Source organism: Vibrio syngnathi (assembly GCF_002119525.1).
Lineage (GTDB): Bacteria > Pseudomonadota > Gammaproteobacteria > Enterobacterales > Vibrionaceae > Vibrio > Vibrio syngnathi.
Map to the genome: position 1 here is coordinate 749,731 of NZ_CP017917.1, position 57,671 is coordinate 807,401.

Genomic DNA, 57,671 nt, shown 5'->3' on the forward strand with positions numbered 1-57,671 from the left:
TTACCGGTTCTCTCACATGACGCACGGTGAGTATCAAGACGATAAGGTAGAAGTTGAGATGAAGAAGAACTTAGAAACGTTAATCGAAGCCATGAAATTTGCTGCGGCTAACCTGACTAAAAGCGGGAAGGCGTAATGCAAGGTCCATCGATTTCAATCAACCAACTCGGTCTGCAATACGACAACAACGTGATTCTTGACGATATCACGCTAGATCTTAAAGCGGGTGAGTGCCATGTGATCATGGGGCCAAACGGCGGTGGCAAAACCTCTTTGCTGCGTTCAGTTCTTGGTTTGACGCCTTTTTCTGGTCAAATCAATATTCATTGGCCAGAAAAGCCAAGCATTGGTTACGTTCCTCAAAAAGCGACCTTCGAATCGAGCTTACCTCTGACGGTAATGGATTTCGTCCTGCTTAACCAAACTCGAATTCCGCTGTTTTGGCGTCGTAAGTCCAAGCAATTGGATCTTGCATTAGCACAACTCGATCGTGTTGGTATGGCGACTCGTAGCGACCGCCGTATGGGACAGCTATCGGGTGGTGAGCAGCAACGTGTGTTGTTTGCACAAGCGTTATTGGATAACCCAAGCTTACTAGTGTTGGACGAACCGACTACTGGTATGGATGAGCAGGGCGTTCGTTATCTTGAATCTCTAATTCGTGAATGTGTTGATGAAGGCCGCACGATTCTTGCTGTTCACCACGATGTCACCGCAGTGCGTCGCCTTGAAGCCAATGTACATGTTGTGAATCGATTCTTGGTTGATAGTGGTCCACATGAACAAGTACTGCATCCAAGTAAAATTGAAAGCTTATTCCAGCATTACAGTAGTGGTGCAGCCATCGCTAAATCGAAGGAGGTTGCGTAATGGAATGGTTACGACAACTTGCCATTAGTGGCGTTGAAGCGGGTTGGTTATCTGACAGTTTCATGTATGCGTTCATGGTGAATGCGCTGGTTGCTGCATTGTTACTGGGGCCGTTACTAGGTGGCCTGGGTACTTTGGTGATTGCCAAGCGTCTGGCTTTCTTTTCTGAAGCCGTCGGCCACGCGGCTTTAACTGGTATCGCTATCGGTGTTCTGCTTGGTGAGCCACCAGAAAACCCAATTATTGGCTTGTTTAGCTTCTGTATGATCTTTGCTTTGCTTCTTCACTTCGTAAGAAACAGAACCAACGTACCATACGATACCTTAGTCGGCGTTTTCCTTGCGCTTGCGTTAGCGGTTGGCGCGGCATTGTTGATGTACGTGGCACGTAAGATCAATATCCACATGCTTGAGAACGTGTTGTTTGGTTCGATTCTTACGGTAACAGACCAAGATTTAGCAATTCTCGCAGGCAGTTGCGCGATCATCATTTTACTCTTGATACCGACGTTCAACCGCATTCTTCTGACTTGTATCAGCCCTGATATTGCCAAGGTGCGTGGCTATAACACCAGCTTCTACGACTACCTGTTTGTCATGATGATCACTCTAGTGACGATTGCAGCGGTGAAAATAGTGGGTGCGGTTCTGGTTGGCGCGTTATTGCTGATCCCTGGTGCTACGGCGCGATTGCTAACTAAGCGCATGGGCAGCTTTGTTTTACTGTCCGCGTTACTGGCAACCATCGCGTGTTTGGTTGGGACTGTGTTGCCTATGGAATTAAAACTTCCAGTGCCATCAGGCGCTTCAATCATCATCGTTTCTGCAACGTTTTTCTTAGCGGCAACGCTATACCGAATTGTAAGAAAGGCATAATCATGACTTCTTTAATGAATCGTATTTCAAGTTCACTAAAAGCAACGGCTCAAGTGAGTGCAGTCAGTATGTTGTTAGGTGCTTCAATGGTGTCTTTCAACGTAAATGCAGAGGATATCCTAACCAGTACACCTGTGACTTATGCTTTGGCGACAGAGCTAACCAAAGGCACCGACATTACGACCGAATACCTACCACCAAAACGCTACGGTATAGATCGCCTACCTAACTGGTTTGGCACTAAGGGTGAAAGCAAGGTACTTAAGTCAGGAGAGAAGGCGACCGTTGCGTTAACGCTGTCATCCATTTGGCAAGCGGATCCTACATTTGTATACGCAAGGCAAGGCAACATCCGTTTGGTTGAGGTGGATGCCGCTCAAGCGATTACACCGCGCGCGCAAGGTGTTGCCGCGTTGACGCTATCGAGTGGTGATGTGTCTAAGTTCGCGTGGTTAAACCCAACTAACTTAACGCGCATGGCGGCAATCGTGGCTGACGACTTTAAGTTATTGTGGCCAGCGCAAGCAGAGACGATTGATAGCAACCTACAACGTGTGATGTTGGATGTGCGTGAACTGATTAACAAGCAACAAGCGGTATTATTGGATAACGACGTAGATTCAGTATTGTTGCTTTCAGAAAGCTTGGAAGATTTTGCTTCTGGTAGCCAACTGTTTGTTGAAGCACGTATGTTCAAAGCTGAACTGGAATGGACAGAACAAGACAAGGCCAAACTCAAAGCGATGTTTTCTGAAGATGACGCGCTATGGTTAGTTACAGCGAAAAAGCCAAGTAACTTGATTAAATCATTGGTACCGAATGAGCGTATCTTAGTGGTGGATTCTGTTGACCGTTGGGGTAGAGCAGGGATTAATGCAAAAGCGCCGTTCGCACGTTGGGAAGTTAAACCATTCAAAGGTTAATTGAATAGCTAAGTCGCTAGGTTAATACGGTAGGATCAAAAAAGCAGCCCAAATAGAGGCTGCTTTTTTGTTCTTGTTCGTTGCCTCTGGTCAGAGTGCCTGGCAAGAATACTGCGAGTTTAAAACTTACTCTGCAGCTTTTTTTTCTTTAGTTTCGACACCAGCTTCTTCGGCTTCAACCGTTGCTTCTACTGAACCTTCAGCTTGCTCTAGAGCGGCTTTCGCTTGTTCTTCAGCTTCCATTTTTGCGCGATCAGCTTTAGAAATATAGCGAGGCTTGTTGCTACCATGCAGTTTAGAATTCGCCTGTTTCTGTCTTTTCTTTAGAATTTGATTGATTTTTTTCTTACGGTTCATTGCTGCATAGCCTTGTATTTAGTTTATGCGGTGGAGGATAATCATTTTAGATCTAGAACTCAACCTGTACGGTCTCTCATTAGGTAATTAATCATGTTCCAACATAACAACATTCTACAAGGCGAACTCGCAATGGAGTACAAAACCGTTATTGCGATGGTGCACATCTATTGCAAAGATCACCACGGTGCGGTTCGTCAGAATAACGCGTTATGTGAAGAGTGTGAGCAACTGTTGCGTTATGCAGAGACACGACTTGATAGATGCCCCTATGGCGAAGCAAAACCGACCTGCAATAAGTGTCCGATTCATTGTTATAAGCCTGACCCAAAAGAGCAAATGCGTTTGGTGATGCGTTATGCTGGGCCAAGAATGCTACTCAAGCATCCTATTTTAGCGATTCGACATTTGATTCATGAGAAGCGGAAAGTGCCAGAGAAGCCACTGCCGAACGTGTCTAATCGCCATATCCGAATGAATAAGAAGTAACTGACGCTTTAAAGTGGTCGCTGAATAAACGAAAAAGGTCTGATTGCTCAGACCTTTTGTGTTTCTGCTAACTGCATTATCAGAAGGCAGTCTTGTAGAAAGCATACTTTATGTATAAAGCTACACGGCTTGAGGCTCGTCGTAGGTCACTGTGAGGTTGTTGATCCAGCGTCGGCTCAAGTAGCGGTGCGAGCATATAGCTAACTTCACCACTTCTTCTACCAACATCAAACCATAGATGTATTTGAAATCCCATCCAGCGACAAACGCCCCATAAACACATACTGGAATACCCACCATCCACATCGCGATGAAATCCATTCGTAGGCAAAAAGCGTTATCACCACCAGCACGAATAATACCGTTAATGATCACCATGTTGAGCATACGAATCACCACTGCAAAACACATGATCATCATTGCTGGCGAAGCAAGCGGGTACAATGCATCTGTAGAAAGGTTTAACCATGATAGAACATGCTCTTTACCCATAAACAGTAGCAAGCCAACGACAGCGCCAAAGCCAACGACGGCTTTAATGAATGTTAGGCCCATGCTCATAGCATCATCAAATTCATCACGACCCAGCGAATGGCCAAGTAATACTGAACACGCTACGGAGATACCAAAGAAGATCGAGTAACACAGCGATTCGAACGGAGCGAGCATCGAGAACACCGCAAGCTCTGTCGTGCCCATGTGACCAAAGATCATTTGATATGCCATTGTGCCCATTGCCCACAACACGGCATTCATCGTCAACGGTAAAGCAATACGACGGTACGACAACCACAATGACGGGCGATGCGGTGAGCTTGGGGTGGTTAGCAGCCAGTGTTTACGCACACGCATGTAGCTATACATCAAGCCCACTTGAATCAATCGCGCTAAGGTTGTCGCCAATGCCGCACCTGCAACACCCATTGCTGGAATGCCGAAAGCCCCTTTAATTAGAACGAAGTTAAGCGCAATGTTGAGTGCAATAGTAATACCACCTAACAATAGTGGAGTTACGGTGTCACCTGATGAGCGCATGCTAGCTTCTACCACGACAACAATGTGAGTCAGCAGCAGAACAGGGAAGCCATACCATAGGTAAGTCGCGCCAAGTTCAATCACGGTTTGATCGCTAGTTTGCAACATCATTAAAAACTGAGAACCAAGAGTGATGATTGCTGTAACAGGCAGCAAAACTTTTAAACCAAACACCATCGCGATAGATGACACTGTGCGCGCGCTTTTATGGTCGTTCTTTCCCCAATATTGAGCGACTAATGTTCCGTTTGCTGAGGCCAACCCTGCCATAATCATAATAGCAACGAAGTGCCATTTTGATGCAATTCCCACAGCGGCAGCTGCTTCCATGCCAAAGTCACTAACCATCAAGACGTCAGCAAGAGCAAGAATAGCAACCAGCGCACTTTGCAAAGCAACAGGCAAACCAAGTTTAATGATACGAGGTAATATGCTCTCTGGCTTGTTATTCATAGATGAGTTAGGGTTGATGTTAGTTGTCATAAGCTCTCCGATTTATGGCAGAACTATAGTGATTTGAGTGAAGTAACAACATGTTTAAAAAACAACAAAACCTGTGCGAATCCGTCATTGATGCCATGGAGGCTAAATCAACGTGGCAAGATGATGTTTTTCTCGCGGAACATTGCAAAGAACGTTTTTTGACCGTTGAAGATATCCCAGAGATGAAAAGCTTTGGTGTCTATATGGGCGGTATGGCAAAACTATACGATGGTTATTGGGTTGAGCGAGAATCCGTTAATGTTCATACGTTGATTTTCACTATGGAAGGTGGCGGCATTCTAACAACCACGACATCAGTACAAGCGATTACACCGTATACGCTGGTGGTTCTTCCTGCCGGAACCCCATTTCGTTTTGAACTCGATCCGCAATATAACTATTGGAAAATGGCGTGGATGTTGACCCCCGACACTCAGCAATGGTTGCACATCGCAAGTCTAGGTCAGGGGATTGTACCGTTCGGAGAGTGTGAACAGGTTTGGTCGCTAATGAACTTGGTTTACTTTGAGATAGGGGGCCGAGCCAGTTACCGTAAGTTACTCTTGAGTGAAATAGTCCGAACGTTGACGGGGTTTGAACCTAAATCAACAAGCACCACCGCTCGTGTTCAAGCGCTCTATAATGAAATTGAAAGTAGTCTGCATCAACCATGGACAGTAGCTGGTATGGCTCAAAGGGTGTTTATCAGCGAAGAGCAGCTTAATCGAGTTACCAAAACGCTCTTCGACCTATCCCCACGCAGCAAGTTGATTCAACTACGAATGGATAAAGCGACCAGTTTGTTAAAATACCAAGATTGGTCGGTGTCGATGATTGCCAACCGTTTGGGTTACAAAGATCCTTATAACTTCTCACATCGCTTTAAAAAGCATTTTGGTTTATCTCCAAGCCAATACCGTAAAAGCCATCGACTTCCCGGGTAGAGTTGGTTGTCCACTAAAAATTCGTTTTTTAGAACAATTCCACAAGATCAATTTTGCAGTAAATGTACGGTATTAAGTGATCTATCAATTTAGTATTTTTGTACCATTCGATAATATTGGAAATATCTTAAAAGACGACTGCTTATGAAACGTGAGGAATCCATACCAAAAATAGCGAATCACGTAGACGATTTTAAACTTCCGTCTAAGTGGGTTCTAAATAAAAAAGAGTTTCAATCTGGTACGAGGATCGTCCGGAAGCAGGAGTGTGGCTCGATAATAGGGACGCTTTCAGAGCCTCATCGTAAGGTTCTTTTTTACTTGTATCAAAATAAAGGACATGTGATCAGTAAGCGAGTTTTGAAGCGTGTAGGTTGGGCGGCTAAAGCCGTGACATCAGCTTCAGTATTGGTTGCTATCTACGAGATAAGAAGGATCTTAGACTGTCGTTGTATAAAAACGGTTTCCAACGAAGGTTATGTACTGGAGGATTAATTACCCTTTATTGATATCCTGTTCATATATTAATAATAAAAATTTAATCTCTTTACCGTATACACTGCTTTCATTATCTTCGATTTTAAACGTCCACTTATAAGCGACGTTATACAAAAATGACTGAATTTAACTTTGTTGCTGGCTATATCGTAAGGGAATTGTATAAAAATGGACGCCTATCCTGTAATAGATACTCACCACTCTGAACACAACGTAATACTTGAACTCAACGGAAAAATAGTTGAACTCGACACCAAACTTATTCGCAATGTTGAAAATGGCTATGTTCTGGCTACCATGCCTTTAGCGTATCGTAAGATTATTCTGTTTATGAATCAAAACCGAGGGAAATTGTTCAGTGTCGGGTAATTGAAGAAGATTGGCTGGGAGAATGGGTCAGTCACTAACTCGTCAGTGATTGTTGCGATATCTGAGATCAGATCACTATTCGGGGATGGCCTAATCATTACCATTACTGGTGAAGGCTACATATTTCAGCCTTAACCTGAAGAGCACCTCGATTGTTATTATTGATACTTTTTGTCGATTTTTGCTCAGAAGTCATCAAACAAAAAGAGCTCTTCGTTAGACGGAAAGTCATAACTAAGAGCTCTAGAGGCAACTATCCTACCTGAGGAGGATAGTTGCCATTCGAACTTACTCGCCTGCAATCTGTAGAGGAGAGCGTTTTAAGCTAGCAATCAACATGTAGATCGTTGTAGCGAGTAAAGACGCGAACAGGTAAGTGAATAATCCCGCTTGTGAATCCATAAAGCTATCTGCAACCAATGGTCCTGCGACTGAACCGATGCTGTAACACAACAGCATAACCTGAGTCACTGACACTAGATAGCTTGGGTCTAAGTTACGACAACCTAAGTTAATCGCAATTGGGTAAAGTGCGAATGTTGCCATGCCCAGTACGAATAGGCTCATGCCTAGTACGTAGAAATCATGGTTTATCGTTAGTACACCAATGCTTGCAACCCCTAGTAGGCTGAACAGAGTCATTAATAACACTTGTCCTATGTGGTGAGATAACCATGTCACCATCGGCTGAACAGCCATACCACCCATAATTACTAACGCCATCAAACCACCAATATCTTGGTGTGCGATGTTGCGCTGAGCCAGTTCTACCGGCATCAAGCCATAAATAGAACCAAGTGTTAGCCCCGATACAATACAACCAATTAGTGCGCTGTGGCTCAGTTTGCTGATTTGCTTCAGTGATAGAGACTTAGCATCGTGAATTTGTGGTGCTGTCGCTTGTCCGTACATCAACACAATAATTGCACCAAACAACAAGGTGAACATTGCGATGAAAGGCACGCCGCCTGTAATACCAAGGTATCCAATGCCAAGTTGACCAACGGCAGAGCCGCCGTATAGCGAACACATGTAAACGCCTAAGCGTTTCGCGCGCTGAGATTCGTCACCGCTCATTAACCAAGACTCTACAATCACGAAGATACCTGCAACCGCTACACCAGCGACAAAGCGGGCTAATAACCATACCGCTTGATGTGGGATGAGTGGTAACACAAGGATCGTTGCGATAAAAATAGCCAGAGCGATAACAAACGCATCTCTGTGACCAACACGTGCAATCGCACGTTCAATCAATAACGTACCGGCTAAAAGCCCTGCATAGAATGCACTCGCCAACCAACTCGATAGATTTTTGTCTAAGCCATACTCAGACAACATTAATGGTAATGAACTCATTAAATAGCCTGAAGCGATCGCGTAAAAAGACAATGCAATAACCGGAACAGTTATGCGAGTTGTTGGTTGGATGCTGTCCAATGCAGGAGCCTCTAAATAGTGAAAGAAACGATGAATTTTCCGCGACTATGGGGGAGAAACTGAATTGGGTAAAACGAATAAAAATGGTCGTGAAGATAAAAGATATTTATCGAAAATCTAAACTAAAATACCATTGTGATATTTTACGATTTGGCAAAGTTTTATGCGGTCAAAAAGCAGTTAAACCTTTGTTCATCGGCTATTTAATTTAGAAAGCGATTAGATATTAACTGGCACCACTGGAATTTAATTTGATGTGCTATTTGGTGTTAGACCACTTCTTTTCGGTATTGCCTGGGCGAGCTTCCACTCCACTTACGAAAGGCATGTCGAAAGTTAGCGCTGTCTGAAAACCCAACGCGCTCGGATATCTCTTCAATGCTCATTTGAGTTGAAGAGAGGTAATGCCGGGAAAGGTGAAAGCGAACATGATCAAGTATCTTCTGATAACTTGTATCAGCTGCTTTCAGGTGTCGACGCAGCGTTCGAGAAGACATGCCCAATTCTGATGAAATAGATTCTATCGAAGGGTAACATCCAGGCCTCTCTAGTAGCATTTGAGAGACTTTTTCTTTTAGGCTGGTGGACGCACTGACTTTTGCCAACATGTCATCACACGATTTCAGACACATCTGCAGCGTGATGGTATTGGCGGTAGGAAGAGGCGAGTACAAACTTGTTGCATCAAACTGCCATTCAAGGCGATCACTATTGAATTCAACGGGGCAACGGAAAATCTCCGTGTAGAGGTCGCCGTATTCTGGCTTCGGGTAAGGGAAGCGGATCACTTGGGATGGGAATGGTTGTTGCATTACTTCTTCACACAGGCTTTGAATTGCGGTGAACCAATATTCGCAACAAAATGGCAGCAGCGAGTCCAAGTCGATCAGCTGTTCGGCTCTAAAGTATCCAACGTTATCTTCTACTGACATCGTTTTTCTAAGTACTGGCCCTGCAAGTTGCAGATATTTAAATCCAATCAGCAATGCATCTAATAGTGTTTCACTACTGAATACCGCATAACCTAGAACACCAAAGTCGCTAAACCGTGCTTGTTGGCCGACTCTTAACCCTAAACCACCTTCATCAGTGTTCGCCAATGCGTTACTGAACACCGCCAACTTTTGCGCCAAGGTAATGTGGGTGTCTGGCGTGTTGAGTTGCAGATCATCAATGTTACTGCCTTCCAATAATGCTTCGATATGGAGGGCGGGTGACATATAGCGATGCAGTAATTGAAGATCAAGAATACCGAATGCTTGCATATCGGGTTCGTACACTGCGGTGTATTCCATAGGATGCCTCTTGTTGAATATTCCCATCTTAACCGAACTCTTAACATTTTCGCTTGTCGCTTGTTCTCACTTTCCCAAGCTTGTTCAAACTTTTGCTTTATGTGTGGGAGGTTTTACAAGGTTTGATAGAGCTGTGTCCGAATATCACCGGTTTTTGTCTTTTTGAAACCTGTTATAAATGTTATCGAAATGTTGTAATTTGATGGGTTGCATATTGGAACGTCTCAAACATTTTGCTCAATAACTACTATTTTGCTCAATAAATACTCTTACCTACATGACACGCCAATGTGCAGGCTTTGATAGCAACAAAGACAACACTTATTACAACGATTAAAACGTCTAAGGCGAATAAGACCGCGAGGTCAAGCCGAATAAGGAGATCATGGATGCACAATCTTGCTGTTAACTTGGAGCGCAGCGCTTCGCTTTTTCCAACTAAAGCCGCTCTGCGCATGGGCACGGATGAACTCAGTTTTTCGCAGTTAGAACAATTTTCCGGAAATGTTGCCGCCAACCTGAAAAGGCTTGGGTTGCAGAAAGGGGACAAGGTCGCGTTGTCGTGTCCGAATGTTACGTATTTCCCAATCGCTTATTACGGGATTTTAAAAGCGGGGTGTGTAGTTGTGCCTTTGAACGTACTATTTAAGGCCAGAGAGATTGCTTATCACCTCAACGATTCCGATGCAAAAGCCTATTTATGCTTTGAGGGCAGTGAAGAGCTACCCATTGGACGTTATGGATTTCAAGGCTTTGAGCAAGCAGATCACTGTGAGCATTTTATCGAGATGCCAATACCAGCTATTTCCATCTCAACTCTAGCCAGCATCGCATCTTCCTCTACTGAAGCACATGAGCAGCATGAATCAATGGCTGACTGGTTAGCACAACCTTTAACAACCTTTGAGTCAGTGGCTTGCCATGGTGATGATACCGCGGTGATCCTCTACACTTCAGGCACCACGGGTCAGCCAAAAGGGGCTGAGCTTTCTCACACCAACATGCAAACTAACGCGATGTCGTCTCAGTACTTAATGAGATTGGAATACAGTGACACGACAATGGCCACACTCCCTTTATTCCACAGTTTCGGCCAGACAGTCATGATGAACGCGAGCGTGTTAACGGGTTCAACCATGGTGTTGATTCCGCGCTTTGAACCGTTACTGGTGATTGAACAGATCATTACTCACAAAGTGAGTGTGTTTGCTGGTGTTCCAACCATGTATATCGCGCTATTACGTGCTGGTGAAGAATCTCCTGATAGCTCAGATAACGCAAACAAACGTTCTGAACAGGTCAAACACAGCTTAAGGCTCGGCGTTTCTGGCGGTGCTTCTATGCCTCTTGAGGTTATCCGACGATTTGAATCGCGCTTTGAGCTTCCTGTATTGGAAGGCTATGGTTTATCTGAAACAGCGCCCGTTGCTACGTTTAACCATATTGATGGTGACCGATTGTCAGGCAGTGTTGGCCAACCTTTGTGCGGTCATCTAATTAAAATCGCAGATATACAAGGTAACTCTGTCTCGATGGGAGAGCTGGGTGAAGTGTGTATCAAAAGCCCAAGTGTCATGAAGGGTTACTATAAAAGACCGGAAGCTACGACAGAAGCAATCAGAGACGGTTGGTTCTTAACGGGAGATATCGGACGTATCGATGAGCACGGCAATTTGTTCATTGTCGATCGAGTTAAAGACATGATCATCCGTGGTGGTTACAACGTGTATCCGCGTGAAGTAGAAGAAGTTTTGATGTGTCACCCTGATGTAGAAATGGTCGCGGTGGTTGGTGAACATCATGACCATTTAGGCGAAGAGATTCATGCACATGTCGTGCTTCATGAACATACAGAATGTGATAGTAAGGCTTTGATAGCATGGTGCCGTGAGCAGCTAGCTGATTACAAATACCCACGTAAGGTATTCATACGGAAAGCGTTACCGATGACGGCGACAGGTAAAATATTGAAGCGAGAATTACACCCATTACAAATAGCGGAGACGATCAATGGATAGTTATGATTTTATTGTTGTTGGTGGCGGCTCTGCAGGGTGTGTATTGGCTTCAAGGTTATCGGAAGACCCGAATGTTACGGTGTGCTTATTGGAGGCGGGTGGTAAAGATACAAGCCCATTTATCCATACTCCGGTTGGCGTGGTTGCTATGATGCCAACCAAACTCAACAATTGGGCATTCGAAACCGTTGAACAGCCGGGTTTGAACGGTCGTAGAGGCTATCAGCCGAGAGGTAAAACACTTGGCGGGTCTAGTTCTATCAATGCCATGATGTACGCTCGTGGGCACCGTTACGACTACGATACATGGGAAAGCTTGGGTAATGCAGGTTGGAGCTATGAATCGTGTTTACCTTATTTTAAGAAAGCGGAAAACAACGAAGTTCACCAAGATGAATTTCATGGCCAAGGTGGTCCTCTGAATGTGGCAAACCTTCGATCGCCAAGCCCAATGTTGGAACGTTACTTAACGGCCTGTGAATCGATAGGGGTACCTCGTAATGAAGACATCAACGGCGCGGCTCAGTTTGGGGCGATGCCGACGCAGGTAACCCAGCTGAATGGCGAACGGTGCAGTGCTGCCAAGGCTTACTTAACGCCAAATCTTTCTAGACAGAATCTCACGGTCGTAACCAAAGCAACTACACATAAAGTTTTGTTCGAAGGTAAGAAAGCGGTCGGAGTCGAATATGGCTCTAACGGACAGCGTTATCAGATCCAATGCAACAAAGAAGTGATTCTATCCGCTGGCGCCTTTGGTTCCCCCCAATTGCTGTTACTGTCGGGTGTCGGCGCTAAAGCTGAGCTAGAGACGCATGGCATCGAACAGGTTCATGAATTGCCTGGAGTGGGTAAGAACCTTCAAGACCATATCGACTTAGTCCATTCGTACAAATGCAGTGAAAAGCGTGAAACATTTGGTATTTCGCTGCAAATGGCCTCTGAAATGACCAAAGCTTTACCGTTATGGCACAAAGAACGCCGTGGCAAGATGAGCAGCAACTTTGCAGAAGGGATTGGCTTTCTTTGTTCAGAAGATCATATCGCTGTGCCGGATCTAGAGTTTGTATTTGTGGTCGCTGTTGTCGATGACCATGCAAGAAAAATCCATACCAGTCATGGGTTTACGTCTCATGTCACCTTGCTACGACCGAAAAGTATAGGCACGGTAACGCTCAATAGTAGTGATCCTTATGATCCGCCTAAGATCGATCCTGCGTTTTTCAGTCACCCTGAAGACATGGACATCATGATTAAAGGCTGGAAGAAGCAGTATCAAATGCTAGAAAGTGCGGCGTTTGATGATATCCGTGGCAAGGCTTTTTATCCGGTCGATGCCAATGATGACAAGGCTATTGAGCAAGATATTCGAAATCGTGCGGATACCCAGTATCACCCGGTCGGAACCTGTAAAATGGGCCCTAGTAGTGATTTATTAGCCGTGGTAGATAATGATCTTAAAGTTTATGGGTTGAATAATTTAAGAGTCATTGATGCTTCAGTGATGCCGACACTGATTGGGGCAAACACAAACGCGCCAACCATTATGATTGCCGAAAAAGTCGCAGATCAAATCAAAAAGGAATACGGGCTAGGTAAGCAAGAATCTAGTATTCGAGCGAAAGGCGAAGCTGTGGTTTAATTCAAGAAGTTAAGTGATAACCATAAATAAAACAGTAGGTTAGATAGTCTTGATTTGATAAGACTCTCTAACCTATTTTTGTGTGCCTACTTAGAACAAAGCAAAAGCTAATTCAATAGCTTAATCAATAGCTTAACCAATAGCTTAAATAATAGTGTTACTTGGTTAGAGCTTGATTAAGCCATTGATTAAATTGACCTTTTGGTAATGCACCGTTAATCGTATCGACACGTTTACCATCTTTAAACACCATCACGGTTGGAATGCTTCTGATTTGGTACATCGCGGCAAGCTGTTGCTGAGCTTCAGTATCAATCTTAACGAATCGAACATCTCCCGAACGCTCTTTTGCGACGTCGCTGAACACTGGCGCAAAGCCCACACATGGGTTGCACCATGTCGCCCAGAAATCGACAACCACAGGCTGTGAACTGTTCAAGATAGATTGGAAATTAAGTGACGTTCCCTCGATAGGAGCGCCATCGAGCAATGCTGTTTTGCATTTACCGCAGGTTGGGCTTTCTGAAATTCTCTCTGAAGGAACTCGGTTTACGCCATTACAAGAAGGGCAACGTGTGTTGAATGTAGACATAACTTTCTCTTTTTATTGCAACTCCGTGTCTAACGCGATTTACGAATCGCGCACGGAACGCTTATACTGTTTAAAACTAGAATACGATACTTAAATAAAAACGAACAATAAATAGGTAAATGATGACAAAATTTTACGCCGAGATTACGGGCTGGGGAAAGTGTCTGCCACCAGCCGTGCTGTCCAATGATGATCTAAGTACTTTCATTGATACGTCTGACGAGTGGATTCGAACTCGAACTGGTATAGAAAGCCGTCGTATCAGTCATGTAAATACCTCTGAACTTGCAACTGTTGCCGCGAAACATGCCATGGCGTGTGCCGGCCTAACGGCTGCAGATATCGATCTTGTTATCATCGCAACGTGCAGCCCAGACTCACTTATCCCAAACACGGCATCTAAGGTTCAACAGAACCTAGGCATTAAGAGTGCTGCGGCTTTCGACCTTAACGCAGCGTGTACCGGCTTCATTTACGGTGTTGAAACGGCGACTCGACTGATTCAAGCGGGTAACTATCGTAATGCTATTGTCGTGGGTGCGGAACGTTTGTCATTCTTCATCGACTGGACCAAGCGTGATACCGCGGTTCTGTTCGGTGATGGCGCTGGCGCTGTGGTTCTATCTCGCACCGAAGAACAAGTTGGCTTACAAGAAGCTCAGATCGGTTGTGACGCAGAAGGCCGTGACATTCTAGCGGTACCAAAATTCGGTACTTCTATGGACCGCTTTGCGGCTGATAACGGTTACTGGGACTTTGATTTCGTAGGTAAAGAGATCTTCAAGCGTGCAGTGAAAGGCATGGGCGCTGCGGCACACACAGTATTAAGCCGTACTGGCATCTCAACCGACAATATCGATGTTGTGATTCCGCACCAAGCTAACATCCGAATCATCCAAACTCTGTGTGATATGGCGGGCATTGAACGTGAGAAAGCGTTTGTTAACATCCAAAACTACGGCAACACGTCGGCTGCGACAGTGCCAATCGCACTGTGTGAATCGTTAGAGCAAGGTTTTGTTAAACCTAACTCAAACATTCTTGTGGCGGCATTCGGAGCCGGTTTAACTTGGGGCGCTGGTCATATTAAATGGGGCAGCCGTGTTGAACCGTTAGGTCAATCGGATGCTAAGCTTCCAGAAGTCGAAAAATCAGCTTTAGAGCTTTTAGAAAGAGCCATTTTACACTGTAAAACGCGGCCTAACTCAGAAAGTGAGTAGCGGAGTATGGTACGAGTTCGCCTTTTAAGTCGGATTCGCCCCATGATACAAACCGACCATCATCGATAAACGTTTAATTAGGGACTAATCTGGTCCCTTTTGTTATTTCTTAGGAAGTGTTTTGAAGAAAGTTTTAGCAATTGGCTACGTTTGGCCAGAACCGAATTCATCGGCGGCGGGCAGCCATATGATGTCTCTTTTACGCCTGTTCAAGAGACAAGGTTGGTCAGTTGAATTTGCAACGCCAGCTCAAGAAACCGAGCACATGATCGATCTCTCTGAAGAGGTCATCACGAGCCAATCTATACAGTTAAACTGCGACAGCTTTGATCAGTACATCGAAGAGCTGCAACCCGATATCGTGATGTTTGACCGTTTCATGATGGAAGAGCAGTTTGGTTGGCGCGTGGAAAAAGTATGCCCGAATGCATTTAAGTTACTGGATACCGAAGACTTACAGTTCCTACGTAACGCGCGCCATGAAGCAGTTAAGAAAGATACTGAACTGACCAAAGCGCATTTGTACATTGACTTGGCTAAACGTGAAATTGCCGCAATCTTACGCTGTGATCTTTCGTTGATCATTTCAAGTTACGAGATGGATCTGCTTAAATCTGAGTTCAATATCGATCCAAAACTGCTTCATCACTTGCCGTTCATGGTTGATCTTAATACACTTCCTGAAAGCACGAAAAGCTTTGAAGAACGTAAGCATTTCATGACGATAGGTAACTTTAGACACGCACCGAACTGGGATGCTGTGCTTCAGTTACAGAAGATTTGGCCGAAGATTCGCAAGCAGTTACCTGAATCCGAACTTCATATTTACGGATCTTATCCGCCGCCGAAAGCAACGGCTTTGCACAACCCTAAAACCGGTTTCCATATAAAAGGTTGGGCGAAAGACGCTCAAGAAGTGATGGAGCAGGCTCGTGTGTGTGTTGCACCTCTACGATTTGGCGCGGGCATTAAAGGCAAGTTGCTTGATGCGATGAAGCTGAAAACTCCGAACGTGACGAGTGAAATCGGCAGTGAAGGCATGTTACCGCAAGGTGAATTGCAATGGCCGGGCGCGGTTGCTGATGATATCGACGAGTTTGTTGAAGCTGCAGTTGCTCTGTACAAAGATGAAGAGAAGTGGCTTAAGGCACAAAGCCAATGTCATTCAATCCTTGAAGCGCACTATGAGCAAAATCAACTGGGCGACACATTGATTGAGCGATTAACTGCGTTAGAGTCTGATCTTGAATCTCATCGACTGGATAACTTTTTTGGTTCGATGCTTAAGCACCATAGCATGGCGAGCACCAAGTACATGTCACAGTGGATAGCTGAAAAGAACAAGACTAAGTAACTAACAAAACAAAAACCGAATCAAATAATAAGCCCTTAGGTTAACGCCTTGGGGCTTTTTTCATGAAGGGCGCTTGTTAATTTCAGACTTACAAACCGAACATATTAGTAATACATTAGCATTGACTAATTTATATTTATTAGTAAACTCTAATTTAATTTGAGGGTGATGAGTTAATCGACGTTATGAGAGAGGTCAGTGATGAGTTTAATACCTTGGGATGCATTTTTTGGTGGCATGCTACTAGGCGCGTCGGCAATTATTCTGATGTTGGGGATCGGGCGAGTTGCGGGGATCAGCGGAATCGTTAGCCGCTTATTGCCGTCTAGAAACAACAAAAGATTAGAATCAGGATCTGAATCCAGCTCGGATACCAACACAGAGAAAACCGAAAAACATTGGCGACTTGCTTTTGTTGTCGGAATGGTCGTGAGCGGCTGGTTATTGATTCCAACAGGCTACCAACTTCCGCAATTAGAAGAGATCAACTTCGCGGTGGTTATCATCGCCGGATTATTGGTGGGCTTCGGTACCAAGATGGCGAATGGCTGTACTAGCGGACATGGCATTGTCGGAATGGCTCGTTTATCTAAACGTTCAATTGTCGCGACCTGTGTATTTATGGGTGTCGCGATGGCAACAGTGCTGGTTAAAAACCTGATTGGCTTGGGGGCATAATGAAAAACTCTTCATTTACTATCGTTATCGGCTTGTTCGCAGGTCTTCTTTTCGGCGCTGGCATGATCATTTCAGGTATGGTTGACCCGAACAAAGTACTTGGCTTTTTAGATATTACTGGTGACTGGGACATTAGCTTGGCATTCGTCATGGGTGGCGCGTTATTGGTCTTCGCTCCGTTTTATCACTTGGTCATTAAAAAGCGCGCTCAAGCCGTCAATGGCGAACCTTTAGATAGCAGTAATAATCCACTAATAGATAGAAAGTTGATCTTAGGTTCAACTGCCTTTGGTTTAGGCTGGGGGATTGCAGGCTTTTGCCCTGGCCCTGCAGTAACCAGCCTTAGTGGGGGTAGCCCAACGGTATGGCTGTTCGTCTTAAGCATGCTGGTGGGAATGTGGTTGGCGGGTCGTGCAAACAAGATCGGGTAGCAGTATACCTATCATTTATTGCATGGGCTGAGATGACTCGCTCTGAAGTTGCCAAACAGAGAGGTTGACTCGCTTTAAGTAAAAAGCCAGTCAGCCTCTTTCTGTATTTACCGCTGTCTTTAATCTGCCGTTACCTAAAGTCTGCTTTTATCTAAAACCTAAAGTTTGATAGTCGTTGAAACTGGGCAATGGTCACTGAGTTTATAGTCCAGAACATCTTGCGTTTCAAAGACCTTCTGTTTAGCAGGAGAGGCATCTAAGGATTTGCTCACTACAATATGATCAATCACAGAACGGAACTGGTGTGTGCGATGGTTATTGCGGTTAGAGCGCACCTTACAATCTGCTCGAGTTTTTCTTGTTGCCAATTGAGCATCGGTATTTTGCGTCATATCTTTCCACATCCAATCTCTTGAATAGGAGAGGTTGTGGTTAAAATCGCCCAGAATCGCGTAGTCTTCATCTCTGCGTTCTCTTTGCTGTATCCACTTATTCAGTTGTTTAGCTTGGTCTTTGAGCCTTGAACAGTCACGGTTCGATTTGTACGCGCCGCTGCAACCCGCCTTTAAGTGTACTGACAACATGTGAATTGGTTTTGTATCCGTTTCCACAACCATATAACTGGCGAATCTAAGCTTGCTGTTAGCACTAGTTTCCAGAGGAAAGTCAGCGTAGTCGGTGAGTGTGGTTCCTTTACGAACCGCGAAGCCAGTGTACTGGTTCACTTTTTTGAACTGATGGTGACTATTCTGGGGTAATGAACGGTCAGACATCAATATCTTGTATTGATTGCCGGCGATGCGCTGAATGGCATTTACATCATCGACTTCTTGAAAAGCGATCACATCCGCGTCTAAGGATTTAAAGTACGTTTCGAGTTGATCGAAATCTGCTTGGTTTCGTTTGGAAGAAAACTTATTCACAGCCTCATTGGTTGATAACCATTCGATATTCCAACTGGATATGGTTAAAGGTTCGCCAAATGCTTGGCTACTGAATAAGCAGCCTATCATTATCCAGTTTTGAAGTCGTTTCATCCCAAATATCCCTATTTTTGGTGTGCAATATAGTTGAGCCGTTATCCTACAACACTTACCGAAAATTCAACTCTTTTTAGCAGTTTTTTTATTGTTACATTGTTTCTTTTCGACTTGAGATCTCACGTAATAATATTGGATTTATCTTGTTCGGCGTGCCTGTTTTATTGATCCAAATCAATACTCAATGTTGGTGGTTCTCGTTAAATACGCCACAATATCTAGTGTTAGTTAAACGATAAATCGCTCTATAGTGTGTTTGTGGATAAGTCTGTGAATACCTCAAGAGTAAGGAGAAGTGGTGAAATCAATCGTAATCAAGCGTGATGGCTCAAGAGCTCCATTCAGTAGAGATCGCATCCAAGCTGCAGTGGAAGCAGCATCAGACAAAGCCGATAAGGAAATTGCTATTTATGCACTGAATGTGGCATTAGCAGTTGAGTTGAAGCTCGAAGACTACGATGAAGTTCATATCTCTGAAATTCAAACTATGGTCGAGAACGAGCTAATGCAGGGACCATACAAGTCTCTGGCTCGTGCCTACATTGAATATCGTCATGACCGTGACATCGCACGTGAAAAGCAAAGCGCTTTAACTCGCGAGATCGAAGGTTTGATCGAAGAAAGCAATGTTGATCTGATCAATGAGAATGCCAACAAAGATGGCAAAGTTATCCCAACTCAGCGTGATTTGCTGGCGGGTATCGTGGCTAAGCATTATGCAAAAACTCACATTTTGCCGCGTGATATCGTACAAGCTCACGAGTGTGGTGACATTCACTACCACGATCTAGACTACGCACCGTTCTTCCCAATGTTTAACTGTATGCTTATCGATCTGAAAGGCATGTTAACGCATGGCTTCAAGATGGGTAACGCGGAAATCGACACACCTAAATCGATCTCTACGGCGACAGCGGTAACCGCACAGATCATCGCACAAGTAGCGAGCCACATTTACGGCGGTACAACGATTAACCGTATCGACGAGGTTCTAGAACCTTACGTAATGGCGAGTTACGAGAAGCACCTATCACTAGCGAAAGAGTGGGATATTCACAGCCCAGAAGCTTTTGCTATCTCTCGTACAGAGAAAGAGTGTTACGACGCGTTCCAATCTTTGGAATATGAAGTAAACACGCTGCACACAGCTAACGGGCAAACACCATTCGTGACGTTTGGTTTTGGTCTAGGCGAAAGCTGGGGTTCAAAACTGATCCAGCAATCTATCTTGAAAAACCGCATTGCAGGTTTGGGTAAGAACCGTAAAACAGCCGTGTTCCCTAAACTGGTATTTGCAATCAAAGATGGTTTGAACCACCAGAAGCAAGATCCAAACTACGACATCAAGCAATTAGCGCTTGAGTGTGCGTCTAAGCGTATGTACCCAGACATTCTTAACTACGACAAAGTGGTAGAAGTTACAGGGTCTTTCAAAACGCCTATGGGTTGCCGTAGCTTCTTGAATACTTACGAAGAAAATGGTGAGTTGATTCATGAAGGCCGTAACAACTTAGGTGTTGTTAGCTTGAACTTGCCACGTATTGCGATTAACGCAAAACAAGATATGACTAAGTTCTACGAACTGCTTGATGAAAAACTGAAGCTTGCTCGTCGTGCTCTAGAAACTCGTATCTCGCGTCTAGAAAACGTGAAAGCGCGTGTTGCGCCAATCCTATACATGGAAGGTGCCTGTGGCGTTCGTTTGAAAGCGGACGACTCTATTGCTGATATCTTCAAGAACGGCCGTGCGTCTGTTTCTCTTGGTTACATTGGTATCCACGAAGCAATGACAGCACTTTACGGCACAGATGTTCACCTGTATGACGATGGCGAAATGCGTGCTAAAGCGCTTGAGCTGGTGGAGTACATGAAGCGTGAAGTGGAATCTTGGACCAAAGAGACTGGTTACGCGTTCAGCCTATACGGCACACCAAGTGAAAACCTATGTAGCCGTTTCTGCAGCATCGACACCAAAGAATTTGGTGTGATTGATGGCGTAACAGACCGTGGTTACTACACAAACAGCTTCCACTTAGACGTGCAAAAGAAAGTGAACCCATACGACAAGATCGATTTTGAGATGCCTTATCCTGAAATCTCTAGCGGTGGTTTCATCTGTTACGGTGAATTCCCGAACATGCAGAAGAACATTGAAGCACTAGAAAACGTATGGGATTACAGCTACACACGTGTTCCTTACTACGGCACCAACACGCCGATTGATGAGTGTTACGAATGTGGTTACAACGGTGAGTTCGACTGTACAAGTAAGGGCTTTACATGTCCTAAGTGTGGCAACCACGACTCAACCAAAGTATCGGTAACACGCCGTGTTTGTGGTTACCTTGGTAGCCCAGATGCACGACCATTTAACTTCGGTAAACAAGAAGAAGTTAAACGCCGCGTGAAGCACCTTTAATCTAACGAAGGCTCTTAGTAAGGTCTGCGATCTTTAGCGAGTTAACTTAGCAGAGCTACGTTTCAAGAAATAAGATTGGTATCGGCGCTATGTCGATACCAATTCTTTTGTTTCAACTGTTTCAACTGTTTCAACTGTTACAGCACTTCCTTCAAACTATTAAGCAATAACGAGTTTCAATACTGCCTTATGAATTACCATCAATATCACCCAATCGACGTTGTAAACGGCCCAGGAACACGCTGCACTTTGTTTGTGTCGGGTTGTGTACACCAATGTCGCGGGTGCTATAACCAGTCGACACAAAGATTGGACTCTGGGCATTTGTTTACTCAAGAGCTACAAGACCAAATTATCGCAGATCTCCAGGATCCGCGGATCAAACGTCGTGGGTTATCGCTTTCTGGTGGTGATCCTATGCATCCTGCAAACGTGTCCGAAGTACTGAAGCTTGTTCAGCGTGTGAAAGCGGAGTGCGAAGGTAAAGACATCTGGATGTGGACAGGTTACGAACTCGATGAGCTTGATGATAAGCAGAAGGAAGTATTGGAATACGTTGATACCTTGATTGACGGTCGCTTCGAGCAAGATAAAGCGGACCCGATGTTGGATTGGCGTGGTAGTTCAAACCAAATCATCCATCGATTTACTGATTTATAACTGTTGTCGTGACTTAGCACACTCGTAAAACGAAAAGGGCGTCATGGTTAGCGCAATGCAACCAATCGGCCCTTGGGTGTGAGTTCTTTTCGTTTATTAGCTCAAACTACCATTCAAGCAGCGACCTGATCTGGCTCTTCTATTAAGTTGTTGATCCATTTCTTAGAGTGAATCCTCTGACTGGTCAGAACTATTTTGGCTAGCTCTTCCAGCAGCACAATCATCAAAACCCACTCTAGCGGCCAACCCAACACCAACGCAGTAAAGTAGGCGAGGGGAATTCCGATTGCCCATTGGCCAAACAGGTCGATGAAGATACTGTAGTTGATGTCTCCACCACTTTTTAGCACTCCGCCTATACCAACCATATTGAAGACTCTTAGTACCATACCGAGTGCCATTACTAAGGTAACGTTAACGGCCGTATCTTTGAGCTCTAAGTGAGTAAGACCGATCATGTATACGATCGCGGGTTTGGCGATAAAGCACATTAACGCCAGTAAAGCAGAAAGCCCACAACTCACTAACACATAGCCCCAAGCTGTATTCTCGACACGTTGATAGTTCTTCGCACCGATCTCGTTACCTAGAATGATGGAAGCCGCAACCGCAAACCCCAAAAAAGCAGAGATCAAAATGCTTTCAACAGGCGATAGCAGTGAAATGATAGCAAGCTCTCCAACCCCCATTTGGCCAACAATAACGTTGTAAATAAGAATCCCGCCCGCCCATGCTGTGTCATGAACCAACAGAGGTATGGCTATCGTGAAGTACTTCTTTCTATGCTTCGCTAATATCGCATCTCGCCAATTGCTTAATGTAGGAAATAGGTGGGCGTAGTGTCTCTTTGCCATAACAAGCAATGCAATGGTTTGAAAGAATCGAGATACCGTGGTGCCAATAGCCGCACCAACCACACCCAGTTCTGGAAACCCAAACAAGCCGAAGATCAATAGGGCGTTGAGAATTGCATTGACGATAATTGCCCAGAAACTGATTTTGGTGGGCAGCTTGGCTTCGCCCACAGAACGAAGTGCACTCTCTAGCGGCACAACTACAGCGGTACCAATAAGGCTGGCTCCTGTTATCCAAAGGTAATCCGTTGCCAAGCGGACGTAATCAGGGTCTGAGGCCACCACAGACACGACTGATTCAGGAGCCAATGTATAAATGAACACAAAGGGCATGATGGCAAAGATCGAAAGTGCCCATGATTGCGCTAGTGTACGTCGAATTCCGTTGAAATCACCGGCACCAAAATGTTGCGAAGCTAGCACGCTCACGGCTCCACTAATCCCCGATACCATGATCAAGTTGAAGAAGAAGATACGGTTGCCAACACCAACCGCGGCGGTTGCAGAATCACCAAGCTGATTGACCATAAAGATATCGACCACGCCAAGCAGTGAAAACAACATGGTTTGCAACGAGACTGGTAAACCGATGTGTAATAGTTTTTGCCAAAATTCTTTGTCTAAATGACGATATGTCGAGAGCATCGCATTTCCCCGGTAGTGATTATGCGAGAAGTTTATCGGCATTTGTTTTCGCTGTATTCTTCAGACTCATCACAAACTTTTGCCAAACTATCCACTTTGATAAGTTGGCCAATTGAATGAGTTAGCAGTGATATGAGTGATAAACAAGAAAGGTATGAGATCTCTGAAAAGACGCACCAAGAGTTTGTCGATCAAAGCCATGTATTGGCATTTGAAGAGCTCGGTATCGTTCAATGTGGGACGGCGTCGTGTCGAGACTTCTTTTCGGTGTATCGTAAGAACCAACAGAAACACATGCTGTTGTATACCGTGAGAGGAAAAGGTTGGTTAGAAAGTGAAGGGTGTCGCTACATTCTAGAGCCGGGTTCGTGCATTACTGTTCCAGCAGGCATAGAGAATGGCTTCGGAATTGAGGAAGAAACATGGCAAATCGCATGGATCTTTCTTTCGCCAGATAAGCAATGGGACAAAGTCGTGAGTAATGAAGTCAGCTACACGCTTTCGCCAGCAGCAGAAGTGGTGTCGTCTTGTATTCATACGTTGTTGAGAAGCATTGCCTTGCCCATAGATTTGGGAGGAGCGATTGCGATTCACAGTGTAGCCCAAATAGAGTTCATGATTAATGCGCCGGTTCCGCAGCAGCAATCACGAAATTTGATTCGCTTAAGGCGCGTATTCGACAACGTACAAAAACAGTTGCACAAAGAGTGGAATGTTCATGAACTCGCGAGCTTATTCCCGTGCTCAGAGCCACACTTCCATCGTTTGTGTCAGCGCTATTACTCACACAGCCCAATGACTCATATTATGCGTATGAGAATGGAATACGCTGCGCGGCTACTTAGATCGAGTGATTGGTCGATTCAACACATTGGTGAGATAGTAGGATATCCAAATGCCGCTAACTTTAGCACTCGGTTTAAAGCGTGGTCAGGAATGACACCAAGACAATTCAAACAAAGTGCACAATAGCGATCTTAATAGGGAGCATAGAAACATAAGACACATAGAAGCATAAGATACCTAGAAATACAGTGCTTTGAATTGTGCAATAGGTTATTAGGTGTTTGAAATTTGCACTGTTTATCCGTTTGAAATGACCAATCTCTAATTACTTCTGATTACTTATGGTAACTAAGCGCTTCTATTAAAAAATGTTTCTGATTTGTCTACGATAATGTTAACGTGAAACTCATACTTGAATTTCAAAGGGTTGTGACTTTCATGTTTTCACATCTACCAAAACCAACTTTAGATCCAATTCTATCTCTGTCTGTCGCTTACCGCGGCGATACTCGTACTGATAAAGTCGACTTAGGCATTGGCGTTTACAAAAACGACCAAGGTGAAACACCGATTATGAAAGCCGTCTCTAAGGCTCAAGATATCGTTGTTGAAACACAGAAAACCAAAGCTTATGTTGGCCTAGCAGGCTGTGAAGAGTTTAACCAGAGCATGGTTGATCTGTTGCTTAAAGGGACTTCTGCAATAGGTCGCGTTGCTGCGATTCAAACACCGGGTGCAAGTGGTGCACTTCGCATGTTGGGTGACTTGATGAAAGTCTCTCAACCAGACACAACGGTTTGGATTTCAAACCCAAGCTACGTTAACCATAAACCGGTGATGGAAGCGGCGGGCTTAAAAGTTAGATACTACAATTACTTCAGTCCTGAAACGAAGCAAGTTGATACGGCTAAAATGTTGGCCGACCTTTCAAAAGCGGGTCCATCAGACGTGGTACTTCTTCACGGTTGCTGTCATAACCCAACGGGTGCTGACATTGATTTTGAAGCGTGGCAGGAAATTACTAAGTTATCGCAAAAGAATGGTTTCTTACCGTTTGTTGATATTGCCTACCAAGGCTTTGGTGATGGCCTAGAAGAAGACGCAAAAGGTCTTCAACATATGGCGAACAACGTAGAAGAGATGTTGATTACGACGTCATGTTCGAAAAACTTCGGTTTGTACCGTGAAAGAACGGGTGCCGCGATTGTTATCGGTAAGAACAGCGAACACGTAGGCAATGCTAAAGGTAAGCTACTGACACTGGCTCGTTCAACTTACACAATGCCGCCAGATCATGGTGCCGCGTTGGTTAAAACAATTCTTCAGAATCAAGAACTAACGACGATTTGGAAACAAGAGTTGAGTGAAATGCAGCAACGTTTGTTAAATCTGCGCAAAAGTTTATGTGACGAATTGCGAAATACTTACAACACGTCACAATTTGACTTCATCGAAAGCCATAAAGGCATGTTTAGTGTACTAGGCTTTAAAGAAACTCAAATGAATCAACTACGTGAAGAATATGGAGTCTATGGTGTTGGTGATGGACGCATCAATATCGCGGGCCTTTCTGAATCCCATATTCCTTATGTGGCTAAAGCGATAGCCAACGTTTCAAAATAGAAGGTGACTGAATGTATAATTGGAAAGCGATTGTAGTCTTAATGCTAAGTGGTGGCCTGTTTGCTTGTTCGACGACGACTCAAGTTCCTGTCGAGCCAGAGCAAAAGCCTCAAGTAGAACAACCTGTTGTGGATGAATCTTCTAAGACTGACGCAACTGAAGGCGAGAAAGTAACGGAACCTACTGAGAAGCCTGAAGAAGTGAAGCCTACTCAGCCAGAAGCTAAACCAAAGCCTGAACAAAAACCGGCTGCAAAACCGACGAAAACAAGCGATGGTAAACTGATTCTTGGTGAAGAAGAGTGGGTGTTTGTTCCTGGTTTGAAAGAAGCATTTAAAGCTCGTGTTGATACAGGCGCAACAACATCTTCGATCAGTGCTGTAGATATCGTTGATTTTGAGCGTGACGGAAAAGATTGGGTCAAGTTCAAAATTGAACATGACGGCATCACAACCAAAGAGATCAGTTTACCGGTAGAGCGCTGGGTTAAGATCAAGCAATCGAGCGCAGAGGGTACACAACGACGTGCTGTTGTCGTAGCTTCAATTCAAATTGGCGATCTAAAAGACAAAACTGAGTTTACGCTAGCAGACCGAACGCATCTTTCTTTCCCTATTCTGTTGGGTAGAAGCTTCTTTAGAGATGTTGCGGTAGTGGATGTAGGCCAGAAGTTTGTTCAGAAAAAAATAACGAAATAGCATTAAGTTATCGTTAATCCAGATTTAGTCTGGTGCTTTTATTTTTTGTAAATCGAATCCCTGCTAATGGAAATTAGCGGGGATTTTTTCTATTTCCGGCGTAATTAGCGATGAAATTCATTTAATTGTCCATTGTTCTCTATTCGTTCACGGTTTAACCTCGACAATGTGATCCCGATCTCTATATAATCCGCGCTTCGTTTTATGTTTAATCCATACTTTCGTACATCTTGTTTAGGCGCGTTAATCCGCTTAAAAATTATCTGTCAGTACACGCTTAGGAATTAGTTCTTTGATATCTACCGCGAACATCACAATGCAATTTGGCGCAGAGCCGCTGTTTGAAAACATCTCTGCTAAATTTGGTAACGGCAACCGCTATGGTTTGATCGGCGCCAATGGTTGCGGAAAATCAACGTTCATGAAAATCCTAAGTGGTGCATTAACGCCAAGCTCGGGTAACGTTTCTATCACTCCAGGTGAAAAACTGGGTGTGCTAAGCCAAGATCAGTTCGCTTTTGAACAATACAGCGTTATCGACGTTGTGATCATGGGTGACAGAAAACTGTGGGAAGTAAAACAAGAGCGTGACCGTATTTATTCTTTGCCAGAAATGAGCGAAGACGATGGCATGAAAGTCGCTGAGCTTGAAAGTGAATTCGCTGAAATGGATGGCTACACAGCAGAAAGCCGTGCAGGTGATATCCTAATTCAAGCGGGTATCGAAGAAGAATTCCATTTTGGCCTGATGCAACAAGTTGCTCCGGGTTGGAAACTGCGTGTGCTATTGGCACAGGCATTGTTTGCAAACCCAGATATCCTGCTTCTTGATGAACCAACCAACAACTTGGACATTCACACGATTAACTGGCTTGCTGAAGAGCTAAACCAGCGTAAATGTACAATGATCATCATTTCGCACGATAGACACTTCCTTAACTCTGTATGTACACACATGGCAGATATCGACTACGGCGAGCTACGTGTTTACCCAGGTAACTACGAGTACTTCTTAGAAGCGTCTGGTTTGATTCGTGACCAACTTCTAGCGAGCAATGCTAAGAAAGCGGCAGAGATCAGCGAGCTGCAAGACTTCGTAAACCGTTTTGGTGCGAACGCATCTAAAGCGAAACAAGCAAGTTCTCGCGCTAAGAAGATGGACAAGATCACGCTTGATGAAGTGAAATCATCGAGCCGCATGAGCCCATCAATTGATTTTGGTGAAGGCAAGAAACTACACCGTCAAGCGCTTGAACTTAAAGAGCTTGGTCACGGCTTCGATGGCGAAACACTGTTTGCTGGTGGTAACTTGCTGCTTGAAGCGGGTACTCGTCTTGCCGTTATCGGTGAGAACGGTGTGGGTAAAACAACACTATTGAAATGCCTAGTTCAAGAGCTAGAGCAAAACGAAGGTATCGTTAAATGGTCTGAAAACGCATCAGTAGGCTACTGCCCACAAGATAGCACGTCTGACTTTGATAACGACCTGAGTATCTTCGATTGGATCTCACAATGGCGTACAGTGAAGCACGATGACCTTATGGTACGTGGTATTCTCGGTCGTCTATTGTTTACTGCTGATGATGCGAACAAGAAAGCGCGTAACTGTTCTGGTGGAGAGAAAAACCGTCTGTTATTCGGCAAGCTAATGATGCAAGACATCAACGTGCTTGTGATGGACGAACCAACGAACCACATGGACATGGAAGCAATCCAAGCCCTGAACGACGCATTGAAAGTTTACACGGGGACACTTATCTTTGTAAGCCATGACCGTGAGTTCGTTTCTTCGCTAGCAACACACATCATTGATGTAAAAGACCAACAATTAGTGAGCTTCCAAGGTACTTATGAAGAGTACTTGGATCATCAGAAAAAGATGCTGATGGTTAGCTTATAACAGTCTTAGTTGGTCTATAACCGTATTGGTTGACCTATAGTTGCATTAGTAATTAGTAAATAGGTAAACGGCTAGCAGCTAACCGTTTATTTGCTAACTATAATAAGAAAGCAATGAGAATAAGAAAGCCCCCGAACACAATAGTGGTCGGGGGCTTTTTTTCGTTCTGATGTTGGTTCTAATTTTAAACGCGGTTAAACAACATTGTTTAACCGCGCTCAAGAACTAGAACGAATTATCCGTACGTCTAGTATTTAAACAATTGAACTTGAGTATTCAACTGTTGAGCAATACCGCGCAACTCTTCAGACAAGTGACGAGAGTTATCAGCCTCAGTAGACATGTTTTCTGATACATCATTAACCAACTGAATATTCTTACTGACTTCACCGGTAACCGATCTTTGCTCAGAAGCTGCATTCGAAATATGTGAAGCCATCTCCGAGATCTGTTGAATCGATGTCGCGATCTCTTCCAATGCAATAGTCGCATTGTTTGCATCATCGACACTTGATTGCGCCAAGTCTTGGCTACGTTGCATTGATTCAACCGCACTGACGCTGTTTTTCTGAAGAGTCTCGATCATTTCGCGAATCTCGTCTGTAGAGCTGTGAGTACGTTGAGAAAGCACATGAACTTCATCTGCCAAAACCGCGACCTTGCTCACCCGCACGTGCCGCTTCAATCGCTGCGTTTAAGGCCAATAGGTTAGTTTGTTCTGCAATATCAGAAATGGTTGATAGAATAGTGTTGATGTCTAACGCATTTTTCTCAACTTCTTGAATGATATCTGAAGCGTTCTCAACTTGTTGAGCAAGGCTAGTTATCGAATCTTGGTTGCGAATGATGACTTGCTTACCTTGTTCACAATTCTCTGTTGAAATGATCGCTGAATCAGCCGTCATTTGCGCGTTGTTTGCTACTTCTTCTGCTGTTGCCGACATTTCATGTACGGCTGTAGCAATCTGATAAATTTCGTGAAGTTGGACTGATAGACCTTCACTTGTTTGACGAGCAACATTGGTACTAATTTCAGATTGCTGATTAAGCTGGTTTGAAGAGCCCGCAATATCACGCACTATCTCTTGAAGTTTTGCTATGAACGCGTTGACGTGATGCGCTAGGGTGCCAATCTCGTCTTTACTATGAACAGCCATACGCTGTGTTAAGTCGCCGTCACCTTTGGACAATGCTTCCATTGCCGAGCTTAGTGCCGTTAATGGCGACAGTGCTTTCTTGATGATAAACATCGCAACAAATGCGATTACAGCAAGTTGTATTAGACCAAATATTACCGACTGACGAACTAATGAATAGTAAGAAGCAAAAGAGTGGTCTTCATCGATAACAACAGTGAAGTACCAGTCTGTATGAGGAACTTCCTGAGCAGAAAGAAGGGAGTCGGTACCTTTAATGGTTAGCTCTTCAAATTCTGGATTTTGCGCAAGTGATTTGATTGTCTGAGCAGAAAGGTTGTTTGAAATATTAGAAACAGGCTTTAGCGTTAGGCTACGGTCTCTATGGGCAACAATGTTACCTTTACCATCGACAAGAAAAGCGTAAACACCAGGTTGCTCGATACTTACAATATCATTAATGAGAGTGTTTAAGTTCAGGTCTGCACCAATAACACCAGAGAAACCGTTGGTATTGAATGGGCTTGCAATTGTTACCACTAGGTCATTCGTAGCCACATCAACATAGGGTTCAGTGACGACTGTTTGACCAGCCGCCATAGGCGCTTTGTACCAATCTCGAGTACGTGGGTCGTAGTCTTGCGGTACTGGCAAATCACCACCTAGAAGAAAGCGACCGTCAGAAAGCCCAGCGTAGGCAATTTGGAATTTACCAGCGCTCGTACTTTGAGTTAAATAGCTAGTTGGGTCATCGGTAAAAGTAAACGAATTTTTCGCTGCATTTACAACGTTGATTCGGCCTTCAATCCATTTTTCTATACCCGATACCGTTGTATCAGTTAGTGTATTTGAATACTGCTGAATGGAACGATAGGTTTCGTTGAGAAGTTGCTTACCTGTTACATAAGTCTGAATCGTGGTCATCGCGAAAATAATGACAACAAACATCAATGTTAATTTGTTCTTGATTGAAATATTGCTAACACCCATTTACGGTACATCACTCTTTTAGAAATTTTCGAGAGAGTAGCAGTACGCCGTATTACCGTAAAGATATTTTATTACTGATTTTTATCAATAAATGAATAGTATAAAAATGAGTTATAAATGGAAGTGACGAGAAAGGGTGATTTTCGAGGGTTTTAAGCTAAATGTTTAGTTTTTAGTTGCAAAATCAGCCATTAAGGCCAATAGGTCACGAGACCATTAGCCTTTAAGTTACCGTTTAAACAATCGAATTTAACATTTGATCACTGATGGATCTTAAGTGTTGAATAGACTTAAAAGCCAAATCGAGCTGACATTAAGAATTGGTGGCCGTAAGTACCGTTATTTCGAAGGTCAATACCTACTGAAAGCTGTTCTGTTGAGTGGAAGCGAGCCCCTACACCGACAATTGAACTCGTGTCGTCGCTGTCGACGAGTTGACCAAGGCGGGCGTTAACTTCAATGTTTGACAGCAACCAAGCTCTTAAACCAATATTGATTTCAGTTTTAATGTGGTTACCATCATTACGTTCGATATTGTGCAGTAACATCTGTCCAGTAATATCAGCCAACTGATTAATTGGGCCGTTGAACCCCATACCTACAGCCGCATCCCAATCCCCTTCAAACTCAGAATCGATTCGAGCAACAAAGTGTGAGTTTTGAGTGAACATTGTTGTGACTTCGCCACCAAATGTACTAGGGCTAATACCTGTGCGCAGCTCAAATGTATTGTAGTTAAAGTTGTTTGCATACGCAGAGAATGAACACAGTGTAACCAACCCTAAAAGGACCGTCTTGTTTGCGCTACCTAGCATGGTGACTCCATATTAATTATATTTTTCGGCATTATAATGCAAAAAAGCCTGCAATATGCAGGCCATTTGTTATAAATCATGTCTTATAAGTCGACGGTACGGAGTTTGTATCTTACAAAACTTGAATATGATCTACTTCGATCTCTGGCGTTTTACCACCTTCGTATTCGCCAAATATACGAACTTTTGTATCTGCGGTGAGCGGTTGCGCTAGAAGGATATCGTCATCCAGCTCGATTTGAATTTCACTCTGACCATCAGAGAATACGAACGTATCGTTCTTTAGTTGACGAACAATCTTGCCATCTACGATTGCTTCTTGCTCTGCGAACATGCTGGTGTCTGCTAGTAGAGTCGCAACTGAAACGGTTTCAATCGGTCCCGTGTACGCAATAGCGCTCTGATGCTTGTGGTTACTGTCGCTGTGATGGTCACTAGCCATTGCGAAAGTAGGAGCGAGGATAATAGTAGATGCGATCGCTAATACAGTTTTTTTCATGGTGAATCCCTTAATGTTGTTTTTATTAGAAACGTTTTTCTTAATTTGAAACGTTTCTTTTCGTGAGTGCGCTTATTTTGTTTGTAAGCTTCGTTTCTATGGAGCTATTAAACAACACTGGGGTTGAATCCAGAGTGAGTAACACATTCATTTTCCATTCATTTTATTGAGCATCTACACGACAATGACGTTAAGATGGAAGCAGAGAAATATTGCCCATAGCTATAAATTGAAAATTAAGAAATAAAGGATTTAAGTACAGATGCGATCACCGTTAAACGCCCTTATGGTTCAAGGGACAACGTCAGATGCCGGAAAAAGTGTTTTGGTGGCAGGTTTATGCCGTGTTTTAGCAAGGAAAGGCATCAAAGTGGCACCTTTTAAGCCACAAAATATGGCGCTAAATAGCGCAGTGACAAAAGATGGTGGCGAAATTGGTCGTGCTCAAGCGGTTCAGGCACAAGCTTGTAATATTGAGCCTACCGTTCATATGAATCCTGTATTGCTAAAACCCAATTCAGATACGGGTGCGCAAGTGATTCTACAAGGAAGAGCACTGACGAATATGGAAGCGACCGGATATCACGACTACAAGAAAGTCGCGATGAATTCGGTTATCGATTCGTTTGATCGACTTTCCGAAGAATACCAAAGCGTGATGATTGAAGGTGCGGGCAGCCCTGCAGAGATCAATCTTCGAGAAAACGATATCGCGAACATGGGCTTTGCTGAAAAGGCAGACATCCCAGTGATCATCGTTGCTGATATTGATCGTGGCGGCGTTTTTGCACACCTCTACGGCACATTAGCTTTATTATCTGAATCTGAACAAGCGCGCGTAAAAGGCTTTGTGATAAACCGTTTTAGAGGCGATATTGCGCTTCTACAATCTGGTTTAGACTGGCTAGAAGAGAAAACAGGTAAGCCAGTGATAGGGGTTTTGCCTTATCTACATGGTTTTAACTTAGAGGCGGAGGATGCGATAACCTCTGCTCAAGAGTCTGATGGAGAAGCTAAACTCAAGGTTGTGGTGCCAGTACTAACTCGAATCAGTAACCATACAGACTTTGACGCTCTGCGACTTAACCCGTCGATTGATTTACGTTACGTAGGCAAAGGCGAGCGCCTGAACAACGCTGATTTGATTGTATTGCCGGGAACAAAATCGGTAAGAGCCGATTTGGAATACCTAAAACAGCAAGGTTGGGATAAAGATATTCAGCGTCATCTTCGCTTGGGCGGGAAAGTGATGGGTATTTGTGGCGGTTATCAGATGCTAGGGAATATCATCCACGACCCAGATGGCGTTGAAGGGAAACCTGGAAGCAGTGAAGGGTTGGGGTATCTTGATACTGAAACGACACTAACACAGCAGAAAACTTTAACCAATGTGTGTGGAACCATGACACTTGATGGCAAAACTGCACAAGTAAAAGGGTATGAAATCCACGTAGGTAGGACTGATGTCAATGAAACGGTATTACCGGTTCAGTTAGAATCTGGCAGTGTTGATGGTGCTGTGAATCAAGATAATTCAATTTTTGGTACTTACCTGCATGGCGTATTCGATAACAGTGATGCATTGTCGCTTATTTGCGAATGGGCAGGCGCCAATGATGTGACAGCGATTGACCATGAACAGCTTAAAGAGTTGGGTATCAATCGAATCGCTGATGCCATCGAAGATCACTTGAACCTTGACCTGATTTGGCCTGAATTAACAGCTTAGGCCGCAACTTAGAAGTTAGCTCAAGAATTTAAACGAACAATAGATTAAATGAGAATAATGAAAAAACGAGTCATCCTTTTAACTATCGTCTTAGTTTCAGCACTGAGTTCTACTCATCTTTTGGCTGCTGAAAAACTACGAGTTTATGCTGCATCGTCGATGACGAACGCGGTTAACTTGTTGGTTGAAGAGTTTGAGAAAGATCATTCTGTCGATGTTATTCCAGTGTATGCGAGCACGTCGTCTTTGGTGCGCCAAATCGAACGAGGTGCGCCAGCAGACATTTTTATCTCGGCAAACGAAAAATGGATGACGCATTTAGTCGATCGCCAATTGGTTTCTAGTGACAATGTCACAAACTTGTGCGAAAACGAACTCGTGTTAATTTCCCCGAAAGAGACGCCAATATCTTTGGACCTCTCAAACGGTGACCAATGGGCTAAACTTCTAATGAATGAAAGACTTGCAGTTGGCAACACCATGTCGGTTCCTGCGGGTATCTATGCGAAAGAAGCGCTAGAAACGTTAGGTGTATGGGACGATGTGAAGACTCGATTGGCACCAAGTAACAATGTACGTATGGCATTGGCTTTGGTGGAGCGTAGTGAAGCTAAGCTTGGCATTGTCTACAAAACAGATGCGTTGCTTTCTAAAGAAGTGAACCTAGTGTCGACGTTCCCATCAGATTTACATACGTCAATACGTTACCCTGTAGCGAAATTGAGCGATAAAGTCGTCGCAGAACAGTTCTATACTTTCCTAAAGAGCGAAAAAGCGAAGGACACCTTGAACAGTTTTGGATTTGAAGTGCGTTAAATGATGTATCTATCGGAATACGAATACCAAGCCTTAATGCTGAGCTTGAAAGTCGCTGGGTTTGCCATCTTATGGCTTATTCCTATCGGTATCGGCTTAGCGTGGTTGCTTGCTAAAAAACAATTTGTGGGCAAAAGCATTGTAGAGAGTATTGTCCATTTGCCTTTGGTGCTTCCACCCGTGGTTATTGGTTATTTGTTGCTAGTGTTGATGGGCAGACAAGGCGTTATTGGCTCTTGGCTTAATGACGTGTTTGGTATTGTATTCAGTTTTAGCTGGAAGGGCGCTGTTCTAGCGTGTGTGGTCGTAGCGTTGCCTCTGATGGTACGTTCTATACGACTGAGCTTAGAAACCGTAGACAGTAAACTTGAAGAGGCCGCAGCTACATTGGGCGCTTCACCTCTTCGTGTGTTTTTTACCATCACTTTACCTCTGATGATCCCAGGGATCATTACTGGCACCATGCTTTCATTTGCAAGAAGTCTGGGTGAATTTGGTGCGACCATCAGCTTCGTTTCCAATATCCCTGGAGAAACTCAAACCATTCCTTTAGCCATGTATACCTTTATTGAAACCCCTGGAGCTGAAATGGAAGCGGCTCGTTTGTGTGTCATTTCTATAGTGATCGCACTGAGTTCACTGATGCTTTCTGAATGGCTCAACAAAAAGTCAGCAAAACGTTTGGGGGGTAACGCATGAGTCGCATGAGCGCTTTGGTCCTCCAATATCAGCAACAGCTTGGTGAAACGTTTTTTGATATTGACTTGGAATTACCGAGTACTGGTATTACGGCAATTTTCGGTCGTTCTGGTGCAGGTAAAACCTCACTTATCAATGCCATTAGTGGCCTTAAACAGCCAGATAAGGGCTTGATCAGCGTATCGGGAACTACTTTGTTCGATAGTGATAAGGGCATTAACTTGCCGACTCACAAACGCAATGTCGGGTATGTATTCCAAGAATCACGATTGTTTCCGCACATGAAGGTGTCAGGCAATCTTAAATATGGCATCAAAGACTTCGATAAAACGCATTTCGATCAGATTGTCTCCTTGTTATCTCTCGGTCTATTGCTAGACCGTTACCCAGCACGTTTGTCGGGTGGTGAGAAGCAACGAGTGGCGATTGGACGTGCTTTGTTGTCTAAGCCCAGCATTCTATTGATGGATGAGCCATTGGCGTCTTTGGACTTACCTCGTAAGCGTGAAGTAATGCCGTTTCTGGAAAACTTATCTGAAACCGTCCAAATACCGATTATCTATGTTACTCATAGCCTCAATGAAATATTACGCTTGGCAAATCACCTTGTGATCATTGATCAAGGCAAAGTTATTTCATCGGGGATGACGGAAGAGGTATGGGCATCGAGAGCCATGCAACCGTGGCAATCTTTTTCAGAGCAAAGCTCGTTGTTTGAAGCGACATTAACGGAACATAATGATGATTATGCGTTGTCACGTCTAACGTTAGGTAAATCAACGTCACTTTGGGTTCAAAAGGTGTCGAGCGAGCTTGGCACTACGGTAAGGCTGCAAGTGAGGGCAAATGATGTCTCTATCACGCTACAGCAGCCGCAAGGCACTTCGATACGTAATATCCTTCCTGTCACTATTAAAAGGGTAGAGACGCACCAGCAAGGCTCGAATAAGCAGAGTGTCGCTGTCGAGTTAGAACTTGAGGCCGGATGCTACCTATGGGCAACTATTACATTGTGGGCGCTGGATGAGCTGAATTTAGAAATTGGACAACGTGTCTACGCACAAATTAAAGGCGTGAGTGTCGCGCAAAGAGATATCGCGATAACGCACTAAGTTCATGCACTAAGTTCATGCAGCAAGCTCATGCGATAAGATATTCAGATCTAGCGGTAATACATTAAGATCCCACGACGTACCTGGTTTTTGGTTTCATTTTAGAACGGGTGAAACTCGATCTTGATTCTGTGACTCGATCTTGATTCCATAAATGACTACATGCGTCATTTTATAGGGTGTAACTGCCAGTTCTGCGTCATACTATATGAGTGTGTATGTATATTTTCGTGCGATGATAAAAGTTAGAATTATAAGAGCCACAATGAGAACCCCTGCACTAACAAGAACCCAGACGTTACGTTCGAATAATAGAAGAAGCGAGCAGAAAAAGAACGTATAGAAAAAGCTGCAGGTACAAAAAAGCCGCATGTTTTAAATAACATACGGCTTAATCATTAAGTTTTCGTTAAGCATTCAACCTAAATTTAGGTGCTCTAAATGGCTTAGCGGATGAAAACTTCTTTGAAATCACGCTTCAAGATAGCATCACGGCGCGCTTTCTTGATTTGCTTAGCCATGTCTTTTACACAGTTATGTAAAATTTGGTCAAGCAGTTGAGCTCGGTACTCTTCTTTTTCTTCATCAGACATGCCTTCTGGAAGTTTAAGAGTAGGGAACTCCTCCATCATGTTTACGCCAGCGAAAGCTTGGCTAACAGAGATTAGAGCGTGGAATTGCTCAAAGTTGTCCAAAACATTTTGTGCGCTTGCTGGAAGGCTGCTCCAAGTTTCACGCACTGCTTCTTCAGACACTTCGTGAATAGAAGTAACCATGTTGTGCATCTCTTTAGGCACTTCATCAAATTCGATAACTTGGCGAAGCTCTGGTGAGATAGTGGTTAAATCGATTTCTTGTACTTCGTTGTTTGTAGCGTCTGACATAGTATTTCTCTTTAAAAAGAAACAATGCTAAAAAGATCTGTAAAAAAGTCAATATAATATAGAGATTAGGGCATGATTTAAGCCCAAATTTGAGCTACTTTGAATATTCAACACTAGATAAAGGTGATGTGATGATAGAAAAGGGATCTTCGATGCGCATATTGCTAGTTGATGACGTTCAACTGGATAGGATGCAACTCGCTATTCGACTCAAGCAACTGGGTCATGTTGTAGAAGCTGTTGGTAGCGGAAAAGAAGCCCTGAATGTTTATTCTGATTTTGACCCTGAACTCGTGTTACTGGATATCAGCATGCCAGACATGGATGGTTTTGAGGTCGCTAACGAAGTTCGTCGGCAATTCCCAGAATGGGTTCCGATCATCTTTTTGAGCGGTCATGAAGAGCCTGAAATGATCGCAAAAGCGATAGATGCCGGCGGCGATGACTATTTGATCAAACCGGTAAATAAAGTTGTTTTGAACTCTAAGTTGATTGCGATGCAGCGTATTGCGCACATGAGACGAGAGTTAAAACAGAGTACCGCCAAACTCGAAGAGCTGAATATTTTGCTGCAACAACAAGCCAACGAAGACGGCCTAACCAAATTATACAACCGTCGATATATGGATACTAAGCTTGAAGAGAGCATTGCGTGGCACGGACGACGTAATATATCCATGACCGTCATACTACTCGATGTTGACTTCTTTAAGCCTTACAACGATAACTATGGCCATATTCAAGGGGATAAGTGCCTGCAAGGGCTTGCCAATACTTTGAAAGAGCTCTTTGTTCGAGCTGGAGAGTTTGTTGGACGTTACGGCGGTGAAGAGTTCGTCATCATTCTGAGTGATACCGACAGCTCCGCGGCTAATTTACAGGCCAATCGTGTAAAAGAAGCACTGCATCAAATGAACTACGTCCATGACTACTCAGCAGTGTCTGACAGAGTGACAGCGTCACAAGGCGTATTGTCATTCGTGCCTGAAGGTGGTGAGGCTATCGCTTCTATTTACGAAAAGGTTGACCAAGCACTGTATCAGGCCAAGCAAAGCGGAAGAAATACCTACATACAACGCGATATTATGGAGCTTGAGCAATAGTTGACGAGCTTCGGTAGTAACCTGAATTATACTTCTAGTAGCTTGTAAGCCAGGAAGTGACTTAAGTGATAAAAGAAATGCAGCATTCCAAGTCATTCGTCATGACTAACTCAAACAAAGGTCTTGTATTAACTCTGTTTGTTTCCGTGTGTCCAACCGCTGTTAACGCAGCTTCGCTCTCTGAATTGGTCAGAAAAGACATTGAACAAACCTTCGCAACGAGTGTTTTGCTCAATGATACGGATGTGTTTACCTTTGGCATAAATAATTTTGATCCCAACAAAGTCTTTAGTTTGGACAATGAAGATATTGGCTCTAATGACTCAGTAAGTCGCCGACAAAATATCGCGTCCCTCAGCCTTCCTTATACCTTTAAAGTGCCAAGTTATATTGAAGACAACCATCAAGAAGTAACACTTCGTTTATCTGCGTTGCGGATAGAGAAGGATGTTCAATATGCCAGTTCAACGATAAGCGACTTTCAAAAAGAGTCTGTTGTTTCTGGTTACGTTGAGTATGCGAACGTATCCCAGTTGAACGAATACTGGAGTTTTAGTTCTGCAATTGGTAACCATATTTCCTATTATCGAAACGATTTTGAATATCGTTCTTCGTTGCTTGCACCTATTCAAGGTCAACTGGATGGTCTTTATCTGAACACGGATGCTTGGGCATACATAATAGAGCCTAAGATAAAGTTGATGTTTGAAGATAAGAATGACTGGGGTAAATATAAACTCAGTACCAGTTGGCATTACTTTAATGGTGTCGGTTGGGGAGAAGCCAATAACGGTAATATTGGTCACCCAGAAGGTTGGTACATAGCAAATGAAGCTAAGATCTTCTATGACTTAGTTCGTTGGGACAAAAACATCACATCCATGTATTCGAGTATAAGAAGAATAGATATTGGTGGTGACACTGTAGCGTCTATGGGTACTACGGCTTACTACGAAGCTAGTGTAGGTTGGTTGCTTAACCCTAATCTGTTTAATGACTGGGTCGACAATGTAGGAATAGGGTTTACTATCAATTACGGAAGCAGTTTGAAAGGAGGGAGCTTAGTCATCTTCTTTAACCAAGACTAGTCTAAGCACCTAAGCACCAACGCTTTCGATGTTCACACCGCTAAATTACGATGTTCAGAGTTTTACATTCCCCGATGTTTAACGTCTTTAAATATCGACACACAGCTTGTTTCGGCCCGTCTCTTTTGCTTTGTACAGAGCATTATCGGCAAGCTTCAAGACTTCTACGGGTTGTTTAGTGGTTCTACTATCAGACAGCCCAATGCTCACCGTTACGTTTACGACTTCAGTTGACTCGCTACTCTGACCACGCTTTTTGATACCAACTTCATGGTCATCTGGGCGATCGTTGCTATTTCGAATCGTCATATCGTAGTTTTGTACTTCGGAAATTAAAACCTGTAGGTGTTCTTTAACCTGTTCCGAGTGTTTGCCTTTGAATATAATCGTGAATTCTTCACCACCGTAGCGATAGGCTTTCGCGCCACCTGTGGTTTCACTCAATATACGTGCTACCAACTTCAACACATCGTCGCCAATGTCATGACCATAGGTATCGTTAAATTTCTTGAAGTGGTCGATGTCAACCATCGCCATTGAGTATTTACGCCCTAAGTGCTTCATATCCACTTCTAAAGCGTGTCTACCTGGAATGTTAGTTAAACGGTCATTAAAGGCCATATCATGGCTAGCCGAGACGACATAGATAATGAACAACGTGCCAGATAGCGAGAACATCGTACTAGAGATGTATTGCACATCAAAAAATATGAACGTACACGAAGAAAGCAAAATGGCACTGTATACGACGACATCAATCGCCCGGTTGTATACCAGAACTAAAATCGAAGTAAGACCCAATAAGCACAAGCTATACAGCACCAAAACAAAAGGCAGCCGCGAGAATCCGCTAACGATAAACAGAAGCCCTTCGCTCCATGACTCAAACCCGCCGGATTGGAAGTGAGAAACAATTAATTGGGTCCATACCGTAAACAGAACGAGAACCAAAGCATATAGGAACATGGATTTCGAGTTAACGCCGTTATCCGGGAAGGCATACACCAGTAAGCAAGTTACAGGAACTAAAGCCGTTAACAGAGACAGTTCTAATAGAGTGGTGCCAGTATTAAGTGGTGTTTGTAAGCGAACTTGGATGATGAGGTATGCGACGAGCATGGTTAAGGACACCATGGCCATACGACCTTGCTTAAATGTGTGGCACAGCAAAACCGCAACGCTCAATAGAATGTATGGGAGGTTGCTAGCAAACCCTAAGTTTGACTCCGTCACGACAATGACGTTGTTCATACCTGCAAGTAATATTGCTAATAAAAATAAGGGGAAGCAAAATCGAAACATGCTCGACGTGACGAAAGAAGATGTCATTTATGTGGTGAGCCTAACTATAATGATGATCTTATAATTTAATTTTATACGTAGGATACGGTTAAACAAGCAATTGCCAAGCTTTTTCATTAAATTATAGCAAAAACATGATCATAGCTCGATAATCGTACAACTGTTTTTATATGTATTTGAGTTGCTATTAACCATAGAACGAGCTACACAGTATATATGATAAATGAAACAGCCGTTATGGATACTTAATTAGATTTAGATAGTTTGTGCTTATAGAGGTAGATGATTACCTAAGTCGCAATGAACAGATGTTATAACGATTAGCTACTGAAGCGGCTAGCAACAACGATTAGCTACAGCAATTAGCGACAACAACGGATTAGCAACAAGATCGATTAGCTACAACGGCAATTCGTTACAACAACGATTAAAATAGAATTAACCGCTAAACATGGAGGTGTATTATGCAAATCAGTGTCGATGTCCATAACTATATGGAAACTTTGGTGGGAAATGTATTAGCGACAGAAGAGTATGTTTCTGGCTATACCAACGAACAGTTAGCCGATCTTGCGTGTTTGGCTTTAGGTCAGCTTAAACCCATCTATATTCGCTTCGATGTCGATTTTCTATCGGCATTGCCAGAGGATAAATTGGTACTGTATAAACGAAATAGTGAGATCGCGGTCAAAAATGCAGAAAGTATGATCATTGACGACAGAAGACGCGAGCGTGACGACAATGTGCCCGTAATCTTTAGTCAACATAATTTTGATGATGACGTTGAATTACAATGGTATGAAAAGCCATTGTTGAGCGGCAAACAGTCATGATAGTTTACGGTTAATGCGGTCATTTTAGGAGTAAAAACGTGGGATTCTTTTCTAGATTATTTAGTGGCAAAGAAAAAACCGAACAAAAAGTAGAAATTGAGCCAGTCGAATACAAAGGCTTCAATATCTATCAAGATGCCATTGCTGAATCTGGTCAATACCGTGTAGCTGGGCGAATCGAGAAAGAATTTGATGGTGAAATCAAAACCCATCGTTTTATTCGTTCAGATGTTGTTTCAAACAAACAAGACGCCGATGAACTGATGCTTAAAAAATCGCAGATGTTCATCGACCAAATGGGCGATAGCATTTTTAGCTAACCAAATAGGGTTAGAATTGATGTTGGTCATAATTAGAAGGGCTTTCAGTGTATATGCTGAAAGCTCTTTTTAGTTTTAGGAACAAAGAACAGCTACTCGGTTGTTATTTAAAGGATTATGCGCAAGTGGTTTGACCTCCAGTTCGAGACGGTCGTCATTTCTTCAAATGAAGCGCTCAAATTCCATCCAAATCGTTATAAGTAATAACTTTTTCTGTTCTTTGAATAAAACACTTGAAGTATTAGTTGTCGTTAGATACAAACGAATAAGTCATTCGTGCCAATAGTCAAGGAATAGCTATGCAAATTGGTGTACCAAGAGAAACACTCGCAGGTGAAACGCGAGTCGCTGCTTCACCGAAATCGGTAGAACAGCTTCTAAAATTAGGATTTGAAGTTTGTGTTGAATCACAAGCAGGTGCGTTAGCAAGTTTTGAAGATGCAGTTTATGAACAAGCTGGAGCAAAAATTGTCACCGCAGATGAAGCTTGGAAATCCGATATTATTTTTAAAGTTAACGCTCCGATCGTTGACGAAACTAAAAATGAAATTGATCTTCTTAAAGATGGCGCAACATTGGTCAGCTTTATTTGGCCAGCTCAGAACCCAGAATTAATGGAACAATTGTCCACTCGTAACATCAACGTGATGGCGATGGATTCCGTACCTCGTATTTCAAGAGCTCAAGCGTTAGATGCATTGAGTTCTATGGCTAACATCGCGGGTTATCGTGCTGTGGTTGAAGCGGCGCATGAGTTTGGTCGATTCTTCACGGGTCAAATTACGGCGGCAGGTAAAGTTCCACCAGCGAAAGTATTGGTTGCTGGTGCGGGTGTTGCTGGCTTAGCGGCAATTGGCGCTGCGGGTAGTTTGGGTGCGATCGTTCGTTCGTTCGATGTTCGTCCTGAAGTAAAAGAGCAAGTCGAGTCTATGGGCGCTGAATTCTTGGAAGTGGATTTCAAGGAAGATACCAGTGCGGGCGACGGCTACGCAAAAGAGATGTCTGAAGCATTCAATAAGAAAGCTGAAGAACTTTATGCAGCTCAAGCTAAAGATGTCGATATCATCATTACAACGGCACTGATCCCTGGTCGTCCGGCCCCTAAGCTGATTACCAAAGAGATGGTAGACAGCATGAGTGCTGGTAGTGTGATTGTTGACCTTGCGGCAGCCAATGGCGGCAACTGTGAATATACCGTTGCGGATCAAGTCATTACAACGGCTAACGGCGTGAAAGTAGTAGGTTACACAGATATGGTTGGTCGACTACCGACTCAATCATCTCAACTGTATGCAACGAACCTCGTTAACTTGCTGAAACTGCTTTGCAAAGAGAAAGATGGCAACATCAATATCGACTTTGAAGATGTCGTTCTGCGCGGTGTTACTGTGGTTAAAGAGGGTGAGGTCACTTGGCCAGCTCCGCCTATTCAAGTTTCAGCTCAACCACAACAAGCTAAGCCAAAAGCAGCCAAACCAGAGCCTAAAGTTGAAGAACCTGTTTCTCCAATTAAGAAAGTGGCGGGTATGGTGGTTGCTGTTGGTGCTTTCGCTTGGGTAGCGTCGGTTGCTCCTGCTGCGTTCTTATCTCACTTTACCGTTTTTGTACTCGCTTGTGTGGTGGGTTATTACGTCGTTTGGAATGTAAGCCATTCTCTGCATACGCCTTTGATGTCCGTAACTAACGCGATTTCAGGAATCATTGTAGTCGGTGCACTGTTACAAATAGGACAAGGAAGTGGCGTTGTCACGTTCTTATCATTTATTGCCGTATTAATTGCAAGTATCAATATCTTTGGTGGCTTTACCGTAACCAAACGTATGCTTGAAATGTTCCGTAAAGACTAAGGAGTGACAGATGTCTGAAGGATTAGTACAAGCAGCTTATATTGTTGCTGCTGTATTCTTTATTATGAGCTTGGCTGGGTTGTCGAAACAGGAATCTGCGCGCGCAGGTAACTATTACGGTATCACGGGTATGGCAATCGCGTTGATCGCGACGATCTTTGGCCCACATTCTGCAGGTATTGTATGGATCATCATTGCTATGGTGATCGGTGGTGGTATTGGTATCCACTACGCAAGAAAAGTCGAAATGACTGAAATGCCTGAGCTGGTGGCAATTCTGCACAGCTTCGTAGGTATGGCAGCAGTACTTGTAGGTTACAACAGCTACATTGATCCACCTGCTACTGTTTCTATCAACCCAGCAGATATTCATGCTGAACATGTGATCCACCTAGTGGAAGTGTTCCTTGGCGTGTTTATCGGTGCGGTGACGTTCACGGGTTCTATTGTTGCGTTTGGTAAGCTTCGCGGCGTTATCTCTTCGTCTGCATTGAACATCCCTCATAAGCATAAGTGGAACCTAGCGGCGATCGTAGTTTCTACACTACTGATGATCATGTTCGTTAAAGCGGACGGCAGCATGTTCGCGCTAATGGTGATGACTCTTATCGCATTCGCATTCGGTTACCACCTAGTGGCATCGATTGGTGGCGCAGATATGCCAGTGGTTGTCTCTATGCTGAACTCGTATTCTGGTTGGGCAGCAGCAGCGGCAGGTTTCATGCTTGCGAACGATCTGCTTATCGTAACAGGTGCATTGGTTGGTTCGTCAGGTGCGATTCTTTCTTACATCATGTGTAAGGCGATGAATCGCTCTTTCATCAGCGTTATTGCTGGTGGGTTCGGCCAAGACGTGGTTGTGTCTGATAGTGATGAAGAGCAAGGTGAACACCGCGAAACATCAGCTGAAGACGTGGCTGACATGCTGAAAAACTCGAAGTCAGTCATCATCACTCCTGGGTACGGCATGGCAGTAGCTCAAGCTCAATATCCAGTGCATGAAATCACTGAGAAGCTACGAGCGCAGGGCATCAATGTTCGATTTGGTATCCACCCAGTTGCTGGTAGGTTACCGGGTCACATGAATGTGTTGCTTGCTGAAGCAAAAGTACCTTACGATATCGTTCTTGAAATGGACGAACTCAACGATGACTTCAATGAGACAGATACTGTTTTGGTTATCGGTGCAAACGACACTGTGAACCCAGCAGCACTTGAAGATCCAAATAGTCCAATCGCTGGCATGCCAGTACTTGAAGTTTGGAATGCTCAGAACGTTATCGTATTCAAACGTTCGATGAACACAGGTTATGCCGGTGTGCAAAACCCGCTGTTTTTCAAAGAGAATACGCAGATGTTGTTTGGTGATGCGAAACAGAGCTGCCTCGGTATTCTAGAGCATCTATAGGAAACACTTTTTAAGTATTTTCTCAGCCTAAGCATTAAGTCATAACTAAATAAGGAGCTCATTAGAGCTCCTTTTTTTGATCATCTGAAAGTGACTGTGCCCTAAAGCGATAAGTAATAAGCACAGTCCGATAAACGGACGCAAAACTCATTCGAATGAAATTATGACTAATCAAACGACTAGCGAGTGCACCTGTGCAACATAACTCTAATATGATTGAATTCGTCGCTACAACTCGCCATTCGTACGGCTTTTCATGCGCTTATAAATTTATCTTTGGTAACGAATGGTATATATTTGATTGATCTATATGAATTTGCGTTGGTTTGTGATCATCAAAAGAACATTTACTCTGCTTATCGCTACGTTATCAGTTTCAGTAAACGCGTTTGCTGACTCTTTACCTGAGCGTATCGATAACTTCACCAAACTTTTTGATCATGAAATGGCAATTGAATCTTATGATATTCGATTGCTTCAGGCTGATTACCCGACTCGCTTGATCATGCCGTCTTCTATGCTGCCGCAAACTGCAGAATACCCACTCAAAGACATACAACGCTTATACCGGCTGTCAAAAACATGCAGCGGGAAGCTGCCATTAAGCCCTTTAATCACCGAGCCTTTAGTCTTTACTCGTGCAATGTGCAAAGGAACTAAGCTTTCTGATCGTTGGTTTACTCGTAGTGGTTTGATCCACCCTGGTGGCGGTTCATATGCCGCACGATACGTTGAGTTATACCCAGAGAAATTTGATTCGTTGAAGCGCTACATGCACATTCAAGAGCGACCAAACACCGAACACGATGAACTACTGTCTCGTCTACAGAAGATGGACAACGAAGCCATAACAGCTTTGCTAGCGGGTGCGAGTATGTTTGTTGAGCTTGATGAAATGTGGGTCAAGCGCGGTGATAGGTATTACCTGTATAAAGAATCAGTTTGGAACGAAAACGCTACGCTCGCGGGCTTATCCTTTAGTTTGTCCTCAGAAGGCAACAGCTGTTTTGTCCAACGCGGCAATGTATGTTGGGAAATAGAAGATCATTCAGAGCTTCTGCAGATCGCCATGTTTATTTTGGTGATCGCCAATATCCTACTTGTGTTGGGGTGGGCCGTTTACCGTTGGAACAGTAAAAAACAAGAGATGAAGAGCCGGATGCTAGTTCTTCAAATTCTAACGCACGAATTAAGAACGCCGATTGCAAGTTTGTCATTGACGGTTGAAGGGTTTAGACGTGAGTTCGAACATTTACCAGAATCGGTATATGATGAGTTTCGTAGGTTATGTGAAGATACGCGCCGTTTAAGGCAGTTGGCAGAAGCAAGTAAAGATTATTTGCAATCAGACAACCAGCCGCTTGCAACAGAGTGGGTGCCAAGCGTTGAAGAGTGGCTTCAATACAAAGTTGAAGAAGACTTTGCACCGGGCATTGAACTCCGTGTAAATAAAGATATTGCTGCAAAAGTAAACGTATATTGGTTAGGTACTTGTATTGATAACCTGATCAGAAATGCCGTGAAATACGGTGTTGCTCCAGTGATACTAGAACTGAATACTTCTGACAAGAAGCTGACATTCAAAGTTATAGATAATGGAGACTTGTCTCGCAAAGATTGGGGGCAACTAAGAAAGCCATTCGTAAGTAAGAGTGGACTCGGTTTAGGTCTGACGATAGTGGAATCTATGGTCGGAAAAATGGGCGGTCACATGACGCTTATCGGCCCCCCAACAACATTTATTTTGGAGATACCTTGTGAAACAGACATTGCTTCTCGTTGAAGATGATAAAAATTTAGCTGACGGTTTATTAGTTAGCCTTGAGCAAGCTGGATATGAATGTTTGCATGCCGAGCTGATCTCTGAAGTTGAAGGCTATTGGGAACAAGCGGATCTTGTGATCTTAGACCGTCAACTTCCTGATGGTGACTCGGTAGATTCACTTCCAGGTTGGAAGAAAAAGAAAGACATCCCCGTTATATTGCTAACGGCGCTCGTGACAGTAAAAGACAAAGTAGCGGGACTAGACTCAGGTGCGAATGATTACCTAACGAAACCGTTTGCAGAAGCTGAACTGTTTGCTCGAATCCGTGCACAGCTACGCCTACCTGATGCTGAAGATCAAGATGCATCAAAAGTGATGGCTCAAAACCTTGTAATTGACAAAGCAACACGTGAAGTGTTTTTTAATGAATTGGAAGTTACGTTAACGCGTACGGAATTTGATTTACTATTATTCTTGGCAAGTAACCTTGGTCGAGTGTTTACACGTGATGAGCTACTAGACCACGTATGGGGTTACAACCATTTCCCAACAACACGTACCGTAGATACGCACGTTCTTCAACTAAGACAGAAGTTACCAGGTTTAGAAATTGAAACCTTACGTGGCGTTGGCTACAAGATGAAAGCGTAATGAAAAAAGCCTTACTTCCACTACTCATTTTATCAAGCGTCATCAATACTGCACAAGCAGCTGATTGGTTTAAGGATAGTGATACGCTAACACAAGTACACAAGCACCTGCTAGATAACGATTTAGCCTTGATGTTTGATTCACTAGTGGAAGTTTGGCAAATTAATGCTTCGCAATCTCGCGAAGATCATCTCAATCAATTGTTCGATCAAGCATTGAACAAAGATTGTGGTAAAACGCTCACAAAAAAAACCTTACCAGACTGGATAAGCTCGGTTGTCGTGAAAAGACACGTTATTCAAAGTCCCGGCAGGGAAACATTTCGTGTGGCGATTGATGTTGAATCGGAAAGCAACATCCAAGACATCACCTTTGAGAAGTGGGTCGACAAAGTCGTTTCGTCTGATAGTGAGTTCACCAAAGGTAATCCAGTAATCAACAACGCTTCAGTGAGTATGTACAGCAAGCGTTATAGCTTAGCGTCTCAACTTGATTCAGGACTTTATCGCCTGACTGTGAAAGGAGACAGCGGTAATTCCTGGAGCACCTGGATCATTCTTGGCGAAGTGGTTATGCGCCAACAAGTTCGTTGGGCATCTAAAGACTCTTGGTTGATCGATAAAAAAGCACTGCTGAACCCATACTGCCCATTACCAAAGCTAGACGTAGGTCTGTACGATTATGTCGATGAACGATATAAGCAGGTGTGGGGTAAAAGTTATGAATCCGATTATCCGACCAATTTGACGGGTGAAGAACTGCCCAATGATCGTTATGTTTTAGCTGTATCAATGGTACATTCGCGCTGGCAAGGTGACATAGCGATAGAGCAAGCACAAACTATCAGTAAAACTTATGATATTTCTAGCGAAGAGTAGCTAAAGTAATTTAGAATTGAGCCGTTAATAATGTAAGGGATCTAACAAAGATAAACGGCATGAAAAATACAACTAAACTACTCGCAGCATCAATTGCATTCGCCAGTCTTCCTCTTTCAGCAGCAAACTACGCCATTGAAGCGCGTGGTGATGCGATGGGTGGTGTTGGTGTTGTTTCAGCAAACTTCCTAACAGCTCCATTCTATAACCCAGCACTTGTTGCTATTTATCGTCGTAACGATGATATGGGTATGATCACGCCAAGTTTTGGTGGTAGTTATAATGACCCCCAAGACATGAAATCAAATATTGATTCCGCTCTGGCTGCGACAAACACTGCAGATTTAGATGCAGCTCTTAAAAAACTCGATGGTAACCAAGCTAATGTTGAACTTGGTGGTGTTGTCGCATTCGCAATCCCAAATCAATTTATAGCGGCGAACCTATTCGGTAAAGCCTATACAGAATCGTTTGCTACACCAAATGTTTACAATGAAGCGTCAGCGACAGATGCCGATAAGCTTGAGTTGTCGACGGTAGAAGCCGTTGCTATTGGTGTTACCGAAGTTGGATTAACTCTCGCTAAATATCAAACCTTTATGGGGCAGCATATTTCATTTGGTATCACGCCTAAACTTCAACGTATTTACACATACAACTACGTTGCTTCTGTTAAGAGCTACGATTTGTCTGATGTAAGAGACAATGGTGAAGGTGAAACTTCTTTTAATATGGATGCTGGCGCGCTTTGGTTCACAGGTCCATTTCGAGTTGGTTTTTCGGCTACCAACTTAATATCTAGAGATATTAATACCAAAGATACATCTCAAACTTTAACGAGCACGACCAGCGGTGTGACACACAAAGTCGGTGGCCAATACGCATACAAACTAGAGCCAGTATATACCGTAGGTGCTGGTATCGTAGCGGACTACTTTACGCTTAGTGTCGACTATGACTTAAACGAAACTGAAAAGTTTACTTCGTTCAAAGATAACGAACAGATGATTCGTGTTGGTACAGAAGTTGATGTTCTACGCCAACTTCAGCTAAGGGCAGGGTACTACAAGAATTTGGCATACTCTGGTTCAGAAGGCACAGTCACTGCAGGTATTGGTTTGTCGCCACTCAATTTGTTCCAGTTAGATCTAAGTGCTAACTACACCAATGAAAATGCAATGGGTGCTTCAATCAATTTCCTTGCTAGTTACTAACAGTCCTTATATAGTTCTGCTCCTAAATAAAGGAGCAGACTATGCTAAACGACTTACCAACCCTTTCTCACGAAGAACAACAGAAAGCTGTTGAACGAATTCAAGAAATGATGACTCAAGGCATCAGCACAGCACAAGCAATCAAAATCGTTGCTGAGCAAATTCGTGAAGAAATGAGTAATAAAGAAGAGTAGGGCATCAGCCCTTCTTTTTTAACACCTTCGTGCACTATAACTAAATATTTTGCCCTCTAGTAGATTATCTCGTACATACCAACTCTTTAGTTACCCTAAATCCCGAGCTATTCAAAACCATTAAATTCCGTCTATTCAGTGAGTTACGTTGGAGTAATCCACTTATCGGGCTTTTCTTTGCTTCTGTTTGTAATTAAATTACAGTAAGATCTGAAAGTAATACAATCATCATTTTAGGTGTCAGTATTTATGTCACCATGTCTAAGTGGTTAAATCTATGGCGTTTTTTAAGGCTAGTGACGTTGTGACTTCTCTTTTTAGGGGATACGAGTGCATGATTTTGGAAGCAGAAAAGTAAGGGGTTTCTCGAAGAACAGTGCGAGATAAGTAACGACGGTAATGTTTAAAACCGATACCGCGAGTGACCCACCACTGCTTAGAGTGAGCTTTACTAGCCAAATATGTGACTTTAAGAGCAAGGCTTGGGAAGCTAGAGACGTAAGGAAGAGCTGTTTGTAGAGCGATTCAGGAACGATACGTATCAACCTGAGAATGCTATTGGGGCGTTATTAGTAACAGATCGTGTTATTGCAGATGGTGAAAGCGCGCTTAGAGGTGTACATATCGATTAGAATCCTAATGAACAGCAAAGCTTTTGGCTTGTTTAGCCAGCGTTAAAAATCTAACGGCTGCTTAAATGGATAGTAGATATCCGACAGGGTATTAGTGGCGTCTTGATTGAGTATTGGCAGAGAGTTGAATGTGTAACTGCAGTCTAGACAAGCGAGCTTTAGTACAACTTTGCGACTTGGTTTCGTCCGTTGTCTTTCGCTTGGTAGAGTGCCTTGTCTGCACGTTTAATTGCAGAACGTATCGATTCATGTTGCTTAAGCTGTGTTACTCCAGTCGAAGTCGTTACTTTAAGCGCTTTAGGCCAAACGTTTTGGTCGATTGCTAGGTATAGATTATTGATAGCTTCGTTACACTGTAGCGCAGTTTGTTCCAGGCAAACTAAAAGGAACTCCTCACCACCCCAGCGATAAAGTAAATATTGCTCACCAAGACTCTCGTTAGCCGTCGCGACAAACTGAATAAGTACTTTGTCACCCACTTCATGGCCATGTTGATCATTGATTTGCTTAAAATGGTCTAAATCAAACAAAGCGATGTGAATTGTTTTTCCTTGCTGGGCTAACCATTCAAAATCATAGAAAGCATCTAAAGCATCTAAAGCTTCAGTTCTGTTCCTACAGCCGGTTAACGGATCGGTTGTAGCCTTTATCTTTAGCTCTTCAATTTCTTGAGTCAACAAACGTTGTTGCTGTGCGGCATCTGTTCTTGTTCTTCTGGCTAGATAAAACGCACAAGATATATAGTAAATCGCATACAGCACCCATAAACTAATTAAGAGTTTTCCTAGTACAAACTTGTCGATCGTCTTGCCGTGAAAAACGATGCTTTGTACTGTTAGTTTATGGTGCCCATCAAGTGTGCTAGCACCAAGCCCTAACTCAACCGACACTGCGTTGGTAATGTCTACGGCGCTATTCGTAATAGGGTGGTTGTAATAGTCGATCCACCATAAAGGGACATTGAAATAATCTAAGTCGATGTGTTTTCTATCGGGTAACGAGAAATCTAAACGATTGAACTTATTAGACATAGCGTCACCTTGAACGCTGTAATTCTCGTCGTAATTTCGAATGTAAAAGCGAAACCTTGGCTGTTCTTGACCTTCGTAATCCATATTGATGGTCACTGAGTCATACACTGAGAGATCCAGACCTTTACCTTCCGTAGAGATAACGAACTCAATCTCACAGAATGGCGAGCTATAGGTACGCTTAAAGTCACACTGTAACTCAATGGTGTCTTCTGACTTATACAGCACCCCTTTGGTGCCACCATTATGTTCTTGGTCAGTGTTCACGAGTGTAGGGAATCTGTCTGGAGTGATAACGTAGTTTTGATCCATGATCATATGGTAAGAGATAAACGACAGTAGAGTGGCAGCGAGGCAAAAAACCGAAAGGAATATATTGATTTGCCTGAATACGTTGTCGCTCAAAATGTTAATCATCCATACATGTAACTTTGTGGTTATGCGTGATGTCACCGCAAACAGAGATTCTATCGAGTATTCACATTCGCACTCGCACTCGCACTCAATAGTTAAAATTGAATTGAAGATTATACAGAAAAGTTAATGATTAAACTGATTTTTAGAACGAATTCTGTACGCATGGCGTTGGTTTTGAATGCTATTCGCTCGACAAGTGTGATTTTTGCGGGGGGAATAATTTAACTGTGTATTTATACAGTTAAATTTAAAGGCGCTCGGTTTGTCGTAATCAGAGTTATGTGTGCGAGTTTTATGGCTTTCTGTGATAACGAGGCACGAGGCCACTGTTTACTGTTCATCAATTAAAGTGGAGGGTAGTTATGTTGCAGTGTCACTTTTTATAAGTGGTATAATAGACATCGTACCTGAGTACAAAAGTGATTGAGGTTCTAGCTTTACTAGAAGGGCACAGGGACTAAGTTCGCTTTCAATTCGGTAATATCCGTTAAGATTCTAGTCGTTATATAGGTCTTTGTTTTGGTCATTTTACAATTAACGTTTGTATTGATAAAACTGTAAGTTATTGTTTATTTGCAATAATATTCTGATTATCTATTGATAGTTTATCAATCCCACCTCATATCTAAGGGTATATCCATCAAAATGTAAGATCTCATGAAAATTGAAAGTATTCGAGTAAAAAACTTCCGCTCATTTAAAGATGAAACAATTTTGTTAGACGACTATAGTTGCTTCGTAGGTTCGAATGGTGCAGGTAAGTCGACGGTAATGAATGCACTTAACGTTTTCTTTCGTCAATTCCGCGATTCTAAAACGGACTTGAGCAAGCTCTCTAAAGAAGATTTCCACCATAAAAATACCCAGTTACCTATTGAAATCACAGTTACTTTCAATTCATTATCAGCAGAAGCGAAATCTGACTTAGCGGATTACGTTAGGCAGGGTAAGCTAATTGTCACAGCAAAAGCTGAATATGACCCAGCTACTGAGCGCGCTGATGTGAAGCAATATGGTAACCGAATGGTTATATCTGGTTTCAGTGCTTGGTTCGATGCAAACAAGCAGAAAGCAAAAGTTCCCGAGCTCAAGGCTATTTATCAAAATTTGAAAAATACGTTTTCAGGCTTGGCTGACGTAAAAACCAAAGGTGATATGGAAGTCGCTCTCCATGACTATGAAGCTAAAAATCCGCAGTTGTGCACTTTGGTTCCAAGTGAGGACCAGTTTTATGGAGCAAGTAAAGGCGCCAATAAAATCGCTCCATACCTAGAGTGGGTTTTTGTTTCGGCATCGAAAGACTTTTCAGAAGAAGCTGAACAAACGAAAGGCTCTGCACTTGATCAACTCTTGAACCGTGTTCTTGGTACAAAAGTAACGTTTAAAGACAAAGTCAGCCAATTGAAAGAAGAGTACAGAGTTTCTTATAAAAAGATGCTCGAAGAAGAGCAACCTGCGCTACAAGAAATATCAGATTCACTAGGAATTAAGCTCAGAAAGTGGTCAAACCCAGACGCAAGTGCTCAAATTGTATGGAATGAAGACCCAGAAAAGTCAGTGAAAATTGAAGAACCTAAAGCTCTGGTGGTGATAAGTGAGAAAGGATTTGAGGGCGAATTATCAAGATTTGGACATGGCATGCAACGTTCCTATCTGCTTAGCGTACTTCAAGAGTTGTCAGACGCTAATACCGCGAAATCACCGACACTAGTAATTGCAGTTGAGGAGCCCGAGCTATACCAACATCCGCCTCAAGCAAGATACTTAGCTCAGCTATTACAAGAATTGGATGATTCCCAAGTAATGGTTTGCACCCACAGCCCGTACTTTATTCCTGTCGAACGTTTTGAGTACTTAAGGGTCGTTCGTGAAGAGGGGGTACCTTGCGAATCAAAAGTCAAAAGCGTCACCTATAAGAAACTATCAGATACCCTACATGGTTCAGGGCAAGTTTTGCTAAGAGAAACTGGGATGTTAGCCAAGCTTTACCCTAACTTAAAGCCAGAAATCAATGAGATGTTCTTTTGTAAGAAACTAATCCTCGTTGAGGGAATTGAAGATGTTGCTTACATTCGTACGTATATAGAGCTGATGGGAAAAACAGATGAATTTAGGCTTGGTGGCTTCCATATAATTCCAGTTGGGGGTAAAAGTGAATTGCTTAAACCAATTGCTTTGGCTAAACATCTTGGTATTGATGTATATGTGGTTTGTGATGCTGACACAAACAAAACAGTAGAAGGTGAAGTGGTTAAGCATAAGAAAGATAACGCATCAATTCTCCATTTGCTAGGTCATGATAAAGCTTTACATTGGTCGGAAGAAACACATCGATTCAGCAATCTGACAATGTGGACACATAATATCACAGTAACAATTGGCCCAGAATTTGGACCAAAATGGAAAGGTTTTGAAGATAAAGCAGCAGCACATTATGGTAACGCAAAAGGATTGAAGAAAAACCCTTTAGCCGTATCTAAAGCTTTGATTGAAGCATGGGATAGCGGCTGCCGTTCACAAGAGTTGCAAAATCTCGTATATCGCATACTTCAACTTGGAACTGAAGTCGAAGTTAAAATGGACAGTGCTATTGAAGAGCCAACAACAGTGTAATGTTTTCGATGTGTTGCAAGCCCGCGAACTGCGAGCCTTTTGTATCTATTCAAATTTATTCTAGACGGTACTAGTACGAACAACTAAGGTACAGACGAAGCAGCTCAATAGTTTTACCAACTAGTAAAAACCTTAAAGTTATCGTCGATAAACTTGAAGATTCTTATTGGGAAGCTTGTTGACGATTGTTCGTAATAAAATTGAACTGGATGATAGAAGCTCAAAACAGAATTCAACGTGTGTCGCCAACAAGAAACACGGTGGCGTGTGTAAAATCTGAAAAAGAAACGACAGCAATGCCCACAAGGTTTACACACAGCGCGGTAAATCATGAGTACAAGAAGATGTAAGACAGACAGAACAAATGTTCGTGTTGATCGACTTTGTTTAAACGAATCATGTAGATGTTGGCCACACATATAATGATTGGGTTAAAAGAGCATTTAGAGAATGCTGGTGAACTCAATATGCTTGAGGCACCAGTTGTATTAAGGGTTTAAGAGGAAACGATGACATTTTAACTTTGGAAAATAGTGACATTACTATCTGGGGCTTACACTCTCTGTCAATCCCATTTTAAAATGTCCTCATTTGTCCCAAATAGAAATGTCCCGTTGTTAGGTCTTTTGACTGGAGGCTTTGAAGGGTTCAGTGAGGACAGGGTTGATGGTTCGAGGGGCGGTTTGTAAGGCTCTTTGTTGTGCACGGCGCTTGGGCGCTTTCTTACTCCGGGTTCGTTGCTGTTGTTGTTCGAATTCTTGTTGTTGTTGCTGAGCAAATTTTAAAACTTGGCCGAGGCGTTTGTTGTCGACGATTTGGGTTTGTTGAACGTGCTCGAGTTTGTCGAAGGTTTTGAATTCGAGTTTTCGATGCCCGTATTGGATGGCGATTTCACCGTTTGGGTAGTCGAGTACCTTCACGGTTTCGTGCGTTAATCGGCTGTTTTCTTCGGTGGGCTCAATGAGGTAAATCACTTTATCGTATTGAAATGTCAGCGATTTTGATAGCTTGCGGCTTTCTTGCCAACTGAAAATATCGTCGAGTTCTTGCTTGGACTCTCGAACCGGGCGATGCATGTCTTTTGGGTATTGAGCGGGCTTAGCAAAGCGGTGGTTAAAATCGGCGATGAAGTAGGGAAGCCAGGTGTTGGCTTGCTCGATGGTGTTGATGCCTTGTAAGCGCATCTCTTTAACCAGCCGGTCTTGCAACGTGAGATTGGCTCGCTCAACACGGCCTTTGGCTTGGGAGCTGTTGGCACAAATGAGTTCTATCGCCAGCTCTTTCAGCACTCGCCCGTATTGGGTTTGGCCAACTTGTTTGTGTTTCTCCTGATTCACTCGAAATATGGAGTGTTTGTCGCTGTAAAATGCGATGGGTTTACCGTGCTCATTGAGGTATTCACGCGTCGCCAACATGTAGTCAAACGCGGATTCCGTTTCGCTGAATCTGAGGTTCATCAAGCGGCCAGTCGCATCGTCAATGAACACCAATAGGCAGCATTTGTCGCTGCGGCCTTCAAACCAGTCATGATGGGAGCCGTCAATTAGGATAAGTTCACCCAAGCAATCACGACGGTAACGTGGCTGATAGACTCGAGGTTTTCGTTGTGCATGTGGAAGCCACAGTCCGTCGGCGATCATCCATTGACGTAAAGTTTCGTTTGATACGGGTAAGTTGTGCAGCTCAGATAATTTTTCTTGAGCGAGTGTTGGTGAAAAGTCGCTGTAGTTTTCGCGGACAAGGCTTAACACCGCGTTTCGATAATCACTGGAATACCTATGGTTGCTAGGCTTACCGCGAGCGCGATGAGCCAATCCGCTTGCGCCGTATTTACGAAGTCGGTTCATCAAACGCCGGATATGACGCGCAGATAGATTCAAAATGACAGCAGCGTCAACTTGGCGTAGTCGTTTTTCACGTACGTCAGTCAGAACCTTAAATCGATAAATATCTTTTTCACTCATAGTAATAAGCATCCGGATAACTCCTAAGCAGACCAATATAGGTAAGCTTAGGAGGACATTTTAAAATGGCTCAAACCGGACATTACTAAATTGCTCTAACAGCCTTAGTGCGTATTATATACGTTATGTTAAATTGTTTTTGGCAATTATAAGGCAGGTGTCTTTATGTCATGCCCTGCCTTTATTTAGTGTTGGTGGTCTCTGGATTATACTGTGTATTTAACCATAATGGCTATTTACCATAAAATACCTAATAACCAGTGATAATAATCTTCGATTTCACCCCTGGTATTAGTTAGAGCTTAACCGCCAGCAAATTTAACTTTGTAGCCTTTCTTTTCAAGATGCGCTTTGAGCTTGTCACGAGCGTCGCCTTGAATCTCGATGTTACCATCTTTTGCTGAGCCGCCACAGCCACATACTTTTTTTAGTTCTGCCGCCATTAACTTTAATGGTGCGTCATCTAGGTCTAAGCCTGTTACGATAGAAACGCCTTTGCCTTTACGGCCTTTGGTTTCTTTTTGGATTCGAACAATACCATCACCTTTAGGGCGCTGGACTTTCTCTTCTTCAGGTTTAATACGACCTGTTTCAGTTGAATATACTAGGCTCATAATTTTACTTCTTTTGCTGTGCTGCTTTTTGTTTTGCGAGTAAGAAAGCCTCTATATGACGCTGGATTGCAATCTTGCCACCTTTGATTAGGCGCCCGTTAAACATGCAATACCAAGCGTTAGGCTCACCGGTATCATTTTTTATTTGGTAACCATGGAAGTTTTCAGTTAAGCCGCCACCAGACGCTCTCGACCTGTTTAACGCTGTGAACTCTTTCGGGTCAATAAGGGTCGCAGTATCAATCCACCAATCAATACTCTTTTTCACAGCAGGTAAATTGCCTTGAATAATGTTGTTTTTTAGCTTGGCACGCCAAACGGTGTTGTTTGCATCCGCTGATTGTAGAGGAACGCCTCGGTAAACTGAATTCGCCATATCCATTGATCATTGTTTTGTTTTCATTACGTTAATCATAAGTATACTTCTAATGATATCAAGCATAATATGGTAAAAACACCTGTTGAGGTACGGTAATTTGAGAAAAAAAGTCCCGATTTTAACCGACTCTGTGACAATTAATTCATTTGTTGAAAAATTAAACAGCCACGCGACAATTGAAATTATAGATGAGTTAACAGGATATCAGTACTCTCGAAACTCCTTGTTGGGTATCTACAGTGATTGGAATCGCTACCACGCGTTTTGTACTAAAAATCGTATCAACACACTCCCTGCATCCATCACTGCTGTTCGGCGTTTTCTTGAGACTGAATCCAGTGAAAGAAAATTCGCGTCTTTGAAACGTTACACTGCAACACTTAGCATGTTACATACTGTGTTTAGCTTTTCCAACCCAATCAAGCATAGGCAAGTTCGCTTTACCCTGCTCCACTTGCAAGCCAGGATGGCTGGTGATGCGAAACAAACCAATGCGATGACATCCACACACCTCACAGAGTTAAACACGTTACTTTCCCATGAGAAATCGAGCTTAAAAGAGATCCGAGATATCGCGATTTATAATGTGATGTTCGAGT

General features: G+C 43.3%; 51 protein-coding genes and 2 pseudogenes (2 of these 53 only partly in view). 37 read left to right on the forward strand and 16 right to left on the reverse strand.

Going from position 1 to position 57,671, the window contains the following annotated elements; translation table 11 throughout:
- The 4 genes in view from K08M4_RS18295 to K08M4_RS18310 are tightly spaced (at most 2 nt apart) and all read left to right on the forward strand, a layout consistent with a single transcriptional unit that may run on beyond the window.
- On the forward strand, window positions 1-136 hold the final stretch of the coding sequence (locus tag K08M4_RS18295) for a metal ABC transporter solute-binding protein, Zn/Mn family (RefSeq protein WP_086050906.1). The gene continues 800 nt to the left of window position 1, outside the view; the window shows 136 of its 936 coding nt (coding positions 801-936); the start codon falls outside the window, past its left edge; its stop codon occupies window positions 134-136.
- A complete protein-coding gene (locus tag K08M4_RS18300; protein WP_086050907.1) occupies window positions 136-870 on the forward strand; it encodes a metal ABC transporter ATP-binding protein in 735 nt (244 codons plus the stop codon). The genes K08M4_RS18295 and K08M4_RS18300 overlap by 1 nt, the downstream gene beginning before the upstream one ends.
- Complete coding sequence (locus K08M4_RS18305; RefSeq protein ID WP_065113037.1) at window positions 870-1,745, forward strand: metal ABC transporter permease; 876 nt, start codon at window positions 870-872, stop codon at window positions 1,743-1,745. The genes K08M4_RS18300 and K08M4_RS18305 overlap by 1 nt, the downstream gene beginning before the upstream one ends.
- A 2-nt stretch (window positions 1,746-1,747) precedes the next feature.
- Window positions 1,748-2,668, forward strand: coding sequence for a metal ABC transporter substrate-binding protein (locus K08M4_RS18310; protein WP_086050908.1), 921 nt, complete (start codon window positions 1,748-1,750; stop codon window positions 2,666-2,668).
- A 126-nt stretch (window positions 2,669-2,794) separates the two neighbouring features.
- Here K08M4_RS18310 and K08M4_RS18315 read toward each other — a convergent pair whose 3' ends face one another.
- Window positions 2,795-3,025, reverse strand: coding sequence for a DUF2986 domain-containing protein (locus K08M4_RS18315; RefSeq protein WP_086050900.1), 231 nt, complete (start codon window positions 3,023-3,025; stop codon window positions 2,795-2,797).
- 93 nt (window positions 3,026-3,118) lie between these two features.
- On the opposite strand from K08M4_RS18315, the gene K08M4_RS18320 reads away from it, so the two are divergent.
- Window positions 3,119-3,514 (forward strand): nitrous oxide-stimulated promoter family protein, encoded by a 396-nt coding sequence (locus K08M4_RS18320; protein ID WP_086050909.1) that lies wholly within the window; start codon window positions 3,119-3,121, stop codon window positions 3,512-3,514.
- 120 nt (window positions 3,515-3,634) lie between these two features.
- On the opposite strand, the gene K08M4_RS18325 is transcribed toward K08M4_RS18320, so the two are convergent.
- A complete protein-coding gene (locus tag K08M4_RS18325; protein WP_086050910.1) occupies window positions 3,635-5,032 on the reverse strand; it encodes an MATE family efflux transporter in 1,398 nt (465 codons plus the stop codon).
- Between the two features lie 50 nt (window positions 5,033-5,082).
- Between K08M4_RS18325 and K08M4_RS18330 the strand changes: the two genes are divergently transcribed.
- The 3 genes and pseudogenes from K08M4_RS18330 (at window position 5,083) to K08M4_RS18340 (ending at window position 6,978) form a co-directional block, all read left to right on the forward strand.
- On the forward strand, window positions 5,083-5,976 hold the full coding sequence (locus K08M4_RS18330; protein ID WP_086050911.1) for a helix-turn-helix domain-containing protein: 894 nt from the start codon (window positions 5,083-5,085) through the stop codon (window positions 5,974-5,976).
- 144 nt (window positions 5,977-6,120) lie between these two features.
- Complete coding sequence (locus K08M4_RS18335) at window positions 6,121-6,471, forward strand: winged helix-turn-helix domain-containing protein (protein WP_086050912.1); 351 nt, start codon at window positions 6,121-6,123, stop codon at window positions 6,469-6,471.
- A 171-nt stretch (window positions 6,472-6,642) separates the two neighbouring features.
- Window positions 6,643-6,978, forward strand: a pseudogene (locus K08M4_RS18340) (helix-turn-helix domain-containing protein).
- A gap of 153 nt (window positions 6,979-7,131) precedes the next feature.
- Here the strand turns inward: K08M4_RS18340 and K08M4_RS18345 are convergent.
- Together K08M4_RS18345 and K08M4_RS18355 are read right to left on the reverse strand one after the other, a co-directional pair.
- Window positions 7,132-8,283: an MFS transporter gene (locus tag K08M4_RS18345; protein WP_086050913.1), complete on the reverse strand. Its 1,152-nt coding sequence runs from the start codon at window positions 8,281-8,283 to the stop codon at window positions 7,132-7,134.
- A 269-nt stretch (window positions 8,284-8,552) separates the two neighbouring features.
- Window positions 8,553-9,578, reverse strand: coding sequence for an AraC family transcriptional regulator (locus K08M4_RS18355; RefSeq protein ID WP_086050915.1), 1,026 nt, complete (start codon window positions 9,576-9,578; stop codon window positions 8,553-8,555).
- Between the two features lie 389 nt (window positions 9,579-9,967).
- Here K08M4_RS18355 and K08M4_RS18360 point away from each other — a divergent pair, with 389 nt between their 5' ends.
- Window positions 9,968-11,596 (forward strand): long-chain-fatty-acid--CoA ligase, encoded by a 1,629-nt coding sequence (locus K08M4_RS18360; RefSeq protein WP_086050916.1) that lies wholly within the window; start codon window positions 9,968-9,970, stop codon window positions 11,594-11,596.
- On the forward strand, window positions 11,589-13,238 hold the full coding sequence (locus tag K08M4_RS18365) for a GMC family oxidoreductase (RefSeq protein WP_086050917.1): 1,650 nt from the start codon (window positions 11,589-11,591) through the stop codon (window positions 13,236-13,238). The genes K08M4_RS18360 and K08M4_RS18365 overlap by 8 nt, the downstream gene beginning before the upstream one ends.
- A gap of 157 nt (window positions 13,239-13,395) precedes the next feature.
- Here K08M4_RS18365 and trxC read toward each other — a convergent pair whose 3' ends face one another.
- Complete coding sequence (gene trxC, locus K08M4_RS18370) at window positions 13,396-13,830, reverse strand: thioredoxin TrxC (RefSeq protein ID WP_086050918.1); 435 nt, start codon at window positions 13,828-13,830, stop codon at window positions 13,396-13,398.
- Window positions 13,831-13,952: 122 nt separating this feature from the next.
- On the opposite strand from trxC, the gene K08M4_RS18375 reads away from it, so the two are divergent.
- The 4 genes from K08M4_RS18375 to K08M4_RS18390 all read left to right on the forward strand — a co-directional run bounded on the left by K08M4_RS18375 (window position 13,953) and on the right by K08M4_RS18390 (window position 17,513).
- A complete protein-coding gene (locus K08M4_RS18375) occupies window positions 13,953-15,050 on the forward strand; it encodes a ketoacyl-ACP synthase III (RefSeq protein ID WP_086050919.1) in 1,098 nt (365 codons plus the stop codon).
- Between the two features lie 121 nt (window positions 15,051-15,171).
- A complete protein-coding gene (locus K08M4_RS18380) occupies window positions 15,172-16,404 on the forward strand; it encodes a glycosyltransferase family 4 protein (protein ID WP_086050920.1) in 1,233 nt (410 codons plus the stop codon).
- A 201-nt stretch (window positions 16,405-16,605) separates the two neighbouring features.
- Window positions 16,606-17,082, forward strand: a complete 477-nt coding sequence (locus K08M4_RS18385; protein ID WP_086050921.1) for a YeeE/YedE family protein — start codon at window positions 16,606-16,608, stop codon at window positions 17,080-17,082.
- Window positions 17,082-17,513: a YeeE/YedE family protein gene (locus tag K08M4_RS18390; protein WP_086050922.1), complete on the forward strand. Its 432-nt coding sequence runs from the start codon at window positions 17,082-17,084 to the stop codon at window positions 17,511-17,513. The genes K08M4_RS18385 and K08M4_RS18390 overlap by 1 nt, the downstream gene beginning before the upstream one ends.
- Before the next feature lie 158 nt (window positions 17,514-17,671).
- Here K08M4_RS18390 and K08M4_RS18395 read toward each other — a convergent pair whose 3' ends face one another.
- Complete coding sequence (locus K08M4_RS18395) at window positions 17,672-18,550, reverse strand: endonuclease/exonuclease/phosphatase family protein (RefSeq protein WP_086050923.1); 879 nt, start codon at window positions 18,548-18,550, stop codon at window positions 17,672-17,674.
- A gap of 301 nt (window positions 18,551-18,851) precedes the next feature.
- Between K08M4_RS18395 and nrdD the strand changes: the two genes are divergently transcribed.
- Window positions 18,852-20,972: an anaerobic ribonucleoside-triphosphate reductase gene (gene nrdD, locus K08M4_RS18400; RefSeq protein WP_048613547.1), complete on the forward strand. Its 2,121-nt coding sequence runs from the start codon at window positions 18,852-18,854 to the stop codon at window positions 20,970-20,972.
- A 189-nt stretch (window positions 20,973-21,161) separates the two neighbouring features.
- Window positions 21,162-21,632: an anaerobic ribonucleoside-triphosphate reductase-activating protein gene (gene nrdG / locus K08M4_RS18405; RefSeq protein ID WP_086050924.1), complete on the forward strand. Its 471-nt coding sequence runs from the start codon at window positions 21,162-21,164 to the stop codon at window positions 21,630-21,632.
- A gap of 113 nt (window positions 21,633-21,745) precedes the next feature.
- Here nrdG and K08M4_RS18410 read toward each other — a convergent pair whose 3' ends face one another.
- On the reverse strand, window positions 21,746-23,173 hold the full coding sequence (locus K08M4_RS18410) for an MATE family efflux transporter (protein ID WP_086050925.1): 1,428 nt from the start codon (window positions 23,171-23,173) through the stop codon (window positions 21,746-21,748).
- 90 nt (window positions 23,174-23,263) lie between these two features.
- Between K08M4_RS18410 and K08M4_RS18415 the strand changes: the two genes are divergently transcribed.
- From K08M4_RS18415 to K08M4_RS18430, 4 genes are all read left to right on the forward strand, one after another.
- Window positions 23,264-24,103: an AraC family transcriptional regulator gene (locus K08M4_RS18415; RefSeq protein WP_086050926.1), complete on the forward strand. Its 840-nt coding sequence runs from the start codon at window positions 23,264-23,266 to the stop codon at window positions 24,101-24,103.
- A 252-nt stretch (window positions 24,104-24,355) separates the two neighbouring features.
- Window positions 24,356-25,540, forward strand: coding sequence for an amino acid aminotransferase (locus K08M4_RS18420; RefSeq protein ID WP_086050927.1), 1,185 nt, complete (start codon window positions 24,356-24,358; stop codon window positions 25,538-25,540).
- An 11-nt stretch (window positions 25,541-25,551) separates the two neighbouring features.
- Window positions 25,552-26,238 (forward strand): putative ATP-dependent zinc protease, encoded by a 687-nt coding sequence (locus K08M4_RS18425; protein WP_086050928.1) that lies wholly within the window; start codon window positions 25,552-25,554, stop codon window positions 26,236-26,238.
- 292 nt (window positions 26,239-26,530) lie between these two features.
- Window positions 26,531-28,138, forward strand: a complete 1,608-nt coding sequence (locus K08M4_RS18430) for an ABC-F family ATPase (RefSeq protein ID WP_086050929.1) — start codon at window positions 26,531-26,533, stop codon at window positions 28,136-28,138.
- A 247-nt stretch (window positions 28,139-28,385) separates the two neighbouring features.
- Here the strand turns inward: K08M4_RS18430 and K08M4_RS18435 are convergent.
- From K08M4_RS18435 to K08M4_RS18445, 3 genes and pseudogenes are all read right to left on the reverse strand, one after another.
- Window positions 28,386-30,264 (reverse strand): annotated as a pseudogene (locus tag K08M4_RS18435) (methyl-accepting chemotaxis protein).
- Window positions 30,265-30,554: 290 nt separating this feature from the next.
- Window positions 30,555-31,079 (reverse strand): hypothetical protein, encoded by a 525-nt coding sequence (locus K08M4_RS18440; protein WP_086050930.1) that lies wholly within the window; start codon window positions 31,077-31,079, stop codon window positions 30,555-30,557.
- Window positions 31,080-31,191: 112 nt separating this feature from the next.
- A complete protein-coding gene (locus tag K08M4_RS18445) occupies window positions 31,192-31,578 on the reverse strand; it encodes a YgiW/YdeI family stress tolerance OB fold protein (RefSeq protein ID WP_086050931.1) in 387 nt (128 codons plus the stop codon).
- Window positions 31,579-31,840: 262 nt separating this feature from the next.
- On the opposite strand from K08M4_RS18445, the gene K08M4_RS18450 reads away from it, so the two are divergent.
- Genes K08M4_RS18450 through modC form a run of 4 tightly spaced genes read left to right on the forward strand, consistent with a single transcriptional unit; the run spans window position 31,841 to window position 35,934 of the window.
- On the forward strand, window positions 31,841-33,307 hold the full coding sequence (locus K08M4_RS18450; protein ID WP_086050932.1) for a cobyric acid synthase: 1,467 nt from the start codon (window positions 31,841-31,843) through the stop codon (window positions 33,305-33,307).
- A 57-nt stretch (window positions 33,308-33,364) separates the two neighbouring features.
- On the forward strand, window positions 33,365-34,123 hold the full coding sequence (gene modA / locus K08M4_RS18455; protein WP_086050933.1) for a molybdate ABC transporter substrate-binding protein: 759 nt from the start codon (window positions 33,365-33,367) through the stop codon (window positions 34,121-34,123).
- Complete coding sequence (gene modB, locus K08M4_RS18460; protein WP_086050934.1) at window positions 34,124-34,822, forward strand: molybdate ABC transporter permease subunit; 699 nt, start codon at window positions 34,124-34,126, stop codon at window positions 34,820-34,822.
- 5 nt (window positions 34,823-34,827) lie between these two features.
- Window positions 34,828-35,934, forward strand: coding sequence for a molybdenum ABC transporter ATP-binding protein ModC (gene modC, locus K08M4_RS18465; RefSeq protein ID WP_086051511.1), 1,107 nt, complete (start codon window positions 34,828-34,830; stop codon window positions 35,932-35,934).
- A 446-nt stretch (window positions 35,935-36,380) separates the two neighbouring features.
- Here the strand turns inward: modC and K08M4_RS18470 are convergent, their stop codons facing one another.
- Window positions 36,381-36,818 carry a DUF3069 domain-containing protein gene (locus tag K08M4_RS18470; RefSeq protein ID WP_004731036.1) on the reverse strand — a complete coding sequence of 146 codons (438 nt, stop codon included), beginning with the start codon at window positions 36,816-36,818 and terminating at the stop codon, window positions 36,381-36,383.
- A gap of 131 nt (window positions 36,819-36,949) precedes the next feature.
- On the opposite strand from K08M4_RS18470, the gene K08M4_RS18475 reads away from it, so the two are divergent.
- Complete coding sequence (locus K08M4_RS18475; RefSeq protein ID WP_198299351.1) at window positions 36,950-37,921, forward strand: diguanylate cyclase; 972 nt, start codon at window positions 36,950-36,952, stop codon at window positions 37,919-37,921.
- Window positions 37,922-37,998: 77 nt separating this feature from the next.
- A complete protein-coding gene (locus K08M4_RS18480; protein WP_086050935.1) occupies window positions 37,999-39,009 on the forward strand; it encodes a Solitary outer membrane autotransporter beta-barrel domain in 1,011 nt (336 codons plus the stop codon).
- Window positions 39,010-39,096: 87 nt separating this feature from the next.
- Here K08M4_RS18480 and K08M4_RS18485 read toward each other — a convergent pair whose 3' ends face one another.
- A complete protein-coding gene (locus K08M4_RS18485) occupies window positions 39,097-40,338 on the reverse strand; it encodes a GGDEF domain-containing protein (RefSeq protein WP_086050936.1) in 1,242 nt (413 codons plus the stop codon).
- 437 nt (window positions 40,339-40,775) lie between these two features.
- On the opposite strand from K08M4_RS18485, the gene K08M4_RS18490 reads away from it, so the two are divergent.
- From K08M4_RS18490 to K08M4_RS18530, 9 genes are all read left to right on the forward strand, one after another.
- A complete protein-coding gene (locus K08M4_RS18490; RefSeq protein WP_009845358.1) occupies window positions 40,776-41,144 on the forward strand; it encodes a late competence development ComFB family protein in 369 nt (122 codons plus the stop codon).
- Window positions 41,145-41,182: 38 nt separating this feature from the next.
- Complete coding sequence (locus K08M4_RS18495) at window positions 41,183-41,464, forward strand: HlyU family transcriptional regulator (RefSeq protein WP_012600627.1); 282 nt, start codon at window positions 41,183-41,185, stop codon at window positions 41,462-41,464.
- Between the two features lie 299 nt (window positions 41,465-41,763).
- Window positions 41,764-43,311 (forward strand): Re/Si-specific NAD(P)(+) transhydrogenase subunit alpha, encoded by a 1,548-nt coding sequence (pntA, locus tag K08M4_RS18500; RefSeq protein ID WP_086050937.1) that lies wholly within the window; start codon window positions 41,764-41,766, stop codon window positions 43,309-43,311.
- 10 nt (window positions 43,312-43,321) lie between these two features.
- Entirely contained in the window at window positions 43,322-44,719 is a 1,398-nt protein-coding gene (gene pntB / locus K08M4_RS18505; protein WP_086050938.1) for a Re/Si-specific NAD(P)(+) transhydrogenase subunit beta, read from the forward strand.
- Window positions 44,720-45,029: 310 nt separating this feature from the next.
- Window positions 45,030-46,502 (forward strand): sensor histidine kinase VxrA, encoded by a 1,473-nt coding sequence (gene vxrA / locus K08M4_RS18510; protein ID WP_009845362.1) that lies wholly within the window; start codon window positions 45,030-45,032, stop codon window positions 46,500-46,502.
- Window positions 46,477-47,136, forward strand: a complete 660-nt coding sequence (gene vxrB / locus K08M4_RS18515; RefSeq protein ID WP_009845363.1) for a response regulator transcription factor VxrB — start codon at window positions 46,477-46,479, stop codon at window positions 47,134-47,136. Before vxrA ends, vxrB begins: the two co-directional genes overlap by 26 nt.
- Entirely contained in the window at window positions 47,136-48,014 is an 879-nt protein-coding gene (locus K08M4_RS18520) for a DUF2861 family protein (RefSeq protein WP_086050939.1), read from the forward strand. Before vxrB ends, K08M4_RS18520 begins: the two co-directional genes overlap by 1 nt.
- A gap of 59 nt (window positions 48,015-48,073) precedes the next feature.
- Complete coding sequence (locus tag K08M4_RS18525) at window positions 48,074-49,228, forward strand: conjugal transfer protein TraF (protein ID WP_012600631.1); 1,155 nt, start codon at window positions 48,074-48,076, stop codon at window positions 49,226-49,228.
- A gap of 41 nt (window positions 49,229-49,269) precedes the next feature.
- Window positions 49,270-49,422, forward strand: coding sequence for a YoaH family protein (locus K08M4_RS18530; protein WP_004731009.1), 153 nt, complete (start codon window positions 49,270-49,272; stop codon window positions 49,420-49,422).
- Between the two features lie 790 nt (window positions 49,423-50,212).
- On the opposite strand, the gene K08M4_RS18535 is transcribed toward K08M4_RS18530, so the two are convergent.
- Complete coding sequence (locus tag K08M4_RS18535; protein ID WP_086050940.1) at window positions 50,213-51,502, reverse strand: GGDEF domain-containing protein; 1,290 nt, start codon at window positions 51,500-51,502, stop codon at window positions 50,213-50,215.
- A 657-nt stretch (window positions 51,503-52,159) separates the two neighbouring features.
- On the opposite strand from K08M4_RS18535, the gene K08M4_RS18540 reads away from it, so the two are divergent.
- Window positions 52,160-54,115: an ATP-dependent nuclease gene (locus tag K08M4_RS18540; RefSeq protein ID WP_086050941.1), complete on the forward strand. Its 1,956-nt coding sequence runs from the start codon at window positions 52,160-52,162 to the stop codon at window positions 54,113-54,115.
- Between the two features lie 617 nt (window positions 54,116-54,732).
- Here K08M4_RS18540 and K08M4_RS18545 read toward each other — a convergent pair.
- The 3 genes from K08M4_RS18545 to K08M4_RS18555 form a co-directional block, all read right to left on the reverse strand.
- Window positions 54,733-56,079: an ISNCY family transposase gene (locus K08M4_RS18545; protein WP_157665768.1), complete on the reverse strand. Its 1,347-nt coding sequence runs from the start codon at window positions 56,077-56,079 to the stop codon at window positions 54,733-54,735.
- A 302-nt stretch (window positions 56,080-56,381) separates the two neighbouring features.
- Window positions 56,382-56,693 carry a stress response translation initiation inhibitor YciH gene (gene yciH / locus K08M4_RS18550; protein ID WP_086050943.1) on the reverse strand — a complete coding sequence of 104 codons (312 nt, stop codon included), beginning with the start codon at window positions 56,691-56,693 and terminating at the stop codon, window positions 56,382-56,384.
- A gap of 4 nt (window positions 56,694-56,697) precedes the next feature.
- Complete coding sequence (locus K08M4_RS18555) at window positions 56,698-57,069, reverse strand: DUF3319 domain-containing protein (protein WP_086051512.1); 372 nt, start codon at window positions 57,067-57,069, stop codon at window positions 56,698-56,700.
- A 100-nt stretch (window positions 57,070-57,169) separates the two neighbouring features.
- Between K08M4_RS18555 and K08M4_RS18560 the strand changes: the two genes are divergently transcribed.
- Window positions 57,170-57,671, forward strand: the 5' portion of a protein-coding gene (locus K08M4_RS18560) for a tyrosine-type recombinase/integrase (protein WP_086050944.1). Its footprint extends 467 nt past the window's final position; 502 of the gene's 969 nt are visible here — the first part of the coding sequence; it begins with the start codon at window positions 57,170-57,172; its stop codon lies beyond the right edge, outside the window.

Coding starts and splice junctions, on each gene's coding strand:
- K08M4_RS18300 (WP_086050907.1), top strand. CDS start 136: ATGCAAGGTCCATCGATTTCAATCAACCAACTCGGTCTGCAATACGAC.
- K08M4_RS18305 (WP_065113037.1), top strand. CDS start 870: ATGGAATGGTTACGACAACTTGCCATTAGTGGCGTTGAAGCGGGTTGG.
- K08M4_RS18310 (WP_086050908.1), top strand. CDS start 1,748: ATGACTTCTTTAATGAATCGTATTTCAAGTTCACTAAAAGCAACGGCT.
- K08M4_RS18315 (WP_086050900.1), bottom strand. CDS start 3,025: ATGAACCGTAAGAAAAAAATCAATCAAATTCTAAAGAAAAGACAGAAA.
- K08M4_RS18320 (WP_086050909.1), top strand. CDS start 3,119: ATGTTCCAACATAACAACATTCTACAAGGCGAACTCGCAATGGAGTAC.
- K08M4_RS18325 (WP_086050910.1), bottom strand. CDS start 5,032: ATGACAACTAACATCAACCCTAACTCATCTATGAATAACAAGCCAGAG.
- K08M4_RS18330 (WP_086050911.1), top strand. CDS start 5,083: ATGTTTAAAAAACAACAAAACCTGTGCGAATCCGTCATTGATGCCATG.
- K08M4_RS18335 (WP_086050912.1), top strand. CDS start 6,121: ATGAAACGTGAGGAATCCATACCAAAAATAGCGAATCACGTAGACGAT.
- K08M4_RS18355 (WP_086050915.1), bottom strand. CDS start 9,578: ATGGAATACACCGCAGTGTACGAACCCGATATGCAAGCATTCGGTATT.
- K08M4_RS18360 (WP_086050916.1), top strand. CDS start 9,968: ATGCACAATCTTGCTGTTAACTTGGAGCGCAGCGCTTCGCTTTTTCCA.
- K08M4_RS18365 (WP_086050917.1), top strand. CDS start 11,589: ATGGATAGTTATGATTTTATTGTTGTTGGTGGCGGCTCTGCAGGGTGT.
- trxC (WP_086050918.1), bottom strand. CDS start 13,830: ATGTCTACATTCAACACACGTTGCCCTTCTTGTAATGGCGTAAACCGA.
- K08M4_RS18375 (WP_086050919.1), top strand. CDS start 13,953: ATGACAAAATTTTACGCCGAGATTACGGGCTGGGGAAAGTGTCTGCCA.
- K08M4_RS18385 (WP_086050921.1), top strand. CDS start 16,606: ATGAGTTTAATACCTTGGGATGCATTTTTTGGTGGCATGCTACTAGGC.
- K08M4_RS18390 (WP_086050922.1), top strand. CDS start 17,082: ATGAAAAACTCTTCATTTACTATCGTTATCGGCTTGTTCGCAGGTCTT.
- K08M4_RS18395 (WP_086050923.1), bottom strand. CDS start 18,550: ATGAAACGACTTCAAAACTGGATAATGATAGGCTGCTTATTCAGTAGC.
- nrdG (WP_086050924.1), top strand. CDS start 21,162: ATGAATTACCATCAATATCACCCAATCGACGTTGTAAACGGCCCAGGA.
- K08M4_RS18410 (WP_086050925.1), bottom strand. CDS start 23,173: ATGCCGATAAACTTCTCGCATAATCACTACCGGGGAAATGCGATGCTC.
- K08M4_RS18415 (WP_086050926.1), top strand. CDS start 23,264: ATGAGTGATAAACAAGAAAGGTATGAGATCTCTGAAAAGACGCACCAA.
- K08M4_RS18420 (WP_086050927.1), top strand. CDS start 24,356: ATGTTTTCACATCTACCAAAACCAACTTTAGATCCAATTCTATCTCTG.
- K08M4_RS18425 (WP_086050928.1), top strand. CDS start 25,552: ATGTATAATTGGAAAGCGATTGTAGTCTTAATGCTAAGTGGTGGCCTG.
- K08M4_RS18440 (WP_086050930.1), bottom strand. CDS start 31,079: ATGCTAGGTAGCGCAAACAAGACGGTCCTTTTAGGGTTGGTTACACTG.
- K08M4_RS18445 (WP_086050931.1), bottom strand. CDS start 31,578: ATGAAAAAAACTGTATTAGCGATCGCATCTACTATTATCCTCGCTCCT.
- K08M4_RS18450 (WP_086050932.1), top strand. CDS start 31,841: ATGCGATCACCGTTAAACGCCCTTATGGTTCAAGGGACAACGTCAGAT.
- modA (WP_086050933.1), top strand. CDS start 33,365: ATGAAAAAACGAGTCATCCTTTTAACTATCGTCTTAGTTTCAGCACTG.
- modB (WP_086050934.1), top strand. CDS start 34,124: ATGATGTATCTATCGGAATACGAATACCAAGCCTTAATGCTGAGCTTG.
- modC (WP_086051511.1), top strand. CDS start 34,828: ATGAGCGCTTTGGTCCTCCAATATCAGCAACAGCTTGGTGAAACGTTT.
- K08M4_RS18470 (WP_004731036.1), bottom strand. CDS start 36,818: ATGTCAGACGCTACAAACAACGAAGTACAAGAAATCGATTTAACCACT.
- K08M4_RS18475 (WP_198299351.1), top strand. CDS start 36,950: ATGATAGAAAAGGGATCTTCGATGCGCATATTGCTAGTTGATGACGTT.
- K08M4_RS18480 (WP_086050935.1), top strand. CDS start 37,999: ATGCAGCATTCCAAGTCATTCGTCATGACTAACTCAAACAAAGGTCTT.
- K08M4_RS18485 (WP_086050936.1), bottom strand. CDS start 40,338: ATGACATCTTCTTTCGTCACGTCGAGCATGTTTCGATTTTGCTTCCCC.
- K08M4_RS18490 (WP_009845358.1), top strand. CDS start 40,776: ATGCAAATCAGTGTCGATGTCCATAACTATATGGAAACTTTGGTGGGA.
- pntA (WP_086050937.1), top strand. CDS start 41,764: ATGCAAATTGGTGTACCAAGAGAAACACTCGCAGGTGAAACGCGAGTC.
- pntB (WP_086050938.1), top strand. CDS start 43,322: ATGTCTGAAGGATTAGTACAAGCAGCTTATATTGTTGCTGCTGTATTC.
- vxrA (WP_009845362.1), top strand. CDS start 45,030: ATGAATTTGCGTTGGTTTGTGATCATCAAAAGAACATTTACTCTGCTT.
- K08M4_RS18520 (WP_086050939.1), top strand. CDS start 47,136: ATGAAAAAAGCCTTACTTCCACTACTCATTTTATCAAGCGTCATCAAT.
- K08M4_RS18525 (WP_012600631.1), top strand. CDS start 48,074: ATGAAAAATACAACTAAACTACTCGCAGCATCAATTGCATTCGCCAGT.
- K08M4_RS18530 (WP_004731009.1), top strand. CDS start 49,270: ATGCTAAACGACTTACCAACCCTTTCTCACGAAGAACAACAGAAAGCT.
- K08M4_RS18535 (WP_086050940.1), bottom strand. CDS start 51,502: ATGATTAACATTTTGAGCGACAACGTATTCAGGCAAATCAATATATTC.
- K08M4_RS18540 (WP_086050941.1), top strand. CDS start 52,160: ATGAAAATTGAAAGTATTCGAGTAAAAAACTTCCGCTCATTTAAAGAT.
- K08M4_RS18545 (WP_157665768.1), bottom strand. CDS start 56,079: ATGAGTGAAAAAGATATTTATCGATTTAAGGTTCTGACTGACGTACGT.
- yciH (WP_086050943.1), bottom strand. CDS start 56,693: ATGAGCCTAGTATATTCAACTGAAACAGGTCGTATTAAACCTGAAGAA.
- K08M4_RS18555 (WP_086051512.1), bottom strand. CDS start 57,069: ATGGCGAATTCAGTTTACCGAGGCGTTCCTCTACAATCAGCGGATGCA.